General features: G+C 58.8%; 52 protein-coding genes and 1 pseudogene (1 of these 53 cut by a window edge). 22 read left to right on the top strand and 31 right to left on the bottom strand.

Annotation, left to right across the window (positions count from 1 at the left end):
- Positions 1-404: the 3' end of a LutC/YkgG family protein gene (locus tag HMPREF3098_RS10960; RefSeq protein ID WP_083284200.1), read on the top strand. It extends 475 nt beyond the left edge of the window; only the last 404 of its 879 coding nucleotides appear in the window; the start codon falls outside the window, past its left edge; the stop codon is at positions 402-404.
- Positions 405-466: 62 nt separating this feature from the next.
- On the opposite strand, the gene HMPREF3098_RS06105 is transcribed toward HMPREF3098_RS10960, so the two are convergent.
- Together HMPREF3098_RS06105 and HMPREF3098_RS06100 are read right to left on the bottom strand one after the other, a co-directional pair.
- Positions 467-1,771 carry an MFS transporter gene (locus HMPREF3098_RS06105; protein WP_246815861.1) on the bottom strand — a complete coding sequence of 435 codons (1,305 nt, stop codon included), beginning with the start codon at positions 1,769-1,771 and terminating at the stop codon, positions 467-469.
- A 211-nt stretch (positions 1,772-1,982) separates the two neighbouring features.
- The gene (locus HMPREF3098_RS06100; RefSeq protein WP_070434395.1) at positions 1,983-3,032 is read right to left on the bottom strand and encodes a bile acid:sodium symporter family protein; all 1,050 of its coding nucleotides are present in this window, start codon (positions 3,030-3,032) and stop codon (positions 1,983-1,985) included.
- Between the two features lie 164 nt (positions 3,033-3,196).
- Between HMPREF3098_RS06100 and HMPREF3098_RS06095 the strand changes: the two genes are divergently transcribed.
- Positions 3,197-3,889: an NADPH-dependent F420 reductase gene (locus HMPREF3098_RS06095; protein ID WP_070434394.1), complete on the top strand. Its 693-nt coding sequence runs from the start codon at positions 3,197-3,199 to the stop codon at positions 3,887-3,889.
- Here HMPREF3098_RS06095 and HMPREF3098_RS06090 read toward each other — a convergent pair.
- From HMPREF3098_RS06090 to HMPREF3098_RS06065, 6 genes are all read right to left on the bottom strand, one after another.
- Complete coding sequence (locus HMPREF3098_RS06090; protein ID WP_035115383.1) at positions 3,879-5,342, bottom strand: MFS transporter; 1,464 nt, start codon at positions 5,340-5,342, stop codon at positions 3,879-3,881. The genes HMPREF3098_RS06095 and HMPREF3098_RS06090 overlap by 11 nt on opposite strands.
- Positions 5,343-5,375: 33 nt before the next feature.
- Complete coding sequence (locus HMPREF3098_RS06085; protein ID WP_070434393.1) at positions 5,376-6,476, bottom strand: nucleoside hydrolase; 1,101 nt, start codon at positions 6,474-6,476, stop codon at positions 5,376-5,378.
- Positions 6,473-7,525, bottom strand: coding sequence for a ribokinase (locus HMPREF3098_RS06080; RefSeq protein WP_083284194.1), 1,053 nt, complete (start codon positions 7,523-7,525; stop codon positions 6,473-6,475). Before HMPREF3098_RS06080 ends, HMPREF3098_RS06085 begins: the two co-directional genes overlap by 4 nt.
- A gap of 57 nt (positions 7,526-7,582) precedes the next feature.
- Entirely contained in the window at positions 7,583-8,311 is a 729-nt protein-coding gene (locus HMPREF3098_RS06075) for a response regulator (protein WP_070434392.1), read from the bottom strand.
- Positions 8,312-9,652, bottom strand: coding sequence for a sensor histidine kinase (locus HMPREF3098_RS06070; protein WP_052095130.1), 1,341 nt, complete (start codon positions 9,650-9,652; stop codon positions 8,312-8,314).
- An 86-nt stretch (positions 9,653-9,738) separates the two neighbouring features.
- Entirely contained in the window at positions 9,739-10,341 is a 603-nt protein-coding gene (locus tag HMPREF3098_RS06065; protein WP_035115379.1) for an SdpI family protein, read from the bottom strand.
- A gap of 128 nt (positions 10,342-10,469) precedes the next feature.
- On the opposite strand from HMPREF3098_RS06065, the gene HMPREF3098_RS06060 reads away from it, so the two are divergent.
- Complete coding sequence (locus HMPREF3098_RS06060) at positions 10,470-13,382, top strand: leucine--tRNA ligase (protein ID WP_070434391.1); 2,913 nt, start codon at positions 10,470-10,472, stop codon at positions 13,380-13,382.
- Positions 13,383-13,389: 7 nt separating this feature from the next.
- Here HMPREF3098_RS06060 and HMPREF3098_RS06055 read toward each other — a convergent pair whose 3' ends face one another.
- The 4 genes from HMPREF3098_RS06055 to HMPREF3098_RS06040 all read right to left on the bottom strand — a co-directional run bounded on the left by HMPREF3098_RS06055 (position 13,390) and on the right by HMPREF3098_RS06040 (position 16,682).
- Positions 13,390-13,830 (bottom strand): hypothetical protein, encoded by a 441-nt coding sequence (locus HMPREF3098_RS06055; protein ID WP_070434390.1) that lies wholly within the window; start codon positions 13,828-13,830, stop codon positions 13,390-13,392.
- 189 nt (positions 13,831-14,019) lie between these two features.
- Positions 14,020-14,967: a universal stress protein gene (locus HMPREF3098_RS06050; protein ID WP_070434464.1), complete on the bottom strand. Its 948-nt coding sequence runs from the start codon at positions 14,965-14,967 to the stop codon at positions 14,020-14,022.
- A 52-nt stretch (positions 14,968-15,019) separates the two neighbouring features.
- Positions 15,020-15,511, bottom strand: coding sequence for a MarR family winged helix-turn-helix transcriptional regulator (locus HMPREF3098_RS06045; RefSeq protein WP_035115376.1), 492 nt, complete (start codon positions 15,509-15,511; stop codon positions 15,020-15,022).
- Between the two features lie 58 nt (positions 15,512-15,569).
- Complete coding sequence (locus HMPREF3098_RS06040) at positions 15,570-16,682, bottom strand: inositol-3-phosphate synthase (RefSeq protein WP_070434389.1); 1,113 nt, start codon at positions 16,680-16,682, stop codon at positions 15,570-15,572.
- 116 nt (positions 16,683-16,798) lie between these two features.
- On the opposite strand from HMPREF3098_RS06040, the gene HMPREF3098_RS06035 reads away from it, so the two are divergent.
- The 7 genes from HMPREF3098_RS06035 (at position 16,799) to rplI (ending at position 23,365) form a co-directional block, all read left to right on the top strand.
- Positions 16,799-17,197, top strand: coding sequence for a DUF5318 family protein (locus HMPREF3098_RS06035; protein WP_235700810.1), 399 nt, complete (start codon positions 16,799-16,801; stop codon positions 17,195-17,197).
- A gap of 521 nt (positions 17,198-17,718) precedes the next feature.
- Positions 17,719-19,797 (top strand): transglycosylase domain-containing protein, encoded by a 2,079-nt coding sequence (locus HMPREF3098_RS06030; RefSeq protein WP_070434463.1) that lies wholly within the window; start codon positions 17,719-17,721, stop codon positions 19,795-19,797.
- 109 nt (positions 19,798-19,906) lie between these two features.
- Positions 19,907-21,535, top strand: a complete 1,629-nt coding sequence (locus HMPREF3098_RS06025; RefSeq protein WP_246815860.1) for a glycosyltransferase family 87 protein — start codon at positions 19,907-19,909, stop codon at positions 21,533-21,535.
- A 2-nt stretch (positions 21,536-21,537) separates the two neighbouring features.
- Complete coding sequence (locus tag HMPREF3098_RS06020) at positions 21,538-21,723, top strand: hypothetical protein (protein WP_070434388.1); 186 nt, start codon at positions 21,538-21,540, stop codon at positions 21,721-21,723.
- Positions 21,724-21,846: 123 nt separating this feature from the next.
- A complete protein-coding gene (rpsF, locus tag HMPREF3098_RS06015; RefSeq protein WP_172644111.1) occupies positions 21,847-22,143 on the top strand; it encodes a 30S ribosomal protein S6 in 297 nt (98 codons plus the stop codon).
- 65 nt (positions 22,144-22,208) lie between these two features.
- Positions 22,209-22,862, top strand: a complete 654-nt coding sequence (locus tag HMPREF3098_RS06010) for a single-stranded DNA-binding protein (protein ID WP_035116112.1) — start codon at positions 22,209-22,211, stop codon at positions 22,860-22,862.
- A 50-nt stretch (positions 22,863-22,912) separates the two neighbouring features.
- Entirely contained in the window at positions 22,913-23,365 is a 453-nt protein-coding gene (rplI, locus tag HMPREF3098_RS06005; RefSeq protein ID WP_070434387.1) for a 50S ribosomal protein L9, read from the top strand.
- A gap of 466 nt (positions 23,366-23,831) precedes the next feature.
- Here rplI and HMPREF3098_RS06000 read toward each other — a convergent pair whose 3' ends face one another.
- A complete protein-coding gene (locus tag HMPREF3098_RS06000; RefSeq protein ID WP_070434386.1) occupies positions 23,832-25,493 on the bottom strand; it encodes a flavin-containing monooxygenase in 1,662 nt (553 codons plus the stop codon).
- A 532-nt stretch (positions 25,494-26,025) separates the two neighbouring features.
- Here HMPREF3098_RS06000 and dnaB point away from each other — a divergent pair.
- Positions 26,026-27,531, top strand: coding sequence for a replicative DNA helicase (gene dnaB, locus HMPREF3098_RS05995; protein ID WP_070434385.1), 1,506 nt, complete (start codon positions 26,026-26,028; stop codon positions 27,529-27,531).
- 36 nt (positions 27,532-27,567) lie between these two features.
- On the opposite strand, the gene HMPREF3098_RS05990 is transcribed toward dnaB, so the two are convergent.
- Positions 27,568-28,119, bottom strand: a complete 552-nt coding sequence (locus HMPREF3098_RS05990) for a MarR family winged helix-turn-helix transcriptional regulator (RefSeq protein ID WP_083284188.1) — start codon at positions 28,117-28,119, stop codon at positions 27,568-27,570.
- A gap of 260 nt (positions 28,120-28,379) precedes the next feature.
- Here HMPREF3098_RS05990 and HMPREF3098_RS05985 point away from each other — a divergent pair, with 260 nt between their 5' ends.
- The 3 genes from HMPREF3098_RS05985 to HMPREF3098_RS05975 all read left to right on the top strand — a co-directional run bounded on the left by HMPREF3098_RS05985 (position 28,380) and on the right by HMPREF3098_RS05975 (position 30,118).
- The gene (locus HMPREF3098_RS05985; protein WP_035116102.1) at positions 28,380-28,925 is read left to right on the top strand and encodes a YceI family protein; all 546 of its coding nucleotides are present in this window, start codon (positions 28,380-28,382) and stop codon (positions 28,923-28,925) included.
- A gap of 69 nt (positions 28,926-28,994) precedes the next feature.
- On the top strand, positions 28,995-29,624 hold the full coding sequence (locus HMPREF3098_RS05980; protein ID WP_141739686.1) for a fluoride efflux transporter FluC: 630 nt from the start codon (positions 28,995-28,997) through the stop codon (positions 29,622-29,624).
- On the top strand, positions 29,621-30,118 hold the full coding sequence (locus HMPREF3098_RS05975) for a fluoride efflux transporter FluC (protein ID WP_035116101.1): 498 nt from the start codon (positions 29,621-29,623) through the stop codon (positions 30,116-30,118). Before HMPREF3098_RS05980 ends, HMPREF3098_RS05975 begins: the two co-directional genes overlap by 4 nt.
- Positions 30,119-30,130: 12 nt before the next feature.
- Here HMPREF3098_RS05975 and HMPREF3098_RS05970 read toward each other — a convergent pair whose 3' ends face one another.
- The gene (locus HMPREF3098_RS05970) at positions 30,131-30,658 is read right to left on the bottom strand and encodes a hotdog fold domain-containing protein (RefSeq protein WP_070434384.1); all 528 of its coding nucleotides are present in this window, start codon (positions 30,656-30,658) and stop codon (positions 30,131-30,133) included.
- Between the two features lie 104 nt (positions 30,659-30,762).
- Here HMPREF3098_RS05970 and trxA point away from each other — a divergent pair, with 104 nt between their 5' ends.
- Complete coding sequence (gene trxA / locus HMPREF3098_RS05965) at positions 30,763-31,131, top strand: thioredoxin (protein ID WP_070434383.1); 369 nt, start codon at positions 30,763-30,765, stop codon at positions 31,129-31,131.
- A gap of 179 nt (positions 31,132-31,310) precedes the next feature.
- Here trxA and HMPREF3098_RS05960 read toward each other — a convergent pair.
- Positions 31,311-32,370, bottom strand: a pseudogene (locus HMPREF3098_RS05960) (NAD(P)-dependent alcohol dehydrogenase).
- 320 nt (positions 32,371-32,690) lie between these two features.
- Between HMPREF3098_RS05960 and HMPREF3098_RS05955 the strand changes: the two are divergent.
- Both HMPREF3098_RS05955 and HMPREF3098_RS05950 read left to right on the top strand, forming a co-directional pair.
- Positions 32,691-33,515, top strand: a complete 825-nt coding sequence (locus HMPREF3098_RS05955) for a PspA/IM30 family protein (protein WP_070434461.1) — start codon at positions 32,691-32,693, stop codon at positions 33,513-33,515.
- 202 nt (positions 33,516-33,717) lie between these two features.
- Positions 33,718-35,220 (top strand): MFS transporter, encoded by a 1,503-nt coding sequence (locus tag HMPREF3098_RS05950; RefSeq protein ID WP_210385946.1) that lies wholly within the window; start codon positions 33,718-33,720, stop codon positions 35,218-35,220.
- A gap of 1,014 nt (positions 35,221-36,234) precedes the next feature.
- Here HMPREF3098_RS05950 and HMPREF3098_RS05940 read toward each other — a convergent pair.
- From HMPREF3098_RS05940 to HMPREF3098_RS05925, 4 genes are all read right to left on the bottom strand, one after another.
- Entirely contained in the window at positions 36,235-37,149 is a 915-nt protein-coding gene (locus HMPREF3098_RS05940; protein ID WP_070434381.1) for a prolipoprotein diacylglyceryl transferase, read from the bottom strand.
- Positions 37,150-37,527: 378 nt separating this feature from the next.
- Positions 37,528-38,286, bottom strand: coding sequence for a decaprenylphospho-beta-D-erythro-pentofuranosid-2-ulose 2-reductase (locus HMPREF3098_RS05935; protein WP_070434380.1), 759 nt, complete (start codon positions 38,284-38,286; stop codon positions 37,528-37,530).
- Positions 38,287-38,382: 96 nt separating this feature from the next.
- The gene (locus tag HMPREF3098_RS05930) at positions 38,383-39,795 is read right to left on the bottom strand and encodes a decaprenylphosphoryl-beta-D-ribose oxidase (RefSeq protein ID WP_070434379.1); all 1,413 of its coding nucleotides are present in this window, start codon (positions 39,793-39,795) and stop codon (positions 38,383-38,385) included.
- A 125-nt stretch (positions 39,796-39,920) separates the two neighbouring features.
- Entirely contained in the window at positions 39,921-40,214 is a 294-nt protein-coding gene (locus HMPREF3098_RS05925; protein ID WP_052095206.1) for a hypothetical protein, read from the bottom strand.
- A gap of 72 nt (positions 40,215-40,286) precedes the next feature.
- On the opposite strand from HMPREF3098_RS05925, the gene HMPREF3098_RS11300 reads away from it, so the two are divergent.
- The 4 genes from HMPREF3098_RS11300 to HMPREF3098_RS05905 all read left to right on the top strand — a co-directional run bounded on the left by HMPREF3098_RS11300 (position 40,287) and on the right by HMPREF3098_RS05905 (position 44,275).
- On the top strand, positions 40,287-41,336 hold the full coding sequence (locus HMPREF3098_RS11300) for a RodZ family helix-turn-helix domain-containing protein (RefSeq protein WP_141739685.1): 1,050 nt from the start codon (positions 40,287-40,289) through the stop codon (positions 41,334-41,336).
- A 5-nt stretch (positions 41,337-41,341) separates the two neighbouring features.
- Positions 41,342-42,670 carry a hypothetical protein gene (locus HMPREF3098_RS05915; protein ID WP_070434377.1) on the top strand — a complete coding sequence of 443 codons (1,329 nt, stop codon included), beginning with the start codon at positions 41,342-41,344 and terminating at the stop codon, positions 42,668-42,670.
- Between the two features lie 196 nt (positions 42,671-42,866).
- Positions 42,867-43,787: a GtrA family protein gene (locus HMPREF3098_RS12070; RefSeq protein WP_371440960.1), complete on the top strand. Its 921-nt coding sequence runs from the start codon at positions 42,867-42,869 to the stop codon at positions 43,785-43,787.
- Positions 43,787-44,275: a GtrA family protein gene (locus tag HMPREF3098_RS05905; protein WP_070434376.1), complete on the top strand. Its 489-nt coding sequence runs from the start codon at positions 43,787-43,789 to the stop codon at positions 44,273-44,275. The genes HMPREF3098_RS12070 and HMPREF3098_RS05905 overlap by 1 nt, the downstream gene beginning before the upstream one ends.
- Before the next feature lie 8 nt (positions 44,276-44,283).
- On the opposite strand, the gene HMPREF3098_RS05900 is transcribed toward HMPREF3098_RS05905, so the two are convergent.
- From HMPREF3098_RS05900 to HMPREF3098_RS05885, 4 genes are all read right to left on the bottom strand, one after another.
- Complete coding sequence (locus HMPREF3098_RS05900; protein WP_035116075.1) at positions 44,284-45,258, bottom strand: galactofuranosyltransferase GlfT1; 975 nt, start codon at positions 45,256-45,258, stop codon at positions 44,284-44,286.
- Positions 45,259-45,402: 144 nt separating this feature from the next.
- Complete coding sequence (locus HMPREF3098_RS05895; RefSeq protein ID WP_070434375.1) at positions 45,403-47,151, bottom strand: long-chain-fatty-acid--CoA ligase; 1,749 nt, start codon at positions 47,149-47,151, stop codon at positions 45,403-45,405.
- Between the two features lie 25 nt (positions 47,152-47,176).
- Positions 47,177-47,965: a galactan export ABC transporter ATP-binding subunit Wzt/RfbE gene (locus HMPREF3098_RS05890; protein WP_035116072.1), complete on the bottom strand. Its 789-nt coding sequence runs from the start codon at positions 47,963-47,965 to the stop codon at positions 47,177-47,179.
- A 16-nt stretch (positions 47,966-47,981) separates the two neighbouring features.
- Positions 47,982-48,893, bottom strand: coding sequence for a galactan export ABC transporter permease subunit Wzm/RfbD (locus tag HMPREF3098_RS05885; RefSeq protein ID WP_070434374.1), 912 nt, complete (start codon positions 48,891-48,893; stop codon positions 47,982-47,984).
- Between the two features lie 319 nt (positions 48,894-49,212).
- Between HMPREF3098_RS05885 and HMPREF3098_RS05880 the strand changes: the two genes are divergently transcribed.
- Entirely contained in the window at positions 49,213-50,529 is a 1,317-nt protein-coding gene (locus HMPREF3098_RS05880; protein ID WP_168155997.1) for an aminotransferase class V-fold PLP-dependent enzyme, read from the top strand.
- Positions 50,530-50,546: 17 nt separating this feature from the next.
- On the opposite strand, the gene HMPREF3098_RS05875 is transcribed toward HMPREF3098_RS05880, so the two are convergent.
- The 7 genes from HMPREF3098_RS05875 to HMPREF3098_RS05840 form a co-directional block, all read right to left on the bottom strand.
- Complete coding sequence (locus tag HMPREF3098_RS05875) at positions 50,547-51,638, bottom strand: NAD(P)H-quinone oxidoreductase (RefSeq protein ID WP_083284182.1); 1,092 nt, start codon at positions 51,636-51,638, stop codon at positions 50,547-50,549.
- Positions 51,639-52,074: 436 nt separating this feature from the next.
- The gene (locus tag HMPREF3098_RS05870; RefSeq protein ID WP_070434373.1) at positions 52,075-53,004 is read right to left on the bottom strand and encodes a hypothetical protein; all 930 of its coding nucleotides are present in this window, start codon (positions 53,002-53,004) and stop codon (positions 52,075-52,077) included.
- Positions 53,005-53,039: 35 nt separating this feature from the next.
- Positions 53,040-53,330 (bottom strand): hypothetical protein, encoded by a 291-nt coding sequence (locus HMPREF3098_RS05865; RefSeq protein ID WP_070434372.1) that lies wholly within the window; start codon positions 53,328-53,330, stop codon positions 53,040-53,042.
- A gap of 399 nt (positions 53,331-53,729) precedes the next feature.
- Positions 53,730-53,957, bottom strand: a complete 228-nt coding sequence (locus HMPREF3098_RS05855; RefSeq protein WP_070434370.1) for a hypothetical protein — start codon at positions 53,955-53,957, stop codon at positions 53,730-53,732.
- On the bottom strand, positions 53,948-54,334 hold the full coding sequence (locus tag HMPREF3098_RS05850; protein WP_070434369.1) for a hypothetical protein: 387 nt from the start codon (positions 54,332-54,334) through the stop codon (positions 53,948-53,950). The genes HMPREF3098_RS05855 and HMPREF3098_RS05850 overlap by 10 nt, the downstream gene beginning before the upstream one ends.
- Positions 54,335-54,486: 152 nt before the next feature.
- Positions 54,487-54,690, bottom strand: coding sequence for a helix-turn-helix domain-containing protein (locus HMPREF3098_RS05845; protein WP_070434368.1), 204 nt, complete (start codon positions 54,688-54,690; stop codon positions 54,487-54,489).
- Positions 54,691-54,766: 76 nt separating this feature from the next.
- Positions 54,767-56,077, bottom strand: coding sequence for a DUF3631 domain-containing protein (locus tag HMPREF3098_RS05840; protein ID WP_168155996.1), 1,311 nt, complete (start codon positions 56,075-56,077; stop codon positions 54,767-54,769).
- Positions 56,078-56,401 lie beyond the last annotated feature (324 nt).

Raw genomic sequence — 56,401 nt, 5'->3', positions numbered from 1 at the left:
GGTCAGTTGGCGGCGCTGGGCTAACTGATGACGCTGGGCGGCTTGGAAAAGCGCGAGCAGTCACCGCAGATTTCCTAACGCAGGAACAAATCAATGCAGCTGCTGCCGTCGTGACGGGGTCTGCGGTGACTATTGCCGATACAGGCACGATCGTGCTGGCGGGTGCGGAATCTGGGCGTCGAATCACAACATTGCTGCCGGATCATCACGTAGTAGTGGTGGCGGAATCCAGCATCGTAGAGCTGGTCCCTGAAGCGGTCTCCTACCTGCGAGAACAAGGACTGCACACAGAACCGATGACGATGGTCTCGGGGCCCAGTGCGACCGTGGATATTGAACTAATCCGCGTGCACGGTGTGCATGGGCCGCGGCAGTTAGATGTGGTGATTGTGGCGGATCGCTAAGGGGCTTTCACGCTCACGCTCGCCAAGAGACTGCACATTGATGGATAAGGGCTGATGCCAGATTATTGGTTGTCGATTGTGGAGTGGATGCGGTCGTCACGCATAGTGATGACTGCAATGAGACCGATAAGGGCAACGACCGAAACGTAAATGGGGAACACCCACGCTAGATTGATGTTCTTTAACCCTAGAGCTGCGTATTCTGCGGACCCACCGAAGAGGGAATTGCCCACGGCGTAGGTAAAGCCCACGCCGAGTCCGCGAACGTGTGTGGGAAACATTTCAGCTTTCAGAATGCCTGAAATTGAGGTGTAAAATGAAACGAAAACTAAAACGAAGAACACTAATCCGCCTGCAATCCAGACATTTTGCTGCCCCGTCAAGATCTTAAAAAATGGGATCGGCAGAATAACCATTGCAATGATGTAGATCAGCATCGTGTTCTTGCGCCCGATTCTGTCGGAGAGCCACCCGACGGCTGGTTGCAGGAGCATGAAAAGAAACAGGCACGCGGTCATGATCCGAGTGGTTTCTGCTTTCGAAATGTCATTAGTGTTGATGAGAAACTTCTGCATGTAGGTCGTGAATGTGTAAAACGTTAGGGACCCTACTGCAGTGATACCTAGCACGACGAGCACCGGGCGTGGGTAAGACAGGAGTTCCCGGAGACTTCCGGAATCATCCTTTGTTGTACTGCTTTCGTCGACGGTCTCCTCCAGCGTATTGCGCAACCATAGGGAAACCAGAGCAGCAATGGCACCCAGGACGAATGGTAGGCGCCACCATCCGTTAGATATCTGGTCTTCGGTCAGCACGGTACTCATGATGAGCGCTACCAAGCTGGCAAGAAGCTGGCCACCAATCAACGTCACGTATTGGAATGATGAATAGAAACCGCGCTTACCTGGGGGTGCAATCTCAGACATGTAGGTTGCAACAGATCCGTATTCTCCACCCACGGACAGTCCTTGGACACAGCGAACAAGCAGCAACAAAACAGGCGCGAGTGCACCCACGGTCGCCGCCGTGGGCAGTGAAGCGAGAGCTAATGAACCAGCGCACATCATCAATATGGCGATGAGCATGGACTTCTTACGTCCCTGCCGGTCGGCGATCCGCCCGAAGATGTACCCACCCAATGGTCGCATAAGAAATCCGACAAAGAAGATCGCGGCGGTGCTCATCAAAGCGCCAGTTTGGCCGGTTCCGGCGAAGAATCTCTCGGCAAAGTACACGCTGAAAAATGCATATGTGTAGAAGTCGAACCATTCCACCAGGTTGCCACTGGAAGCCGCGATGATTGTTTTAGTCATCTGCTTACGATCAGTAGCAGAATCGCCACCATCGTGTTCTACAGTCCTAGCCACTGACGCCCTTAATCTTGCGCTCTCGGTTCGTTCAGCCATAGTGATTTTCCGTCTCGTTTGCTAAGTCAAAGCACTCTAACGCGGACCGGGCTCTAATAAGCACGTGTCTTTTGGTCAAAGCAACTAAATGGATACTCTATGCATCATCCCAAATAGCTTGTGCCTCTTTCATTAGCAACGTCTCGTTCCTCCCCCTATCCGAGGTGAGTACCTACCACGTCCGCGCGTCCTCGGCGATCTTGTCCCGCCCATCGGGGCCGGCGCCTTCGTCTACCCATTTCGCTAGGTAGGTAGAAGCCCGCATCGAACAGATAATCAATTGCACTTGGTGGAAAATCATCAGCGGCAGAATCAGTAGCCCCAAGCCACCGGAACCGAACATCACGGCAGCCATCGGCAAACCAGAGGCCAGAGACTTCTTCGTCCCGGCAAATTGGATCGCCACTTGGTCTTGGTAATTGAAGCCCATCGTGCGAGCCACGAAGCTGGTGATTGATAGCAGCAGGTACACCAGCACCATAGAGCCAATGACTAACCCGATCAAGGTCATCCAGCTTACGGAGCTCCACACACCTTCAACCACGCCTTCGGAGAAGCTCGTGTACACCACCAGTCCAATGGAGATCTGATCCACCTTTTTCGTCAGTGGAGATGCCGCGAACTTGTGCACCCATGGGCGCAGCACCTGCCCCACCACAAACGGAAGCAACAATTGAACGGCGATGTTGATGAACGTGGAGGCGTCGATATGAAGGCCCCCGGAGTTGCTCATGAGAAGAAGCACCAGCAGCGGTGTAAACACTACACCCACCAGGGAAGAAACGCTGGCGGCGACGATGGACGCGGCAACGTGGCCACGTGCGATAGAGGTGAATGCTACGGAAGACTGCACGGTGGAGGGAACGAGGGTGCAAAACAGGATACCCAGGTACATTTCCTCGCCGACCACGGCTTTGAGAGGGTACATCGCCAACCCGATCAGTGGGAACATAACGAATGTAAAGATCATGATCAGGAGGTGTAGCTTCCAGTGCAGCAGGCCTTTCAGAGCTTCCTGGGGGCTCAACCGTGCGCCGTAGAGGAAGAACAACAGGCCAATTGCGACCTTCACGACCCAATCGGCAACGTCGGCAGCTTCACCACGAACTGGAACAATGAGCGCGGCAATCACCGCGACGACAATGAGGATGATGAGGAGATCCGGCCGGTAGCTAAGCACCCGCTGGATCACGCTGGGGGTTGTGCGATCGGACTTTCTCATTGCCTCAGGGTATCTAACATTTTTTTCGACGCCTCCCCGTTTCGCCTTTTCAACCCCTTAATTGCACACCCGTGGGTCGGAAAAATGGAATTGGATGGGAATAATTCTGCGGACGTTGGGGTTAAACCTCATATTCAATTTGCATCCAACCAAGGAGGAAGACCATGAAGACGATTGGTTTTATCGGAGCTGGCCTGATCGGAGCCACGGTTGCGCGTTTGTCAGTGCAGGCGGGTTACAACGTGGTGATGAGTAATTCCCGTGATCCTCGCACGCTGCTGCCCCTAACGCAGGCTCTGGGCCCCAACGCTCGGGCAGCCACCGCGGAAGAAGCTGCCCAGGCTGGCGATATCGTTGTGGTGACCATTCCCCTGAATGCCCTGAAAGAGATTCCGACCGAGTCTCTGCAAGGCAAGGTTGTCATTGACACCAGTAACTACTACGAGCAGCGCGATGGGTTCATTGAGGAGCTCGCTAGCCGTAAGATCACGACCTCACAGATTTTGCAGGACCGCGTGCCGGAGGCGAAGGTTGTGAAAACCTTCAACAACATCAACTTCCGTCACCTGGGTGAATTGGCCCGCCCGGCCGATGCCAACGAACGGACGTCGCTGGTCATCGCTGGTAATGATGAATCCGCCAAGGACGAGGTCCGCCAGTTCTTGGATTCGATCGGTTACGGCACGGTCGATGCGGGTCCGTTGTCGGAGGGCTGGCGCTATGACAATGGTCAGCCTGCCTACGGCGAACCATACTTGCCAGAGGGCGCAAACCCCACCTCCATTCTCGACATGGGCCCAGGTCACTTGGCCACTGACGAGGAAATCAAGAAGGCGCTGGAAGCTGCTACGAGGTAGCGGTAACTAGTGCCCCATCGAGTTCGGAGGTGGTGGTTTTCGGGATGAGCATGCTGGTCAGCACGCTTACTCCCAACACCACTGCCCCAGCGATGAACGCGGTGGTGTAACCCGCCGTGGAATCCGATCCGGCCGGAGATCCGGCTACCATGAAAACCGGCAAGATAGCGAAGGATAGTCCGGCGCCTAGGTTGAAGGCCGCGGAGTTCATACCTGGCAGGAATCCCTCGTAATCCTTCGGGGAATTCACCACACCCAGGTTGTTCAGGACGATGTTTCCGATGCCAGCGTAAGTAACACCCAGCAGGATCACCACGGCGATGAGCGTGAGCTTGGAGTGCACGCCCACAAAGGCCAACACCAGCAGCAGTAGTGCGGAGGCTAGGTTGGCGATGCGGATCAACCGGGAGTAACCAATTTTTGGCGCTAGACGGCCTGCGAAGGGGCCGACGAACCAGCCGACCAGTGCATAAGGTGTGAGCATCACAAGGCTGGCGAAGTCGGGCTTCATGCCGAATCCCGCATCGGCGTTTTGTGCCAGAGAGATTGCCACGCCGTTGACGGCTGCGAACACGCCGGTCATCGTCAACACTGTGGTAAGCAGCAGCGCCCATGTTTGGCGCAGGCGCAGGTACTTCGGTGCAACCAGTGGCTGGTCGTGCTTGTTTTCCCATGCCCAGAACAAGGCAAACACCAGCAAGCCACCCAAGATCAACCACCCCACCAGCATCCAGTTTGCACCAGCGGGCAGGGAGGCCTTGCCGATCTCATTGGCGGCCATGGTCAGCGAGAGCACGGAGATCACCAGCAAAACCGCTCCCAGCCAATCCATCTTCACGTTGTCGGAAGGCTTCGATTCGGGCGCCCACATGGCCACAACCGCGGTGGCGATGGCGCCGATAATGCCGATCAGCCAAAACACGGAACGGAAGCCCCAGTTCTCAGCCATCCAGCCGGAGATCAGAACGTCCAAACCGGCCACGCCACCGTTGACGGCAGCGATAAGGCCCATGAGTGTGCCTAGACGCACTTCTTCTTTCACCTGGCTGCGCAAGATGATCAACGTCATTGGGATGGTGGGACCGGCGATGCCCTGCATGGCGCGCGCAGCCATCAACACGCCCACATTCGGGGCCAGAGCTGCGATGATTCCGCCAACGGCCATCACCGCCAGCATTACGATCAGCACCTTGCGTCGGCCGATGATGTCCGACAGGCGTGGCAGGAATAGGCCACACATGGCACCGCCGGTGAAAAACGCGGTTTGGGATAGGCCCACGGTGGATTCGTCAGTATTCAGCTCTTCGGCCATGGTGCGAAGCACCGGTGACAACATGGAGGCATTGAGCTGGAACGCGACGGCGGCGGTGATCAGCACCGCCATGAGCAGCGGCAAACCACCTTTCCTCGAGTCAATGGGATCTGCAGTGGTTAGGGCAGCTGGCGTGGTCATGGGTTAGAGATTATCGCACCCCGGGCCGTAGCGTTAACCTCGAAAACCTGTGTTGCCGATTCGGCGTAGGGCGTCGACTAAAAGATCAAAGAAACGTTCCACATCAACATCCACACCCACACGGTGACGCACCGGTTCCTGCATTTCGCCGTAAGTTTCCAATCCCGCGGCCGCGTAGTCATCAGATAGGCCCAACGCAGAAGGATCACCGGGGTTCTCCGCAGTCTGGTGCTGTGCGCCCCAAGTGCGGCGAAGGTCCACGACTGTCATTCCGCGGGTGAATTCACCGCGAGTTTCTACTGCGACGGGTGCTGCCACCGTGGTTAGTACCTCTGGGTCGGCAACGGCGGCGACGGCAAGGGCATCGTGCAACGGTGGTCCCGGGTAGCGGCGCAGGTCCATGTAGGACGTGCCGAAGAATTCCACGAGTTCAGCCACGAACTCCGCCACATCGGTGCCCACTTCCCGGATCTGCTTCATCCGCGCGGGCACGGCGAGCACCTTGTGCGTGACGTCCAATCCCACCATCGTCACAGGCCAAGCGGCATCAAACACGATCTTGGCCGCTTCGGGGTCTGCCAGGATGTTGAACTCTGCCGCGGGGGTCATGTTGCCGGTGTGGTGCCCGCCACCCATGAGTGTCACCCCGGCCACACGTTCCACGAGGTGTGGGTACGTGCGTGCGAAGAGTGCAATATTCGTAAGTGACCCGGTGGGTACCAGCCTGATTGTCCCCGGTTCCGCTTGTTCGATAATGTGCGCCATCAGCTCAATTGCGTGGGTTTTTTCTAATTCGACGCCCGCCTCTGGCAACTGCGGTCCATCCAAGCCACTTTCACCGTGGATGGCCTCGGGGATCAGCTGGGGTGCAACCAGGGGGCGGTCAGCTCCAGCAGCGAAGGGCACACCGGTGATCTTGCCCACGCGGGCAAGAGCCCGCGCGTTGGCGGTGACCTTTTCGAGCGTTTGGTTACCTGCCACAGTGGTGACCGCAAGCAGGTCGATGTTGGGATTACCCCAGGCCAAAAGCATGGCAATGGCGTCATCGTGGCCGGGATCGCAGTCTAGGATGATCCGGCGTGGGGTGGAACCGCCTCCCGTTGCGTGGGTGCTAGTAGCTGCGGTGGTCGTCATCGGTTTTCTCCTTCAAGTTTGGCAGCGTCGTCCGCTGCCAATGTACGTACTTGCTGGCCCGTAGCGTAAGAACCAGCCGCGCCGGGCTTTTGAGTGGCTAGGGAACCCGCGGCGACAGCCAGTCTCGTGGCCTCCGCCAACGAAGCACCCGTCGCAACGGCCGCCGCCAACGTTCCGCAGAAAGCATCCCCCGCCCCGGTAGTGTCCACGATCGTGTCCACCTTCGGGGCGGGCACGCGGGTCACTCCATCGCTATCGATGACCGCAGCGCCTTCAGCCCCCAAGGTCACGACAGCGCTGCGCGAAACCCGGGTGAGCGCGGTGAAAATTTCCTCCATCGGAGTTTCGCGCGACACCCCGGTGATATCGGCGGCTTCCAGCTCATTGAGGATCAGCGGATCAGCCGCCGCCACGAGATCGGGATCCTTTGTTGTCACGGGCGCCAAGTTCAAAAACAGCCGCGCACCAGCAGCCTTGGCGAGCGCCGGAAGCTCCGCGGAATGAGCGGGTGTCAGCTCTCCCTGGGCCAGCACCACTGGCATTGGGCGGGTGGCGGAAAGCTCCTTCACCAGGTCCACATGTGCTGCGGGGTTGGTCAGCTCGTTCGCCCCAGATGTGACGATGATGATGTTCTCCCCGGAGGCGTCATTCATAATGAAAGCCTGACCAGTGGGTTCGTTGGTCCGGGCAATGAATTCCGTGTTCACGCCATGCTGCTGCAGCTCCTTGATCGCCAACAGCGCCAGCGGATCCAAGGGCTCGGTGGGATTATTTGCGCTGGTCTGCCCCACGGAAGCCAGCAGCAGGGTCTCCACCCCCATGTGAGCGGAAGCCACCGCCTGGTTGGCCCCCTTTCCGCCCAACCCCTGCAGACCGCGCCGGCCGATCACCGTCTCTCCCGGTGTGGGGAATTGTTGCAGGCCCACAAAGGTATCTACGTTGATGGACCCACACACCACCACGACGGGTGATTGATCTTGAATATCCCCCGCCGCCCCGCTCGGCCCCAGCGAAGCATTGGCTGTTTGGTTTCCGTGCCCGTTATCCATGTGCTCGATCGTAGTTCACACTTCGGACACCCGTCGGGCGCCCCTAGGCCGGTGCAATTAATCGCGCACAACGGCGATCGCAATCTGCACGCGGTTGCTGACCTGCAATTTCTCCAGAATCCGCGCGACATGGGTCTTCACCGTAGGGATGCTGATGTACAGCTTTTCAGCGATCTCGGCATTACCCATTCCCTGCGCGATGAGCAGCGCCAACTCCTTTTCGCGTGGGCTCAACACGTCCAAGCGGCGCGCAGCCGGGGACCCCTCAAAGCCCGCACCGGTCTTCGCAGTCACTGGCTCCCCTCCCCCATCGCTCGCCGCCGAGCCACCGCCTATACCGCCATCCCGTCCATGGCCAGCCATCCCAACCAGCTTCGATAGCACCTCGGCGCTTAGCAGTTGCTGGCCTGCCGCAGCCGCTTTGATGCTCCGCACCAGCGCCTCCGGAGCGGTCGTCTTCAGCAGGAATCCCACCGCCCCCGCCTCCAGCGATCGCAGAATAAACGCATCTGTATCGAAAGCCGTCAGCATAATGACCGGCACGTCTATCCCCAGCTCTCGAAGCGTGGCGACCGCCTCAATGCCCGTCATGACCGGCATGCGAATGTCCATCAGCACCACGTCTGGCCGCTTGCGCTGAATGACTTCTATAGCCATCTTGCCGTTGCTGGCCTCCCCCACCACGTCGATGCCCTCGGCGCCATCCAGCATCAGCACCAACCCTTTCCGCAACAGCGCCTCATCATCGATAACGGCAATTCGGGTCGCTTCTCCACTGGTTGTCATCTACGCATCCTTTTTCGTCGCGGTGCTTAGTTTTTTATCCGACGCCAACGGCAGCCTAACCTCTACCGTGAACTGGCCCGCATTCACCCTGGTCTCGAAAGACCCGCCACTGAGCTTCACGCGTTCCGCCAAACCTGTCAGGCCCAGATGGGCAGAATCCGAGAGGAAACTGGCCCGGTTCGCGGAATTATTCAACGGCAAGGGGTTCGAAAGCTGCAGAAAGAACCACTGTCCGTGATCACTGCGGCGCCGAGCAGTAATGGATACGGTCTGGCCGGGGGCATGCTTGCGCGCATTAGTCAGGCATTCCTGAACCACCCGATGCAGGGCGTGCGTAGCCAGCGTGTCCAACTCGGATGGGTCGGGAGCATCACTGATATCCAGCGCGATGGAGTTACCAGCAGCACGTGCTTGCTCTACCAATTGCTCCAGGTCGAGGCGTGGATCCACGTCCTGCGGCCCATCCTCATGGAGGGCTGTAAGGACTGTCTTCAGTTCCTCGACCGCAGCCTCAGCCTGTTCCCTAATGGTTGTCGCAGTCTGGCGGACCGAGGTGGCGTCGAGATTGTCCCGAAAAGCCAACGCGCCCGAATGTACGGCGATGAGGCTCAGCCGGTGAGACAGCGAGTCGTGCATATCCCGGGCAATCCGGGTGCGCTCTTCACGTTGAGCCAGGTGGCGTTGCTGGTCGATGTGTTCCGAGGAGAATCGTGCTTCCTCCATCAGGTGCCACCATTCGGTGCGAGCTCGGCCACGGTGCAGACCAATAAAAACGGCAGGTGATAGGACCAAAAGCGGTGCGCAGAGGTAACCGAGGATATACCAGAGATCCTTGTCTAACAGGCTCTCGGAGGTGGCCGGGGACCAGGAGAGGTAGAGGTCGGCACTGGCGGAAACAAAGAAAGCGCCCGCGGCCATCCACGTCCACTTGCTTAAAGGTCGGGCGGCCAGAGAGATAGCGGCGGCGAAGATGAAGGGTGCCGCACCGGAAGAAAATGCCAGCGCAGCCAACACGACATTAGCGATCATGGCCCAACGCGGGCCAGCGAAAACCCGTTGGGGATCTGTATGTGGCTGAGTGAGTTCGCGGGGATCGTGCCGCAGCGCAATAGGAAAAACGATAACGGCAGCAATGAACGCCATAAACTGGGCCACCATATAGAAGCCATACCCGATCGGAACGTCCCGATGGGCGTTCGTAAATTCGTCGAGAACCTCGCCAGTGCCCCACATCTGAAGTATCAGGCCGATGAGGATCAATCCGGTGCTGAACAGGAAATACGTCCACTTCGGGCGAACGAATTTCTGCCGAGCTACGTCAATCATTTCCACGCGGTGCATGACTGTCACAGTAGATTCCGCTTACTCGGTAGACTATCGGCCGAAGGAACGATTTATGGGAAGGCCACGTTGGGGGCGTGGGTGAGTTATATATTGCGTTGCGCTACCGCGCGCCGAGCAGCATCCATATCCACCTGGGGCTTGGCGGTGGTCGTCGCAGAAGTTTTGGCTGCATCGAAGGCCGCTCCCCCGCCCTCACACGAACCGTTGAGTGCACAGGAACCGCAAGCGTTTCCGCTCGCACATGCTTCGGCGCTGGCGACGTCCCCGCAACTGTCGGTGCCGGAATCGGCAGCCCCACTGCCGCCGCAGCAGCCACCCGCGGCATCCTCAGCAGCGACTTCCGCGTGCAGCCGCTGGGCGTCAACCCGGGCCATAGTGTGAGAAGCCAACGCCGCACCCAACCCCAATAGGAACACGGCACCGACCACCAGCAAAGCCAGGACCAGCCACATCCAACCGGAAACCCTCGCGCTCAGAAGTGCTGCGCCTAGGAGGACCGCACCTGCGCCCGCCCAGGCCGGCCCCGCGATTTTGTGTCCCATGATCCAGTTCTCTTTGGACTTACGAACCTCGGGAATCCGCAGGCCAACCGCGGAATTTCCGGGTAGGTTGCCCGTCAGCGCCATAATCCCCACTGTTAGAACAGCGATCCCAAGAATTGCCAGGACAATTGTCAGCACGATCATGCGTTTTAGTGTATTCCGCGTGCAATGGATTCACTAATTCTCGATAAGTCGGCGATGGAGGGCCGGGCGGGCGATCACAACAGGGCTTGTCACCACAATGTCTGCTCTACCCACTACAATTGCCAAGCATGAATACGCCTGCAGATAACTCTTTCCGCTACACCCCTGAGCTGGCGGCGCAGATCGAACAGCGCTGGCAGAAGCACTGGGCTGACCAGGGGACATTTAACACGCCCAACCCCGTGGGCGCGCTCGCCTCCGATAGCGGTAAGGACCTTCCGCAGGACCGTAAGTTCATCCAGGACATGTTCCCCTACCCCTCCGGTGTTGGTCTGCACGTTGGCCACCCGCTGGGTTATATCGCCACTGATGTGTACGCGCGCTTCCAGCGCATGAACGGGGCGAATGTTTTGCACACGCTGGGTTATGACGCATTTGGCCTGCCCGCCGAGCAATATGCTGTGCAGACCGGCACGCACCCGCGCACCACGACCATGGCCAATATCGAAAACATGGAGCGTCAGCTTGGGCGTTTGGGTCTGGGCCACGACAAGCGCCGCGCGGTGGCCACCACGGATGAGGACTTCTACCGCTGGACGCAGTGGATTTTCCTGCAGATTTACAACTCGTGGTTTGACCCGGAGGCCACCAACGAATCCGGTTCGAAGGGCAAGGCCCGTCCCATCGCGGAGCTGGAGGCAAAACTAGCTTCCGAGCGCGATGATTGGGCCACTCTCACTCCTGCACAAAAGCAGGCAATTCTCGACGAGTACCGCTTGGTGTACCGCTCTAACTCCACGGTGAACTGGTGCCCTGGTTTGGGAACTGTGTTGGCGAACGAGGAGGTCACAGCCGACGGGCGTTCCGAACGTGGCAACTTCCCCGTCTTCCGTAAGAACCTGCAGCAGTGGATGATGCGCATCACTGCGTATTCGGATCGCCTCATCGACGATCTCGATTACTTGGATTGGTCGGAGAAGGTCAAGTCCATGCAGCGTAACTGGATTGGTCGCTCGCGCGGCGCGGAGGTCACCTTTATTTCCGACGCCACCCAAGCCACAACCGGTGAATCCGCCGAAATCAAGGTCTTCACCACGCGCCCGGACACCCTGTTCGGCGCGACTTACATGGTGCTGGCACCGGAACACGAGTTGGTGGACCAGTTCGTGGCAGCCGCAGCTGCAGCGCATGGTGGTGATTCCGCTGGCGCATACGAAGGCGTGAACGAGCGTTGGACGTATGGTCAGTCCTCCCCTGCTGCTGCAGTGGAGGCATACCGCGACGCCATTTCCGCGAAGTCGGATTTGGAACGCCAGGAGAATAAGGAAAAGACTGGCGTGTTCCTGGGCGTGCACGCCACCAATCCAGTCAACGGCAAGCCTGTTCCAGTGTTCATCGCCGACTACGTGCTGACCGGCTACGGCACGGGCGCGATCATGGCCGTGCCGGCCCATGATGAACGCGACTATGAGTTCGCTCAAACATTTGATTTGCCAATCGTTGAGGTTCTCCAGGGTGGAAACACCCAGGTCGAAGCCTTTACCGAGGATGGACCGCATATAAACTCTGCCAACGAATCCGGTCTCGACCTCAATGGCCTGGGCAAGGAAGAGGCGATCGCCAAGGCGACGCAGTGGTTGGAACAGCGTGGCGTCGGTACAGAAAAAATTCAGTACAAGCTGCGCGACTGGCTGTTCGCGCGCCAGCGTTACTGGGGCGAGCCATTCCCGATCGTGTACGACGAGGACGGTGTGGCGCACGCGCTATCGGAGAGCATGTTGCCCGTCGTGCTGCCCGAAGTAGAGGATTACAAGCCCGTTAGCTTTGATCCGGATGACAAGAATACTGAGCCACAGCCACCACTGGCGAAGGCCAAGGAATGGGTTGAGGTTACGCTGGATCTGGGTGATGGCGAAAAGACCTACTGGCGCGATACCAACGTCATGCCGCAATGGGCGGGTTCCTCGTGGTACCAACTGCGATACATCGATCCGAAGAACGACAATGCCCTGGTAGATATCGAAAATGAACGATACTGGGTGGGTCCGCGCGAGGGGCGCCCGGCCGGTGGTGTGGACCTGTACGTCGGTGGTGTGGAGCATGCCGTGCTGCACCTGTTGTACTCCCGCTTCTGGCACAAGGTGCTCTTTGACCTTGGGCACGTGAGTTCCTTTGAGCCTTACCACCGCCTGTACAACCAGGGCTACATCCAGGCGTATGCCTACACGGATTCCCGTGGCGTGTACGTGCCTGCCGAGAACGTGGAGGAACGCGACGGCAAATTCTTCTACACCCCAGCCGATGGTGGTGCAGAAGTTGAGGTCACCCAGGAATACGGAAAGATGGGCAAATCCCTGAAGAACTCCGTTTCTCCCGATGAGATCTGCGATAACTACGGTGCAGACACCTTGCGTGTGTACGAAATGTCCATGGGGCCACTGGATACATCCCGCCCGTGGGCTACAAAGGATGTAGTGGGTGCGCAGCGCTTCCTGCAACGCGCGTGGCGCTTGGTGGTGAATGAAGGCACGGGCGAGGCCCATGTTTCAGAAGCTGAGTTGACCGATGACGACAACCGCGCTCTGCACCGCGCGGTGGCCGGAATTCACGAGGATTACACGGAGCTGCGCGACAATACGGCCGTGGCCAAACTCATCGAATACGTAAACTATCTGACGAAGACCTACTCCGGTGATGCTCGGGCCCCGCGGGCCGCGGTGGAGCCGCTGGTTCAAATGATGTCACCGGTGGCGCCACACATTGCGGAAGAGATGTGGGAGAAGCTGGGCCACCAAGGCGGACTGACCTACGTGGCTTTCCCAACGTGGGATGAAAAATGGCTGGCAGACGACACGATCGAGTTACCAGTCCAGGTCATGGGTAAGCTGCGCGGACGCATCACCATCGCTGCTGATGCCTCCCGCCAGGATATTGAAAAAGCCGCCTTGGAAGAGCCCAACGTGGTTGGTCATATCGAGGGCAAGACGGTAGCGAAAATCATCGTTGTGCCAGGGAAGATGGTCAACATCGTCGCAAAATAGGGGAGGGCTACACGCCGAGCAGCAAAGCTGCTCCGGCGGAGGTAACCCACGCTAGCCCGTAGGGCATAAGGAACCAGATCACAGCGATCCATGGGCGCCAGCGCTGGTGGCGCCGCCACTTGTCGTAGGTGATCCACACGGACATGAACATGGCACCCATGGAGATCACCGCTGGAACAATCCAAAACGCCAGTTGCATGCCTTCGCTGCAGATCCAGGCGGATTCTCCCGCCTCGCACCGTGGGCCACCCATGAATCGGCTGATCAGGGCTATTGCTAAAGCGAAACCTAGGGTTAGCGCGATGGTGCCGAAGAAGAATACAAAGGTATTCCGGGTGGAACGATTGTTACGCTCTAGACGCAACAGCGGATCCTCAATATAGTCGTCCTCGGTCAGCGGGCGCGTGTATCCGCCACCGTGAACTTCGTCATCGTTGGGGGTGTACATTAAATCCTCCGATCACAACCGCATTTTAGGGTTGGTTTCCACCCTAGACGGAAAGGTTAAAACGCGGCAGCGATGGGGCTGGGAACCTCGGCCGAGCGTGAACAAACCCGCCAAGGGCATAGCGAGGGCATCGCTAGACGGAAAGGTTAAAACGCGGCAGCGATGGAGCACAGCGACCAGGGGAGGGGTCTAAACCGGGCTCACCAACACCGGCACGGGGCTGTGGCGCAGAATCTGGTTGGTGGACGGGCCAATGAAGACCCGGTTGAATTGGCCCAGCTCCGACGAACCCATGACCAGCAGGTCGCCCTTCTTCCATTTCAGTGCGTTAATGGCGCCTGACCAGCCGTAACCACTGCCCACATCCATCTGCACCTTCAGGTCGGGGTGGCGGGTCAACGCGCGGTCACGCCCACGGTCCAGAAGTGCTAGGGCTTGTTCGCGCCATTCCACCATCATGTCCGAGTTGCCATTGAAAGGAACGTTGGTGGGGTACATGGTGGCGCCGGAGGGGGAAAAGGCGACCAAGCGCAGTGGCACTTTCCATCGTGCGGCGAGGTCGGATGCTCGGCGCAACGCCTCATGCGATTGCACGGTATCCACATAGGAGCAGCTCACGCGGGTTACTCCATTTTTAGCGAGCTTCGGGCTACGCGGTGCCAACAGCACAGGCAGGGGGGCACAGTGCAACAGGGCATCCGCAGTAGAACCCATACGAAACCGTCCGCGGGGCGCCGCGGGGTGCGATCCCAGCAAAAGGCAATCGGCTGCAAAGTCTTCCGCGGCTTTGATCAACACCTTTGTCTCCGTCGGTGCGATATCGACAACCGCCGGGTCCTCTTCGGCCAGCATTCCTTGAGGCAATCCCGCACGCCCCAATGCGCCCAAGGCAGAGTCCATGCAGGCCTGCGTTTCAGCCAGTACCCATTCGCGATACTCGTGGAACTCTTCAGAACCCGGCTGGGTCTCCCACGCACGCGGAATCACGGTGGCGGAACGCACGCGAATCTCCTCGGTGCGGCCAATCCATGCAGCTACATCGGCAACTTCCTCGCCCGCGGACTGTGGGCGCCACGCGACCAACAGTCGCAAGGGAGACTTCGGAGCCGCATGCTGCTCTTCGCGACCGCCGTGCAGGTTGGCCACGGGGCCGTGAGAGGCACTGGAAATCTTGTCGGACTTAGCCAATTTAGATGTCTCGTTTGCGGGCGGAATCGTCCGAGTTCAGCTCTCCCTGTTTCTCGATCTGCTCCGTGTAGCGCTCTAGGATTAGTTTGATCAGGGGAGCGGCGGCGTCAGCGAGACGCAGCTCCTCCTCAGTCAAACCTTCCAGCATGCTGGCCAGTTGCTTACTGCGCTCCTCGGAGAGCTTCGCGAGCTCCTCGCGCCCTTTATCAGTCAGGTCAACGCGCACACCGCGGCGGTCGCTGACATCTCGAATGCGTTCAACAAGACCCATCGTTTCAAGCTGATTCACCGCGTTGGACGCGGTTGGCATACGGATGGACTCCGTCGCCGCGATAGCAGAGATACGCATGGGGCCGTTGTCATCCAAGATCATCATGATCGAGAGCTGGGCCATACTGATGTGCGAATGCTCCGCCTGGCGGAAGTACAGCAAGTAAAGGCGAGTTAGTGGCGGCCGCAGCTGGGCCGCGATCTCCAAGGGGTTCGTGGACATACTGTTAAAAGTACATCACTAGTGCAAGAAACGGGGAAAGGTACACCTAGGAAAACAACTATGGGCGGTAGTCAGACGCGCCATTGATGAACTCCTCCAGCTGCGCTCGGGCCACGTCATCGGGCAGTTGTACTGGTGGGGACTTCATCAGGTAGCTAGAAGCGGCGTTCACAGGACCAGCGAGACCCCGGTCCAGAGCGATTTTCGCTGCGCGCACGGCGTCGATAATAATGCCGGCGGAGTTGGGGGAGTCCCACACTTCAAGCTTGTATTCCAAGTTGAGGGGCACCTCACCGAACGCAGAACCCTCCAAGCGGACATAAGCCCACTTGCGGTCATCGAGCCATTCGACGTAATCAGATGGGCCGATGTGAACATTGCGATCAGCGATCTTGCCAGCCAGCGGGCTGGTTTTGAGGTTGGAGGTCACGGCCTGGGTCTTCGAGATCTTTTTGGACTCCAAGCGCTCGCGTTCCAGCATGTTCCGGAAATCCATGTTGCCACCCACATTGAGCTGCATGGTCCGTTCCAAACGGACACCGCGGTCTTCGAAGAGTTTGGCTAGAACACGGTGGGTGATTGTTGCGCCAACTTGGCTTTTGATGTCGTCACCGACGATGGGAAGTCCCGCATCCTCGAATTTCTTCGCCCATTCGGGATCGGAGGCGATGAACACCGGCAACGCATTCACAAATGCACATCCCGCATCGATGGCACACTGGGCGTAAAACTTATCGGCTTCTTCAGAGCCCACGGGCAGGTAGGAAACCACCACATCGGCTTGGGCTTCCTTCAACGCGGATACAACGTCGACGGGCGCTTCGGCGGATTCTTCGATGGCCTCTTGGTAGTAGCGACCCAAGCCATCGTGGGTCGGGCCTCGCTTGACGGTGACTCCGGTGTGGGGAACGTCAGCAATCTTGATGGTGCAGTTGCGGGAACTTTCCATGGCCTCGGAAACGTCCTTGCCAACTTTTTCGGCATCCACGTCGAAGGCGGCAACAACTTTCACATCATCGACGTGGTACGGGCCAAATTGGGTGTGCATCAAACCCGGCACATCTTCATCAACCTTTGCTTCGGCATACCGGTGCACACCCTGAATAAGGGAGGTCGCGCAGTTACCCAAGCCGACGATGGCGATATTTACGGTATTGGAATTAGCAGGCATGGATCCCACGCTAAGTCGCCGGGCCTTGAGGGCTTGCATCGTGGCGCTGGTGTACCGATCAAGCAAGCGTGGTGTACCGATTAAGAACAGTCTCTGGGAGCCGTAGAATGCGTGTCATGGACTTGAAGCGACACGTCGTGGGCAGGGACTTGGAGCGGGCTCGGGTGCTTTCGCAGTTCCGGTCGGGGGAGCTTAGGGCTTCTGATATTTGCGACGCCACCTCGTCCCTCATCGCCTCTGCCGAGGTTTTAGGGCATCGGGCTGAGCGCTTGTGCCCTGTGTGTGGCAGCGAAAAACTGTATGACACACGGTGGATTCACGGTGAGCTATTAGGTGAAAAGTCGGGTACAGCGCGTAGTGTTAAGGAAATAGACGTTGTGCTGGAAGATTTCTCTCAAGGGCGCCTGCAGGCAGAGATGGCTGAGAACCCGGGGGAGATTACCGTGCACATCGTTGAAGTATGCCTGCATTGCAGGTGGAACTTCTTGGTTAGGGTGGAAACGTTTTCCCACTGACCACAGTGCACTCCAGTGCAGAGTAAATAGTTTTTGCAAGCGATCGGGAGCTCGACTAGTTGAGTACTGACAACCAGCCTCCACGGAATCCGAACGGGCAGGGCCGTCCTGGCCCTCGTCGATCACCACAATCGGGCGGACGTTCCTCAGGCAACGATGGCGCAGCGAGGCGCGGCCAGCCTCGTTCCAACCAGCCTCCACGCAAGGGTTCGGGCCAGCCACCACGTCGTGGCTCCGGCCAACCGCCACGGCGCGCAGCCGGGCAGGGCCAGCCACCGCGTAAACCTACTGGTCAGGGTCAGCCTGGCCAGTCAGGTCGTCCGAACCGTTCTGGCCGCCCAGGTCAGCCGCGTCCGCAGGGTAAGCAGAGTAAGCAAGCAAAACGCGGAATGCTCGCCGGATCGACGAAGACTAAGAGCCGCTCGGTGAAGAACGGGAATATCACGGTGCGTACGCGAAGGAAGGCGAGTCTGAAGGACAAATCTTTCTTGCGTAGTCTCTTGGCCGGTTTTGCCGCGCTCATGGTCGTGGCCATTGTGGTTCCACTAGTGGCATTCTTCACTGCTTACGCGGTTACTAAGGTGCCCGAGCCGGAAGAACTGGTCAACAACCAGGTCTCACACATCATGGCTATGGACGGAAAGTCCGAGTTGGCGCGAATCGTTCCCCCGGAGGGCAACCGCCAAAACGTGAAATTGGAAGAGATTCCGCTTCCCGTGCGTCAGGCTGTGCTGGCGGCCGAGGATCGCGATTACTACAACAACCCGGGCTTTTCTATCTCCGGCTACGCGCGCGCGGCCCTAGGCGCCGTCACTGGTAAATCCAGCGCTGGTGGTGGTTCGACTATTACCCAGCAGTACGTGAAAAACGCACTGGTTGGTGATGAGCGGTCGATTACCCGTAAGGCCAAAGAACTGGTGATTTCAGCGAAGATGGCTCGTGAGTGGTCCAAGGATGAGATCCTGCAGGCCTACCTCAATACCATCTACTTTGGCCGTAATGCCTACGGCATCTCGGCGGCATCGCAAGCTTACTTTGGTAAGGATGTCAATAGGCTCACCCCGGCCGAAGGCGCAGTTCTTGCGGCTTCGATCCAGGCCCCCTCGGCGCTGGATCCGTGGACTAACAAGGAGCGCGCGCAGAGCCGCTGGAATTACGTGATGGATGGCATGGTCACGACGGGGGCGCTGAAGCCGGCGGACCGTCAGGCTGCCCGCTACCCGAGGGTTAAGGACCCAGCGACCACGGCAACTACCTCTATCGCCAAAGGTTCCAATGGTCTGATTAAATCCCAGGTCGTCCAAGAACTCGCGGCAGCGGGTATCACTGAGCAGCAGGTCAATACTGGTGGTTTGAAGATCACCACGACCATTGACCCTAGGGCGCAGGCCGCTGCGGTGGAGGAAGCCAAGAACAAGCTCGATGGTCAGCCCGATGACGTGCGAGCAGCTGTGGTCTCGGTCGATCCCCGCAATGGAGGTATCCGCGCCTGGTACGGTGGCGATGATCCCGTGGGTTGGGACTTCGCTAACGCCGGCGTGCAAACGGGTTCGACGTTCAAGATCTTCGCTCTGGCGGCCTACCTCGACCAAGGGGGCAGCCTGTACGACCAATTCGATTCGTCTCCAGTGACCACGGGCAATATCACCGTGAATAACTCCGAGGGCGTGTCGTGTGGGACTTGTTCCATCGCCCAAGCGCTGAAGATGTCTCTTAACACCAGCTTCATCCGCCTGACGCAGTCGCTGAAGGGCGGACCCCAAGATGTGGCCGATATGGCTCACCGTTTGGGCGTCGCCGAAGAGCTACCGGGAATCGGTAAAACGCTGCGGGAAAAGAACGGCCCGCCGTACGAAGGTGTGACATTGGGCCAATACCAGTCGCGTCCATTGGATATGGCATCTGGCCTGGCCACGCTGACGAACGCCGGTAAGTACTACCGCCCTCACTTCGTGCAGAAGGTGGAAAACTCCAATGGCGATGTGCTGTTGGACAACTCCAAGATGAAGGGTGACCAGGTCGTGAAGGAAGACGTTGCAGATAACGTGATTTCTGCAATGCAGCCCATTGCGGCTTATTCCAACGGCAATGTGTTGGCGGGTGGTCGACCATCTGCAGCGAAGACAGGCACCGCGCAGCTGGGCGATACCGGTGAGAATAAAGATGCTTGGATGATCGGTTCCACACCGCAGCTTTCCACTGCGGTGTGGTTCGGCAACCTCAAGAACAAGCCTCTCTACAACGCAGGTGGCGGTTCGATGTACGGCTCCGGTGATCCAGCGCAGGTATGGCGCGCCATGATGGACCGCTCCTTGGATGGTCAGGAGATCCAGTCGTTCCACACGAGCGACGGCACGGAACAATCAGTGCCGGATTCCGGTACGAGCGCTGGAGGGGCAGCGGACCAGGCTCCGATTGAACAGCAAGCTCCCGCCCCCGAGCAGCCCGCTAGCCAGGCGCCAGCACCCGCGCCCGCTCCGGCGCGACCGGCCACTCCGCGTGAGCCGCAGCCGCGCCCCAACCCGGCGCCGGCACCACCACCGCCGGGTGGCAATATCGATGACCTCATTGGTGACTTACTAGGTGGCGGGGGCCGATAGAATAACCCGGCTGTCGCCTCCCGGGCCCCTTTCCCCGGCTTCCCTCTGTAGCGTGGTGGAAGGGGATTAACCGGGCCGATCACTACCGCTAGGGCCTATAATGCCCACCATGACAAAAACCCCGACGCAACTCCGCCCGCTGGAAAGCAACCGTACTAGAGTGCTTCCCTCGGTCACGGAGCCTATGGCGTCGGGGTTTGTTGATTTCATCGGCGGCAAGCCGGGTAAGCACGCCCTGATTGGCCGAGCTCGATGGTGGACTCCGCTGCGGATCCTCGTGGCGGTTTCCGGTTTGTTCCTCACTCTCGGCTACCTACAAAAGGGCCAGTGTGTGCGCACAGGCCACGGGCAAAGCGGCCCGTTTGTTGACTGGAGTGGCCACAGGCAATACACCAGCGCGTGCTACAACGACACGATCACGCTGTACCATTCCCACCGCCTGGATGAACAGGTATTTCCGTACCTAAATTCGTGGACGGGATCGGATGGAGCCGTGCGCTATATGGAGTATCCGGTCCTGTCGGGTTTATTCCAGTGGCTTAACTCGGTCATTGCGCATTTCCTCTATTCCTTGTTTAAGCCCCTGGGCATGAGTGCCGTTCCGGAGGCATCCGTTTATTTTGCGGTGAATTGCTTCTTTTTAGCCTTGGCATGGATGGCAGCGGTGGCGATCATGTCGCGCATGACAGGCAATCGGGTGTGGGACACTCTGTTAATGGCGGCTTCTCCGCTGGTCATCGTGCACGCGTTCACGAACTTTGACCTGCTGTCGGTACTGCCGGCCGTAGCCGCGATGGCTTTGTGGTTTAACCGACGCCCCGCGCTTTCGGGCGTGATGATCGGCCTAGGGATTAGTCTGAAGCTGTGGCCGGCTTTCATCGGCGGGGCCATCATCCTGTTGTGTTTGCGTAATCGCTTGTGGTTGCCGCTGGCGCGAATGTTGTCCGGAATGTTCATCACGCTAGCGGCCATCAATCTGCCGATCTACCTGCTGGCCCCGCAAGGATGGGGGGAGTTCTTCCGCCTGAATTCACAACGTGGCTGGGAGGGCTCCACGATCTACGCGGTGATCGCGCATGTGACGGGGCAGCGCGCGTGGGATGGTAATTCACCTTCAACTGCCGTGCAGGGCGTGGGCACATTCAACCTGATCACGTTTGTGTTGTTGGCGATCTGTTTGGTGGCGCTGGCTTGGCTGGTGGTTTTCAAAGCGCCCGTCACGCCGCGGTTGGGGCAGGTGGCGTTCCTTGCACTGTTAGCGTTCATGGTGACCAACAAGGTATGGAGCCCGCAGTATTCGATCTGGCTGGTCCCCATGTTGGTGCTGGCACTGCCGAGGTGGCGCCTAGTGTTCGGGTGGGCAGCGCTGGAAGCGGTCTATTGGTACGTCCGCATGTGGCAGTTTTTGCCGGCGGGGCACCGGGCGCCGGAGTGGTTGGCGGATACGATGACGGTGATCCGGTTGGGTCTGCTGGTGTTCATGGCGGTTTTAGTTATCCGTCAGATCTTGGGCAAGGACCCAGACCCGGTGCGGGAAGCGCACCGGGTGGGGTCCCAGCCCGAATTCGCAACGCTAGAAGCGCGCCCAGCCGAACCGCAACCGGACGAAGCGCGCCGGGCCGAACCGAAACAGGACGAAGCGCGCCGGGCCACCCCGCACACAACAGATACGCACCCGGACGGGGCACGCCCAGCAACAGCACACCAGGCGATGACAGATACAAGGGAGACCGAATAACTATGAGTCCGACAATGTGGGTAACGATCGGCAGTGTGCTGATCGGGTTCCTTTTCTTTGGTGCGTCCTTCGCCAGCTTCAGCACGAACAAACCACGGAAACTGGTGTGGACCTTGTTTGCCATCGCAATCGTATTCATGACGATCGTGCCAACCACGACGGCAATTTTCATTGCGACGAAGGGCTAGCACGGGCGTGCGTTTCTGATTTTGGTCCGCGCACTGTAGTCTGAATAGGTTGCTGACGCAACGACCCTCCTGCCATGCCCAAACCCGGGTATGGCCGAAAAAACATTAAGACCATAGGAGGTGATGAGGTCCGTGCGTCAATACGAGATGATGATCATCATCGACCCTTCCCAGGATGAGCGCACCGTTGCCCCGTCGCTGGACAAGTACTTGGAGATTGTCCGCAAGGAAAACGGTACCGTGGAGAAGGTCGACATTTGGGGCAAGCGTCGCCTCGAGTACCCGATCAACAAGAAGGACGAGGGCATCTACGTTGTTCTCGACCTGAAGTGTGAATCGGCTACCGTGCAGGAGCTTGACCGCGTGCTTAAGATCAACGACGACATCATGCGCACCAAGGTGCTGCGCAAGGACGTTTAAGCAGTCCTTGTAAACCGGACATTGCAAGCAATTCCACACCCAACTTCCAAGGCGAGGTAAGACACATGGCACAGGGAGACATTCCAATCACTGTGGTCGGCAACATAGTTGCTGATCCCGAGCTGCGTTTCATTCAAAATGGCGCCGCTGTGGCTAACTTCCGAGTCGCTTCCACCCCGCGCCGCTACGACTCGCAGGCGGGTCAGTACGTGGATGGCGAGGCGGTCTTCTTGACGTGCAACGTGTGGCGCCAAGCTGCGGAGAATGTTGCGGAAACCCTGCATAAGGGCGACCGCGTGATCGTCACGGGCCGTCTGCGCCAGCGTTCTTATGATGACAAGAACGGTGAGCGCCGAACGGTCATGGAGGTCGAGGTCGACGAAGTCGGTCCATCCTTGCGTTTCGCAACCGCACAGGTGAACAAGGTTTCCCGCGGTGGCGGCCAGGGTGGATTCAACCAGGGTGGTCAAGGCGGCTTCGGCGGTAACGCCGGTGGCGGCCAGGGCAGCCAAGGTGGCTTCGGCGGTAACTCTGGGAATCAGGGTGGCCAGGCTCCACGTGGCAACCAGGGTGGTTTTGGAGGCCCACAGGGTGGGCGCGACAACGGTGGCAATCAGGGCAACCAAGGATTCAGCGGGCGTAACGCCGCGATGGATGACCCATGGAACTCTGCACCGCAGTCCGGTTTTGGTGACGGCGATGATGAGCCGCCATTTTAGAAATTAATCACTAAAACGAGTCAACTCCACGCACAACGAAAGGTTGGATCATGAAGCTGATCCTTACCGCCACCGTTGACAACCTCGGTGTCCCAGGCGACATCGTCGAGGTCAAGGCTGGCTATGGACGTAACTACCTGCTTCCACGCGGCTACGCAATCGTTGCTACCCGCGGCGCTGAGAAGCAGATTGAGGGCATCAAGCGTGCCCAGGAAGCACGCGCGATCCGCGACTTGGATCACGCGCGCGAGGTTAAGGCTGAGCTCGAGGCTCTGTCCGGTGTGAGCATCCCAGTTCGTACTTCTGAGGCAGGCAAGCTGTTCGGCTCCGTTACCGTTGAAGACATTGCAGCTGCAGTGAAGAAGGCCAACGGCCGTTCCTTGGAAAAGAAGAGCATCAAGCTGGGCAAGGGACAGATCAAATCCACCGGCATGTACTCTGTCGAGGTCAAGCTGCACTCTGATGTCGTTGCAAACCTCAACTTCGAGGTTGTAGCCGAGTAATTCGGGTCGCTGCCTCTTTGTACTTTTATGTGGGACGACGCCTAGACAACGCCGTCCCAGTCGCTGCCTAGCACCCAGCTAGCGCCTAGACAACGCTGTTGCTGGGGACCTCCGTGGCGTCGGATAAAAATGCCGGCGCGTAGACACCGCCAAAAGGCGCCACTGCGGGTGAGAAAGCATATGGTACGGAGATCACGAGAGTGATTCCAAGGGGCAAGGTGTGTAACACACCGTACGACTCGTGGCTTAAGAACACTTACCTAGAGACATAAGACATATCTAGACAACAGCACCCAAAGAAGGGGCCTGGCTAGTTCCGTGCACGTTAATGGCGCGGAGACCAGCCGGGCCCCTTCTTTTCTCCTCGGGGAGTCCGTATGGCGGGGTCTGCAGATGTGGTCTAACCCGTGATGCGGGGCCTCGGGGCGGGTTCCCTGCCCGCACCCAGGACAGGCTGTAACGGGCCTTAGCCCGGCATGACTAGTGTTTCCGCGCCACCTCCACCTTGTCCGGCAGCAAGCGGAGCAGTCGCAGCGATTGCGGCATCCCCGAAGGCCATATCCACTGTGTTATCCGCTCCCAGGAATGTGCGGCGTTCCCGGATGTAGTCGTGCTCCATGCGCCACGGATCGCGGGCCGCCTGCCGTGGCAGGTCGCCCACTGAGCGCACGATGTAACCAGATTCCATCTCCAGCATGGGGAGGTTTGCCTGCAGGTCGTCAGGGAGTACAGGGCAGGCGAAAGCCTCGCCGCGCTGTTCCATGTCCTTCCACAACTGGACTAGGTAACGCGAGGTCATATCGGCGCGTAGGGTCCACGATTGGTTCAGATATCCGATGGTGTAGCTGAAATTCGGGATCCGGTTTGCCATCATGCTGCGGTAAGCCACCATGGATTTGGTGGGTACGTCAGTGCCGTCCACGCTGAATCCCGCATTACCGAACGCCTGCAGCTGCAGGCCGGTGGCCGTGATGATGATGTCGGCGGGGAGCGTGGTGGCGTCGGTGAGAAGAATGCCTGTGGCTTGGACCTGGTCGATAACCCCCGTAACCACTGAGGCGCCGCGCTGCACGGCTCGGAAGAAGTCCCCTCCAGGTGATTTACATACGCGTTGATCCCATGGGCCGTAGGGCGGGGTGAAGTTCCGTTTGATTTCCTCCGCACCGATGTAGGCGCGGTTCATTGCCCAGAATGCGCCCTTGGCGATGGTGGGGAATGTTTGGCACAGGTGGTATTGCGCCATGTCCCGTACGATATGTCCGGAGCGCGCGATGCGCCCGGCGAGCTGACCGCGGCGACCCTTCGAGCCGATGATCGCGCCGGTGACGGTGCTGATCATGTCGGTTTCCGGCAGGGGAGCGATGTAGGTGGGGGTGCGCTGCAACATCGTGGTGTTGGCCCCCATGGCGTGCAGTGCGGGCAAGAGCGTGATGGCGGTGGCCCCGGAGCCAATGATGATGACGTTCTTTCCGCGTACATCTACGTCTTCCGGCCAGCGCTGGGGGTGGATGACTGTGCCCTCGAAGTTCTCTAATCCCGGAATCTTCGCGGTGAACCCTGCGCTGTGTTTATAGTAGCCCGCGGCGAAATGCAGGCGCCGCGTGTAAACGGTGTGCCCTTTGTCTTCTTTATTGACGCCCCGCAGGGATCCTTCTGCGTTATTGCTGCGGGGCGGGCCCTCCACTACATCGACTTCCCATAGGCCCAGCGCGGAGTTGAAGTTACTGTGGCGGACCCATGTACTGAGCGTAAGCCGGTCCAGAGCCCCAGCCTGAGCGGCTGCCTGGCGAACGTGTTCCTTGATTCGCGCTCCTGAGCCGAGCGTTCCTTGATGGGGCCAACGTTCGAAGGGGAAGGAGAAGGTGGCCATGTCCGAATCCGAGCGGATTCCGGGGTAAGTAAAGGTGTTCCACGTGCCACCCACATCGGAGTTGGAATCGACGATGGCCCAGGACCAATCGGGGAAGTTTTTAGCTACGTGGTGGGCGAGATCGATGCCGGAAATGCCTGCGCCCACGATGAGTAGGTCCAGTGGGTTGTCCGGGGAGGTGTTGTGCGGAAGAAGCAGGGTTTCCAGTGTTGTGGCTGCGTGGTTGGGGTTGCGGGATTCGGGCTGCGAATTCGTCATATCTTTAGGTTTAGTATACAAAATCGTATGAGGCGGGATTTTGGCTGAATCGGGGTTGACATGGGCAAAGAGGTAGCCTGTGGAAAACGAGGGCGGACCGGTGAGCTATCGGGGAAATGGAATCTTAATTGGGTGACCAGTAGGTATAAAAAAGTCAAAATCTCACGATGCAGTTAACACATGTGACGAAAGTTATCCACCGGGGGGTTTGTTGCTGGGTCAACCTCAAAAAGGCCCCTGAGCTGCAGGAACGTGCGAACGCGCTGGTCAGGGGGGTGTTTATACACAAGTTATCCACAGGCTGAGCTGGGGAAAGAGGTGTTGTTCACATATCTTCCACAGAGTTATCCCCAGACCCCTGTGGATAACTCGCTTTCAAGGGGGTGTGAGTGGGTTCGGAATTGCTGCCGGTTGGGGTGCGGGAGGGTTGTGAGTTCGGGTGGGTGGGGTCTGCCGGTTGGGGTGCGGGAGACCTGTGAACCCACGAGGGTTACTAGTTCGGTATACGGGTCTGCGCACTATGGTTGAACGCATGAGCCCACAGAATCCAGACATCAACTTCGACGATATTCCGTTACCTGACGAACCCCCAATGGAACCCGGTGATTTCAGCATGGGCGCGGGCAGCTCGAATGATGCCTTTCAAGGTGGCAAACGCTCCGGTGGATTCAAACGCAATTACCGTGAGCAGGTTCAAGATGCGGGGCGGGAAATGCCACAGAACATCGGCGCCGAACAAGGTGTGCTAGGCGGCATGATGTTGGATAAGGATGCGATCGCCGATGTGGTCGAGATCCTCTCTGGTGATGATTTCTATCGTCCTGCGCACAAGACCATTTTTGAAACCGTGTTGCGGCTTTATGGCGAGGGCAAGGAGGTGGATCCGGTTATCGTCGCGGGGTATCTGGACCGCGACGGTGTGCTGGAGGCCGTGGGCGGGGCTCCGTACTTGCATAGCATTTTGGCGAAAACTCCCACCAGCGCCAACGTGGGGTACTACGCTGCGCTCGTTAAAGAAAAGTCCACACTACGCAGGCTTGTCCATGCAGGTACGCGCATTGTGCAGCTGGGCTATTCCGGTATCGAGGGTGCTGAAGTTGCCACGGTGGTGGATAACGCTCAGCAGGAAATGTTTTCCATCACGAACGAGTCGGCCAGCGAGGATTACGAAATCTTCGAGGCGCTCCTAGAATCCACGATGGACGAAATCGAGGATCTGAGTTCGGGTGGGCAAGCGAAGGGGATCGAGACGGGATTCCGGGATCTTGACGACCTAACAAACGGTCTCAGTGGTGGGCAAATGATTATTGTTGCCGCCCGTCCCGGCGTGGGTAAGTCCACGTTGGCTTTGGACTTCATGCGCAGCGCGTCTATCCGTCAAGGTAAGGCTTCAGCTCTATTCAGTTTGGAAATGAGCAAGTCTGAAGTCATGATGCGTATCTTCTCCGCCGAGGCGGATGTGCGCCTGTCCGCCATGCGCGGCGGAAAAATGGATGATGAGGATTGGAATCGGCTTACCGCCCGCATCGGCGAGATTGCCGAAGCGCCAATCTATATCGATGATTCACCCAATCTGACGATGATGGAGATTCGTTCGAAGGCGCGGCGCTTAAAGCAACAGGCGGATCTTTCGCTCGTCGTGGTGGACTACCTTCAGCTGATGTCGTCCGGTAAGCGCGTGGAATCGCGCCAGCAAGAGGTCTCCGAATTCTCGCGTCAATTGAAGCTATTGGCCAAGGAAGTCAACGTTCCAGTGATCGCTATTTCGCAGTTGAACCGTGGTGTGGAATCGCGTGGCGAGGATGCTTTGCCCAGGGTCTCTGACCTGCGTGAATCTGGTTCACTGGAGCAGGATGCAGATATGGTTATGCTGATTCACCGTCCTGATTCGCAAAACCGCGATCACGAACGCCAGGGGGAGGCAGACATCATCCTAGCCAAGCATCGTGGTGGCCCCATCGGTACGGTGACGGTGGCTCACCAATTGCAGTTCTCTAAGTTCAGTGACATTGCGCGCGATATTGCGCCGATGCCGTAGAGGTACGGCAATCGCCGTGCCAGGGTATAAGCCTCTTTAGGCTCGGTCGTTTTCAAACTGTGCGGCGAGCTTGCGCAGAATGCGTTGAAGGTCTTCGCTGTCGCGCTGATCCAACTGATCGAAGAAGGAATCTTGCACGCACTTTACGTGACCGGGGGCAGCGGTTTTGATCGCCTCCATCCCCGCCGGTTCGATGACCACAAATGCACCGCGACCGTCTTCGGCGCAGGACTCGCGGCGCACAAGTCCGCGTTTGGCCATGCGAGTGATCTGATGGGATAGCCGCGAGCGATCCCATTGCAGGGCCTCCGCTAAAGCTGCGATCCGTTCGCGCCGCTGGGGATGTTCCGATAAGGGCACCAGAACTGTGTAGTCAGCCAAAGAGAGGTCAGAATGACGTTGCAGCTCGCGGGCCATGGTGGCGTCGATACGAGAAGTAACAAAGATCCAGTCGCGCCAGGTAGCTTGTTCGGCGGCGGTGAGCCAGCGAGGCGCTTGTTCTGGCGTGGGCGCAGAACCGGAGGGGTTACGTGGCGCGAGGTGAGAATCGAGGGTGTTCTGCTGCGATGTGGGGGTTGGATCCGGCATGGGTACTTCCGTCGTGGTTATTTCGGGAACGACTGATGTCTGGAGTGAGTTTGATGTGTCTAGCAAAATTATCACCATAGAGCAGGTTGAGAACCAAAATTGGACGCGACTATTACACCACATCAACCGCTTTGTTGACACATCACCTACTGTTGTGTAGGTTAGTGACATGACAGCGAATGAGGCGCTACACTCGAGGGCGGGTGGCCTACCGCTGTTGATGAATAACTCAATGTAAACACCAAACGAAAGGTCTAACCATGTCTGACTTCAGCAAGTACGCAGGTAACTACACCATCGATTCCGACCACTCCGAGCTGGGTTTCACCGCACGCCACGCAATGATTACCAAGGTTCGCGGTAACTTCGACGAGTTCAGCGGCACCGTTTCCGCGAACGAAGACTTTAGCAACGTCTCCATCAATGTGGAGATCAATACGGGTTCCATCAACACGAACAACACCGATCGCGATAACCACCTGCGCTCCGGTGATTTCTTCGAGACCGAGGCCCACCCACAGATCACCTTCGTTTCCAACGAAGCTAAGCCACTGGATGAGGACACTCTGCGCGTTACCGGTGACCTGACCATCAAGGGTGTTACCAAGCAGATCACCATCGACTTCGACTTCAACGGTGAGGCTACGGATCCATGGGGACAGACCCGTGTTGGCTTCGAAGGTGAGACCACCATTAACCGTCGCGACTTTGGTCTGACCTGGCAGACCAAGCTGGATAACGGCGGCGTGCTGGTTTCCGAGAAGATCGGCCTGAAGTTCGACCTCTCCCTCGTAAAGCAGCAGTAAGTTCTGCCGGAACCCTCATTACTTCGATCAGAGGTAGGGTTCTGAGCGCGGAATTTGTAGGCTAGAGGGGTGACTAGCCCCTCTGTAGCAACACAACCGACCCTGCCCCGGCAATACCTTTGGGTATTTGCCGGTGGCATGGTCGGTACTTTTGCGCGTTGGGTGCTGTCCACGGCGCTGCCGCGCGTATCTCTCGCCCCCAGCTCTGGCAACTATCTATGGGACATCTGGGGGCTGCCAGGGCTGTCGCTCATGCTGTGCAATGCCGTAGGGGCCGGGATGCTCGGTGCGCTGGTGAGTATGTACCCGAATGGGAACTCCAAGGCGCGCGTGCTGTGGGGAACCGGTGCGCTGGGGGCGTTTACTTCCTTCAGCGCGTTGGCTTCGGTGGCCGCTGGACTAGAAGCGAGCTCTGCGCAGCTGCGCGCTGGTTTGACCGCCATACCCACGTTTGCGGAGGTCGCAGGCGGGTTTTGCTACTGCATCGCCAGCTTGTTGGTCGGGGTGATCGCTGCGCTAGCGGGGCGCGTGTGGGGCGCGGGTATTCGTGGCACGCAGGTGGTGCACCAGGTGCCGCAGGGCACGCAGGCCAGCCAGGCGCCACAAGCCACGCACACCAGCACAGCACCGCAGGCACCCTCACCCGCACCCTCACCCGAGACCGAGGCCGAGGCCGGCACCGACGGGCAGCGCTCATGAACTCTCTGTTGGAAATTTTCGCCGTGATGATCGGCGGTGGCTTGGGCGCAATCACTCGTTTTGCGGTGGATCGCAGACTGAAGTCCTCCCGCGTGGGGATGTCGCCCCTCACCAGCCTCACGGTGATCAACGTGGCAGGCAGCGCGGCCCTCGGGCTGCTTCTGGGTGCGACTTACGTTTTCACGGGCATGACTCCCTTGGCCAGTCAGGGTGAATCGCTACCCAAAGCCAGTAGCTACAACTCAACCGTCGCTTTGCTGATCACCTTTTGGGGCACGGGCTTCTGCGGTGGGTTCACTACTTTCTCAACTGCGATAGTCGAGGCGCTGCCCCCGCGCTTTCGCTCTTTAATCGACGCCACGCCGAACCTCAATCACCCAACCTCTGGACCCTCGCGCTGGGTGGGCATGCGACAACTGGTGGTGATGACCGCCGCCAGCATCGTGGCCGCTCTTTTGGGCTACGTGGCAGCGTTGCTGATCATGTCGCCCTAGGGCGCCTTGGTTCTACTTTTTCGCGGTCACCCAAATGTCGATCTCCGCGTATACAGGTTCGTTGCCGGCAGCATCCTCAAAGTGAATAGTCACCGTGAGCGTCTGGCCACCGGATTCCCGCGTGATCTGGGAGAAATCGGGGAGGTCGGCGCTGGCGCGAGCGGTGAGCCCACCCTTGGACTTCGTACGGTATTCCGTGCGCATGCCCTTGGGCAGCCAGCGGTGGGTGTTCGGCAAGGAGGCCTCCGCCAGCATGCCCATGGCGAACTCGGCCGCGTTGCATGCCGCGATGGCATGGAAGGTCTTGATGTGGTTGTTGACCAACCACCACTTTGGCACCTTGACTTCGGAGTATCCGGGGTGCATTTCCTGCAGGCGAGGCAATACCGTGGAGAAGTAGGGGGCTTTCAGGGAAACCGCGGCCGAAAACAGCGCCTTGCCACCCGGCTTCTTGGAAAGTTTTTTATACATGCGGAAGACGGGGGAGGGGTTCGTGTTGGCGTCGAACTGGGAAGAAGTAGGAGAAGAAGAAGTAGTCATAGAAAAACAGTAAACGATTCGTGGGGAATAAACCGGCTCTTGCGTATCGTTGGGTCTACTAGAGCAAAAAACTAGTGAATCGACAACGAAAGGACCCTTTAACTATGGCAACGATTGAGGTTACCGGCGAGAACTTCCAGGACACCGTTTCTCAGGATGGCATCGTGCTACTGGATTTCTGGGCAGATTGGTGTGGCCCTTGTAAGCGTTTTAGCCCAATCTTCGAGGATGCATCCGAAAAGAACCCGGATGCCGTGTTCGGCAAGATTGATACCGAGGCCAACCAGGAGCTTTCCGCAGCTCTTCAGATCCAGTCCATTCCAACCCTGATGGTTTTCCGCGACGGTATTCTGCTGGCGCGTGAATCCGGCTTGCTGCCTGGCGAGGCGCTTAATGACCTCATCTCCCAGGCGAATCAGCTGGATATGGATGAGGTCCGCAAGCAGGTAGAGGCTCAGAACGAGCAGGGCTAGCTTGGCCTAATGGGCTAGTTTTGCCGAAAGACAATCCCGCTGTTGTGTTTGACAGCGGGATTTCGCTTGTGGGCTTTGGGTTTTGCCAGGGCGGGGTCGGTTTGTGGGCTTTGGGTTTTTGCCAGGGCGGGGTTGGTGGCCGGGACGGGGTTGGTGGCCCGGCAGGGGGGTGGGCAGGGTTAGAAGGTTTTCGCGTCGATCACAAAGCGGTAGCGGACATCCGACGCCAACACGCGCTCATAGGCCTCGTTGATCTGATCGGCAGCGATCAATTCGGCCTCGGCCGTAATGCCGTGCTCGGCGCAGAAATCCATCATCTCTTGGGTTTCGGCAATGCCGCCGATCATTGAACCGGCTAGGGACTTGCGGCCACCGACAAGTTGGCCTGCGCCAAGCTGCATCTTTTCCGGGGGGAAGACCTAACATCACCATCGTGCCGTTGCGGCGGAGCATCTGCATAAAGGGTTCGACGGGCATCGGAGCAGAGACCGTATTGATGATGAGATCTAGGCTGTTGCGGTGGGGCTTGTAGAAGTCCTCCTCCGCAGTAGCTACATAATCAGAGGCGCCGAATCTCTTGCCATCTGCTTGTTTGGATAGGGAGTGGCTAAATACAGTGACCTCGGCGCCCATGGCCTTGGCGATCTTTACGGCCACGTGGCCCAATCCACCCATTCCAACCACACCAACGCGTTGGCCAGGGCCCACACCCCAGTGCTTCAGTGGGGAGTACGTGGTAATGCCAGCGCACAATAGTGGGGTGGCAGCCGCTGCAGCGGGATCGTCGAGGTCCGCGAAGGCCGCCGGGATCTTAATCAGGAAGTCCTCGCGACACACAATGTGGGTGGAGTAGCCACCCTGGGTGATCGAGCCATCATGGCGATCGACACCGTTGTAGGTTCCGGTGGAACCATTCTCACAGTAGTTTTCATCGCCTTCGTTGCACGCCGAGCAGTCACCGCAGGAATCGACAATGCAGCCGATGCCAACAACATCGCCAACACTGAATTTGGTCACCGCAGGACCCACCTCGCGGATAGTTCCGATGATCTCGTGGCCGGGGGTCATGGGGAAGTTCTCATGGGGCCAATCGCCGTTAACGGTATGGATATCACTGTGGCAGATTCCCGCCCAGCGAATTTCCAATAGGCAATCGTCTGCGCGCAGATCGCGCCGGGTGATGGTTCCTTTTTCCATGGGTGCGCCAGCAGCGGGCGCGGTATAGCAAGCAACGTCCATAGCCTCCGACTGTACGCCGGATGGGAAAGGCAGGTCTGTAGCGCACGGCCCGGGGTTGCTGGGTTGGGGTTTTTGGGTCGAGCGGTTCGTTTCCGTTGAGCGGCACAGCCCGGGGTCGCTGGGTTGGGGTCAGGTGGGCTGCGCGTGCGTAAGGCCCGCACGACGGCGGCAATCGCCGTACCATAGACGTCAGTAGTGTTTGGCCCCGAGACAAATTGGGTCCTTATGCCCTGTTTATCGGGCGTGGGGACAACACAATGTGGCCAGAACGAAACGCAAACACCGCCGAATTGACCGCACAACTACTGGGAGTGATCCTCATGGCTAATCCGTTTTCCAAAGGTTGGAAGTATCTGATGCAATCGATGGATACAAAGATTGAAGAAAACGCGGATCCCCATGTGCAGATTCAGCAGGCCACGGAGGCTTCTAAGCGGCAACATCAGGAGATTACTGAGCGGGCAGCTGCCGTCATTGGTAACCGCAACCAGCTGGAGATGAAGCTTCATCGCCTGCAGCAAGATATTGCGAAGTTGCAGGATAACGCGCGCATGGCTCTGCAGCAGGCGGATAAGGCTGCGGGTGAAGGTAACCAGGCTAAAGCGCAGGAGTTGAATAACACCGCGGAGGTCTTCGCTTCCCAGCTGGTTTCCGTGGAGCAGCAGTTCGAGGAGACCAAGCAGCTGCACGCGGGTGCCGTGGAAGCCGCGAAGCAGGCAGAACAGCAGCAGAAACAATCCGCTGCGCGCTTGGAAGAGCAGCTTGCCCAGATCAACCAGCTGCGTAGCCAGGCAGATCAGGCGAAGATGCAGGAAATGACGTCCCGTTCTATGCAAGAAATGCAGGGAATCCAAGCTGATGACAGCGTTCCAACGCTCGATGGTGTGCGCGAGAAGATCGAACAGCGCTACGCCAATGCCCTGGGATCTCAGGAGCTTGTTGAAGGTTCTGTTCAGGGGCGGATGCAGGAAATTTCCGCAGCTGGCCACGACGTGAAGGCAACCTCGCGCCTTGACCAGATTCGTGCGGAGCTGGGCGCTGGCAAGTCTGACACGAAGGATTCTGCGAACCGGCAGTTGAGCGCGGGTGGGAACAACGAACTCACGGAGGGGCGGGACGGCAAAGAACAGGACGCCGGCGACTAGGCCCAGGACGGCTACTGGCAAGGGAGTCGAACGCCCGTGGCGCTGCCGAAGACCAGCGGCTCGGGCTGGCCACAGCTAGGACAGCCTTGGGGCTGGGCGCGAGGCGGCGTGTTCGCAGCACTTCCAGTATTAGGGTCGCATCCATAGCTAAGCTATCCTTGTTCTCTTTCCTAGTTTCCTTTCCAATTGAACGGCTTAGTATATGACTACCGCCCCGAAAACTAACTCCACGCTCCTCATCGGCGTGCTGGTCGCCGCTGCTTTTGTGGTAATTCTCAACGAGACCACCTTGGCGGTCGCACTGCCTGCGCTCATGAGCACCTTCGAGGTCAGCGCGGACACCGCGCAATGGTTGACCTCGTCATTTATGTTGACCATGGCCACTGTCATCCCCATGACGGGCTACATCATGCAGCGCTTCACGTTGCGCGCTATCTACATCGCCGCGCTCGTCGCTTTTCTGGCGGGCACGGTCCTAGCCACATTCGCGCCGATCTTCCCCATCCTTCTTGTGGCCCGCATCATTCAGGCCACGGGAACTGCTCTGGTCATCCCGTTATTGATGACAACCATCATGCGCCTCATCCCCGTCGAACGTCGCGGTTCCGTCCTCGGTTACGTCACCGTCGTCATCGCGGTGGCCCCGGCATTGGGCCCCACCTTCTCGGGCATCGTTTTGCAAACACTTAGCTGGCGGTGGATCTTTGGCCTCATGATTCCGTTGGTGCTGGTGGCGCTGGGCGTCGGTGTGGCTTTGGTGAAAAACTTCGAAGAGCCAACCAAGCCCTACCTGGATGTGCCGTCGGTGCTGTTGGCGGCGCTGGGCTTTTCGGCCACGTTGTATGGATTGGCGGGGTTTTCCCAGCTCGCGGAGGGGCTGCCGGTCGGTCGGTTACTTTGGTTGCTGTTGGGTTTGGTGGGGCTGTTTTTCTTTTTCCGACGCCAAGCGCTCCTCGGCCGCGAATTCCGCAACCAGGAATCGTCCCGGGAACCGCTTCTTAATCTGGAACCGCTGGGTGTGCGGGAGTACACGGTCAGCATGACGATGATGTTGTTCAGCTTCTTCATGCTTTTTGGTTTCATTATCCTCATGCCGATCTTCGCGCAGCAGGTCCTAGGATTGTCCCAGGTCGCGACCGGTCTGGTGACTTTGCCGGGCGGCTTGTTGATGGGGTTGATGGGGCCCATGGTGGGGCGGTTATACGATTCGAAGGGGGCTCGGCCGCTCATCATTCCGGGGTCTTTCCTGTTGGCGGTTTCCCTGCTGGGGCTGGCGCTGTTCCGGCAAACGCATGCGTTGTTCGGGTGGATCAGCGATGACCATCTGAGCTACCAAGTGCAGCTGATTGTCCTGTCCCTGGTGCTGCACTTGGGGCTGGCGCTGCTGTTCACACCGCTGATGTCTAACGCGCTGGCGGCTGTGCGTGACGAGATCGCCTCGCACGGGCAGGCTATCCTCAACACGTTGCAGCAGGTGGCGGGCGGTGCGGGTACCGCGGTTTTCATTGCGCTGATGACTGTGGGGGCGGGCGTGGCGGCGAAGTCTGATCCGGGGAAGCCCGCCGCGGACGTGCTGGAAAGTGGCATCCATATTGCGTTTATGGTGGCCGCGGTGGCTTCCGTTGTGCTGTTCGTTTTCACGTTGATAGTGCGGATTGATGTGCGGCACCATGAGCCGCACACGGTTAGTCACGGGGCGGAATAGCGGGGTGACGCGGCGGGGCGGTGTGGCTGTGTGGCTGAGCGGTTGGGTGTGGCTGGGTTACGGGTTGGAATAGCGGGGTGACGCGGCGGGGCGCCACACTGTTCTGGTTTGGCCGGGGTTGGGTGGTGTGGCACCACCGTTGCACCAGGATCCTTCGTGGCAACGCTCTTTTTCTTGGATTCCGGACTCCTTTTAAACCCCTGCGCAGTGGGGCCCGGAATCGGCCTCCACTTCGCACCGGACTGGGCGCTGACTCCTCCGGCGCGGCTTCACGCCGCGCCGTGGAACAGGAGCCCGCCGGAGGCGGGCCTCCTTTTCTTTTTAGATCAACGGTTTCATCTGTACGTGAAGTCCACTTGGGGCCACTTTTCCATCACTTCGTTTGCTCCACTTCTTGCTCCTGGTTCCGGCGCTTCCGTGCACCTCGATCTTGCGCTGGGGCGGGCCGTACTGTGATGATCTGCCGCGGCGGGCCGGTTCTGTGACGGTGTGTTGTGGCGGGTGTTTTGGTCGTTTCATTCTGCTTTTCGCGCATGGGGGCGACTGGGGTGGCCTTGGGGAGGTGTGCATGTCGATGTTGCAGAATGAGATGTGCGGTTGGGGTGTGTTTCGTTCTGCTTATTCGGCATGTGTTCGTGAAGCAGAGTGAGATGCGCGTTGTGGCGGGTTTTTCGGTCGTTTCATTCTGCTTCGCTGACTTTGAGGTGGGGGCGGCGGGTGTTTTGGTCGTTTCATTCTGCTTTTCGCACATGGGGGCGCATGAGGTGGCCTTGGGGAAGTGTGCATGTCGATGTTGCAGAATGAGATGTGCGTTTCGGGGTGTGCTTTGGTCGTTTCATTCTGCTTCGCTGACCTTGAGGTGGGGGCGGCGCGTGTTTCGGTCGTTTCGTTCTGCTTTTCGCGCCTGGGCGACCTTCATCCCATCCCCGCTCCCATCCCCACCCCACCTTCATCCCCCGGCCTCGCCCCTCCTTCGGGCGGATAAGTTGCTTGGTGCCAGCATCACACCTTGCACTACTTGGCGTTGCGCTCCGCGGTGACGGTGAAGCCGTTATCGTGCAGTGCTTGCGCGATTTCCTTGAGAGCATCCGCATCTGCCTGCTGGTCGAAGGACTCGGCCAAGGAGATGAAAGCGGTCTTATCATCCACAAAGTTCACTTCTACCAGGTCGTGCCCGGCCTTCGTCTCCTGCTCCTCAATCACGCGTTCGGCGGCAGCCTTGGCGTCGCCCGAGACAGGCTTGGTATCAGTTGCGGGAACTGTGACCTTGTCAGCATCCTTGGCGCCTTCGGTGTTCGCTGCGCCTGCCGTACCGCCGCCGTTCGCCGCGCCTTGGGCACCCGCGCGCTCAGCTCCTTCAGGCTTGTCGGCGCCGTCCGTACCTAGCGCAGAATCTTCATCCGCGTCCTCACTTGGAGCGGTACTCGTCGCAGCATCGGGCTTCTTGGCTTGTCCGGTCGCGTCCGCAGCATCGGCCTCACCCTCACTTGGGGCGGTGCTCGTCGCAGCATCGGCCTCACCCTTACCCGCGGAAGGCTCGGGAGTGACGGTGGACTCGCCCGAACTCAACAGCTCCGATGCCGAACCCGCCAACTGCTCGAGATCTTGGGGCAGCTCTGCACCTTCAGCGGAGCCCGCCGCCTCACTATCGCCTGGCAGCAAACCGGGGAGGTACGCCAGCAGGTCCGCGATGGAGCCCACAACCTCGTTCGGCTCGCCGGGCTTCTTCGTTTCGCCGGGTTTCTTGGTCTTTCCTGGCTCTTCCTTTCCTGGCTCTTCAGCATCGGTCGTTGCAGCCGGTTCGTCGGCGGTGGCTGGCGCATTTTGCGCGGCAGGGGCCGGCGTTGGAGCTGCGGTGGCTACCCCGTTCAGGCTGGCGGCGGACAGGCCCGTGATTACTGCGGTGGCGACAGTGCGACGGATCTTCATGCTTTTCAAAACCTTTCTTCGTGAGTGCGGCTCGTCGTTGTCCTGTTGAACAACGTTTGGCTACAGTAAGTCGCCTTTTCTTTACGACGCCACCCCGTCCAGCACTTTCCGAGTACCCTATGGGGCGCCGGTGAAGTTCTAATACGGTTCCGGACAGTTTCCCCCAAGGTCGCGAAAACCCGCAGTTGGGAAAGAAACTGCGGGTCAGTGTGGGTGAGCTAGGAAGTTGTGTGCACCGGGCACCGAGCGCATCAGCTACTGCGCGTGGCCGAGCTCCGCGTGCTCGGGGATCCGCGCCAGCATGATCGAACGGGTTGGATGAGTTGCTGCGCGTGGCCGAGCTGCGCGTGCCTGGGGATCCGCGCCAGCGCGGGCGGGTTAGATCGGCAGCTTGCGCAAAATCGGCAGTGGCAGGTGCTTGAGCACCAGCATGATCGGGCGGAATAGTGGGTGAACCCAGATGACCGTCTTGCGGTTATCCACTCCCTTGGCAATCGCGCGTGCGACGGCTTCCTTGTCCACGGTCAGCGGGGCGTCGTCCAAATCCTTGGTCATGTTGGTACGGGCCTGACCCGGCCGCACGGTCAGAACTCGCACGCCGGTATCGCGAAGGGCCTCGCCCAGCATGCGGTAGAAGCCATCCAGCCCGGCCTTCGCGGAGCCGTAGACGAAGTTGGAGCGGCGAACCATCTCACCCGCGACGGAGGAGAACGCCACGATTTGGCCGTGGCCTTGCTTCTTCATGTGCTCGGCAAGCAGCACGCCCACGCTGACGGCACCGGTGTAGTTGACCTGCACGGCCTGCACAGCCAACTTTTGGTTCTGCCACTGCTGCTCGTTATCACCCAGCAGGCCGAATGCCACGATGGCGATGTCGATGTCGCCATCGGCCCAGATTTTGTCGAACACGGCGGGGTGGGAGTCGAAGTCGAGGGCATCGAACTCTACCGTGGTGACCTCGGAGGCGCCGGCGGTGTTCATGCGCTGTTTAGCTTGGGCGAGGTCTTCGCCACCACGGGCGGCGAGCACGACGCGGGCGGAACCGCGGGTGAGGAATTCCTCGACAACGGCTAGGCCCATATCCGAGGCGCCGCCGAGTAGCAGGATGCTTTGGGGTTTGCCCACTGCGTCGATCATGGTTGAGGTTCTCCTTTGAGATGTAATTACGAGCGTGCGAAAGAAATTCGAGTATTGAATACGAGCGTGCGAAAAAGCTCTAAGAGCCCCAGCGCCCTAGAGCTCCAAGCGGCGCGACATATCGGAGGCGAACACACCGGTGGGGTCGATGTTGCGACGGGTTTCCAACCAACCGGGCAAGCCCGGGTACATCTTGTGGAAGTTCTCCGCGGACGTGCGGGATTCCTTTGCCAAGTACAACCGGCCACCGAATTCCATCACGCGGCGGTCCAAGTCATCCAAGAATTTGCCCAAGCCCGGCTTAATGGGGAAGTCCACACACACGTTCCAACCCGGCATCGGGTAGCTCAGCGGCGCGCGGTTTCCTTCGCCGAACAGCTTGAACACGTTCAGTGCAGAGTAGTGACCCGACTTTTGAATATCGCGGATGATCTGCTTGAACGGCTCCACAGCCTCGGTAGGAACCACGAACTGGTACTGCAAGAAGCCCTTGGATCCGTAGCCACGGTTCCATTCACCGATCAAATCGAGTGGTTGGTAGAACTGGGTGAGGTTTTGCACCTGGTTGCGGTATTCACCGGACTTCAACCACCACAGTTCGCCAATCGCAACCATCGACAGTTTGTTCATGGTGAAGTTCGGGAAGATGTCCGGCACCGTCATCAACTGCGGTGCGTTGAACTTCAGGGGGTTTTTCGCCAGCTTTGGGGACAGTTCCTTCAGCTGATCCAGAGTGGCCAGGGAACCGCGAGAAATCGCGGCACGGCCGAGCTTCGGCGCAGGGGAAATCGCATCGAACCACGCGGAGGAGTATGTGTAATTGTGCTCGGACCCATCGGAGTGAAATTCGATGGTCTCGTCCAACGTGTGGGTCATATCGCCATCGGCGATGAAGTACGCGGTCTCCGTGCGCGTCATGTTGATCTGCGCGCGCAGGACGATGCCGGTCAGGCCCATGCCGCCCACGGTGGCCCAGAACAGCTCACCATTGGGATCATCTGGGCTGCCCTCGGGCTCGAGGTGAAGCACGCGACCGTCGGCAACCAGCAGCTCCATGGACTTTACGTGGTTACCGAAAGAACCCGCGGAGTGGTGGTTTTTGCCGTGAATATCCGGCCCAATCGCACCACCGATCGTCACTTGGCGCGTACCTGGCAACACGGGAACCCACAAGCCGTAGGGCAGCGCGGCCTTCATCAACTGGTCTAGGGTGACGCCCGCATCGACATCGACCACGGCCGTGTCTGGGTCAATGTTGTGGATCTTATTGAGGGCCTGCATGTCGATGACAAGACCGCCACCGTTCATCGCGGGATCGCCATAGCTGCGGCCCATGCCACGCGCGATCACACCACGTTGCAGGTGGGAAGGCTTATCCGCGTTTGAATCCGCGACTTGCGCGACCGCTTTGGCAATCACGTCGATATCCGGGGTGGATAGAACTTCCGCGGTGGAAGGCGCGGTGCGCCCCCAACCGGTGAGGGTCTTCGTGCTGGTCTGCAAAGTCATGGTTTCCACTTTAGTAGGCGGGCCGGACATCGCGGGGGAGGCGAGCCGGGGCCCAAACCCTTGGACAGCTGATCCGGGGAACCAGTACAGCTGATCCGGCGGCTCAGTACAGCTGATCTGGGGGCCTAGTACAGCTCCATAATGTCGCGGATTTCCCCGGGAAGCTCCTCCACGCTGGTGATTTCCGGCCCGTTGTATTCCCGCAGAATATCGTTGACGCGCTGGCGGCTGGTGCTATCAAGAATTGGGAGTTCCTGCGCCATCAGGCGGGTCATGAATTCGTTGAGCGGCAAGGTAGTGCGGTGGGAGGCTTCGTATGAGGAGTTTTGCCCCACCCCGCCCACTTGTACGGGCTCGGCGCGTTGGTCTTGTTCTTCCTGGCTGCGCTGTTTCTTGGAGAAAATGTCGAAGATCGCCATGTCAATCAACGATAGTCTGCGGGCCCGCCGCTTCCTGGTATCGACAAGATGCTGCCTGAGGTGCTGTATGAAATGTCAATCAACGATAGCCTGCGGGCCGTCACTCTGTCTGACCCACTGACTACGATGGCAGACATGTCCCAACAACAGGCAGATTCACGGGAAACCAAAGCCGAAACCACTGACACGGCAGGCAATTCCAGCACCAACACTGCAGGCAGTCCAGCCACCGACGCGGCAAGCACCCGGGCAACTGATGAAGCGGGCACCCGGGCAACTGACGAAGCGGGCACTTCGGCCACCGACACTCCAGCCACCGTCGCCGAGGCTACCGCTGATGCCGCGGACTACACGCAGTCCGAATCAGTGGAGGCACCAGCGCCCAATGGGCCGAGGTATGACCCGATAATGGTCGTGGCGGCGTCGGGTGAAAAGGAAACCAGTGGTGGAGGACAGTTGGACCTCGCGCACGCCACCGTGGCCGTGTGGCAGGTGGAGACCGACCCGGCCGTGCAGCGCGGCGATTTTTCGGGTGCTTGGGTGGTCACGCCGGAGGGGATCACGGGTTTTGCGGCGCAGGCGGAGTGGATCGCGGACCGCGAGGATCCTCTGGCGATGCTGCGCACCCTGCTGCGTTTTCCGGTGCTGTTGGCGCCGGGCACACCGCGGGCGCCGTTCCAGAAGTTGCTGGGCCAGGATGTTTTGTTGATTGATACCGACGCCACCACGGCCGCAACCCATCAAGAGTTTGAGCAGGCGCGGAAGGATTTCGCGCAGGAGGCGCCCGGCAAGCGCCAACCGGCGTGGGGTGAGGTGCCTGAACTCTCAAAGTTCATCGCGGCGGCGGGGCAGGGGGATGCGGCCGAGACTCCAGCCGCTGATGCTGATGCCGCCCAGCCCGCCACGACCCAGCCCGCCACGACCCAGGACCCCACGACCCAGCCCGCCACGACCCAGGACCCCAACCCAGAGCTTCCCCCAGTCGTCCGGGATGCCCTCGCCACCGCCCGTGGCCTGCGCGAATGGCTGATCCTATGGAATGCGTTCGATAAGCTGCGGGCGCGTCGGCTGGGGCAGGCGAATCCGTTGCACAGCGAACCCAAGGGCGCGCCATTACGCTAAGTGCCATGGTTGCAACGAATGTGCATGGGGCAGAGGGGAGTAGGCGGTTTTCGGCCGGCTCTTCCACTCAATCTGCGCGCATCGTTGCCTTCCCGGGAGTGCGTTCGGTCGCGGATGCGCCGTCCCACCTGTCGCAATCCTCGGTCTCGGCTGCCGTCCAGGGTGCGGAGGAAAATCTGTTGGCCGTTGTTGAATACGCCCAGCGCGGGGTGGGGTATTTTTCGCGTTTGATCAGCGTGACCAGCACTGCCAGTGTGGCCGAGCTTGCCGAAGCTATCCTGGTGAGCTTCCAATGGCCCTCCACCGTGGATGCCCTGGTGCCCACCAAGCCTTTGGTCACCAACTGGTCGTTGCGGGCGCGCCGGGATGGGGTGTTGCGAGTGTACTCTCGCACGGCGCATTCCCCTGGCACGGAGATCGGGGAAGCCCTCGCGGTCGGATCGGGCGCGGTTTTGAAGGTCGGGGATGCCGCATTCACGTTCACCGTGGCCAGCTCCGTGCCCCGGGGCGTGCCCATCCCCGCTGCGGGGGAATCGGTTGACGAATGGCCCAGCTACGCGGGCTTTTTTGATTCCGACGCCACCTCGGACCACCCCGATGCGCTGCTGTTGGGGGCGGATTTTATCCCCGATGAGGAGGCCGAGGGGGTGGAGCTCGCCCCAGTGTCCACCGAACAAGTGGGCTACCCCGCGAAGGACGTGGACATTGAATGTGTGAATGTGGAGTTAGCCGGTGAAGATCCGGTGGAAAACGTGCTGGCGAACCTTAAGCCCGAATTGGCGCAGTTGCTCAAGAAGTATCAGTTGTTTCAATTTATTCCGCTGCTACAGGCACTGGATTTGGATCGCCCGGCGATCGTGGATGAGCAGGTGGCGGAATACCTTGCGGACCTGCCTGTGGAGAAATCCCCGAAGGCCCGAGCCGCGGCGTGGGCGCGGATCATAGCGCTGTCGACGTTGGGCTCCGAAGATGTCGTGGCGGAAACCAGCGAGTCGTTCATGATAGCGCTGGCGCGTGCGAAGGAACGTCGGAAGGCGGAGTCCAAGTCTGCGGGGGCGCGCGGTTCGGCAGATATTTACGCGGTCAGAGCTAGCGGCAAGGAGGAGTCCGCTTACGGGGAGCGGGGGTATCTCTCGGACGATGAAATCCAATCGTTGGCGCGCCCCACGATCAAGATCCTGGCCACGGCGGGCGCGGATTCGTGGGGCCCGACTGCTTCAGCCGACAGTGCGATAAACGGCGAGGTTGATCCGAATGAGGCCTGTGCACTTTTGGTGCCACGGCGCTCTATCGTGGAGCGGTTGGAAATGTACCGCTACATTCTGCAGCGCTAAAAAGCGCGAATCTGTCACACTTCCTCAACTGTGACGAAACCGTGTTGGATTAGTGGGCCTCAATCCAACATTCCCCAGGTAGAGAACTCGATTCTTTGAATCTGGGGCGCGTCCGTTATTGATTCTGACTGCGCCGGCGTAATCTAGTCAGTCGACCAACTTCGATTACTAAACCCCAGCCCGGCGAAGGAAAACAGTGCGACCGACTACGGAGGACGCGAACGTGGAGGAGCGTGGCGTCGGTATGAAAAAAGATGCTACCGCGACCGCAACGCAGATCAGCGTGGCCGAACATGGAACCACGGCGCAGACCGGTACCGCCGAACCTGCGCGCGGGGGCAAGCGCAAACTGTTTGGCCAATTCATGCAATTCGGTATCGTGGGCGCCAGCGGGTTCGTCGTCAACCAGGCAGTGTTTGTGGTGGCACGCAAGCTGTTCGATGGGGCGTGGCACATCGGGGTGGAGGATCCGTTTGTAAACCTGCTGGGTTCGCAGTTCCACATGCGCTGGTACCACGTGTTTAGTGTGATTGCGTTCGTGATTGCCAACATTTGGAACTTCATGCTGAACCGGCGCTGGACGTTCAAGGACTCGAAGAAACGTGCGTGGTGGAAGCAGTTGCCACAATTCATGGCGGTGGGTGTTTTCGGCCTGTTGATCACGCTGGCGGTAGCCACCTTGGTGATTAACGTGGAGTCTCCCTTGGCGCTGCCGCGCGACATCTTCGATTCCTCATCGGGATTGCGAACTCCTTCGTACTGGGGCAACTTCATCGGCGTGATGGTTGCTGTGCCTGCGAACTTCCTCTTCAACAAGCTTTGGACGTTCCGTGGCTCCAATAGGAGCGAACCGGAGAAGATCGTCCGCACCATAGAACCTCGGGTCACTGACGGAGCCTTATTACATGGGGCTGCATCGGGCGGGGCGGAAACGACCGGTGCTGACACGACCGATGTTGGGACGACCGGGACTGCCACGACCGGTGCTGCGGTAGACGGCGCCGCAACCGATAGCGCCGCATCGGGCGGAAACGTAGCAAACGAAACTCCAGCACACGGTGGCAACGCTGCGCTCAGCAACCGGGAACCTCAGACCAACCAGAAAGGCCAGGCCTAATGGCAGATAACCTCACTGCGGCTGAGCGGAAGAGTCTCGCTACCCAGAAAATCTGGGAATCCTCCCTGTTCCGCTTCATCTTGGTCGGTGGATTTTCTGCGATTGTGGACTTGGGATCTACCCTGTTTTTCCGCTTCGCATTCGGGATGTCCGATAACCTCTCGAAGACCATTGGCTTCATCCTCGGCACGCTCACTGCGTATCTCATTAACCGCCGGTGGACCTTCAATGCCGCCCCATCAAAGCGGCGCTTTGTGATCACCATGATCACTTATGGGTTGACGTACCTGGTGCAGATCGGCCTGTACAAGGTTGGCATCCCGTGGTTGGAGGGCTTTGGCCTCAACGAATTCTGGGTGCGCGTATTCAGTTTCGTCATTGCCCAGGGTGCGGCCACGATCCTGAATTTCCTCATCCAGCGCTTTATTATTTTCCGCGTGCGTGAGGAAGAAATGGACGAGGTCACGGGCGAGCGACCAGTGGTTTAGCTCAGCCACTACTTCCCCGGCCGCCGGAACTGCTCCCTCCGTCCCATCGCGTGCAGCTTCAACCACTCGCGGAAGCCCTTCACATCCCGCTTCTGCACCAGGAAGAACCACGCAAATCGCGCATACTCCTGCGGCAGCAGCTTGCGCATCCCCGGCTGGCTCATCACGTACCCACGGTTGCGATAGGTAAAGAACCGCTTGAACTCGTTATCCGGGTACTGCGTATGCATCTTCCCGCCCAGGATCGGTTTGAACTCCTCAGACCCATCCGGATGCACATACGACGTGCGTAAACAGGTGCCGAACTTCAACCCGGATCGCACTAAGCGCCGGTGGTACTCCACCTCGTCACCACGAATAAACAGGCGATAGTCCGGCACGCCGATGACTTCCATCGCGGTGGCACTAATCAGCGCGCCGTTGAACAAGCTCGCGATCCCTGGCAGGAAATCGCCTTCGAGTTCATCGAGGCGGCGTCGCCACACCAAACCCTGACGCAGTGGAAACGCCAAGCGGCCCGGATCGTCAATGTTGCATACGACCGGCGAGATTTCATCCAGCCCCTCACGCTCCGCCACCTGCTGAAGAGTGGCCAGGACGTGGGGATCGGCGGGGCGGCCATCGTCGTCGGCGCACCAGATTGCATCCGCGCCCAGCGCCAGGGCGGTCAAAAACCCGTATGCGAAACCACCTGCGCCGCCTAAGTTCGTGTGCGACGGCAGGTACACTCCGCGCTCGCCGCACACGTCCTCGACCAGCGCTTTCACCCGTTGATCGGCGCCGTTATCTACAACCACAATGTGCTGGAGCTGCGGCGTGCGGGGGTTTTCTTCTCTTCCCGACGCCCCCCGCTGCTCCCCATCATTGCCCCCAGCAGGCAACGCGCGCTGCCCAGCGACCATTTTCAAGGAGGCTTCCAACAGCTCGACCCGGTTGTGGGTCACGATGACAGCGACGATGGAATCAGTACGGCTCAATGACATGGTTATTAGTGTGCCATAGCGGTCCGGTGCACAAGCTGTGGCGCTGCTGGTGCGGTTGCGTGTCTGCTTTTGCTGCCCGCCACTGTCGCCTATTGCTGCCACCCGCCTCTAGCGGCTTATGGCACGCCCGCCGCCGCGCGGGGCTTACTTGTCCGCTTGGCTCTGCACCAGGTCTCGCACCTCACGCCGGCGAATTTTGCCCATCTGATCCGCGGGGAGCTCGTCGAAGGCATAGTACGCCCGTGGGACTTTGTAACTGGTCAAGCGCTCCTTGGCGAAGGCGCGGAAGCCTTCCATATCCACTTTGGCCCCATCGGCCAGGACTAGGGCCGCCGTCACAGTTTCGCTGCCGTCGGTTCGCGGCAAGCCAACCACGCAGGCCTTTTCGATATCTGGGTGTTGTTCCAGAACTTCTTCTACCTCGGCAGGGTACACATTAAATCCGCCGGTGATGATCATTTCTTTGATTCGGGATGCGATGCGTACGTATCCATCGGATTCCATTACGGCCATGTCGCCGGTGCGGAACCATTCGCCCTCAAAGGACTCAGCGGTGGCATCGGGGCGGTTCAAGTAGCCCTTGAATACTTGTGGTCCGCGTGCCAGCAGTTCTCCGGCCTCGCCATCCGGCTGCGTTTCGGCTGGATTATCCGGGTTGGCGATACGCACCTCGGTGCTGGGGAATGGTACGCCGATGTAGCCTTCGCGCCCCTTGCCTACGGGATTACCCAAGATGATGGGGCTGGTTTCCGTCAGGCCGTAGCCTTCCACAATCGCGCCGCCGGTCAGGTCCTCCCAGCGCCGCACAGTCGCGGCGGGTAGGGCGGAGGCGCCGGAGAAGGAATTACGGATGCCCTTGAGGGATACGCCCTTTTCCTCGGCGGTATCCATGATCTTTTCGTACAAGGTCGGGACACCTGGCAGCCACGTGGGGTGATGCTTCTTGACCGCCTGCATCACTAACGGCATCTCCGGTGCCGGCAACAGCACCAGTTCAGACCCGGTGTAAGGCGCCAGCGTGATGTTCATGGTCAGCCCGTATGCGTGGAAAATCGGCAGCGCGGCCAGCATCACCTCCGGTTTTGCTCCCTTACCCAGATCCGGGACCCAGGCCACGCCCATAACCAAGTTTGAAACTAGGTTGGCATGGCTGAGCACAGCGCCCTTGGGTTTACCGGTGGTGCCAGAGGTATATAGCACGAGGGCGGGCTCTTGGGCGTCGATAGAAACGGGTGCAAACGACTTCGCGCGGCGCCGGCCACTAGCTAGGAATTCCTCCCAGGACGTCGCCGTGGGCGCGGGGTTCGTGAGCTTTTCGCGGGCGGCTTTCAGCGGCCCAATCGGCAGTTTCAGTGCCATGCGCTTCAGCTTCGGCATCGCCAGCAGCATGTCCACGGCCACCACCTTTTCCAACGGGGTGGTCTGTTTCAGCTTTTCCATCGTTGGATTGATCTTGTTCCAGACGATTGCCACGCGAGCTGCGTGATCGTTGAAGGGGTGTTCCAGCTCTGCCGCGGTGTACAGCGGGTTGTGTAAAACGGGCACAGCACCGATGGAGAGGATCGCATAGAAAGCCACCAGTGCCTGAGGACAGTTCGGCAGCAGGATCGCCACGTGCTCGCCACGCTTCACACCAAGCTTCAGCAGCGCCCCGGCAGCCTTTTTTACCTCGACGCCATACTCCTCGTAGGACGTTGATTTGCCGAAAAAGTTAAATGCCCGGCGGTCGCCGAAGTCGGAGACTGCATTCCAGAAGACTTCTACTAACGTTTCGCCACGGTCATTGAGACCGTCAATGGTGGGGGCAGTGCCCTCGGTGTAATGCTGCAACCACACTTTAGAGTTGAAGGCCTGTGATGCAGTTGGTTCGGATGGGTTCTGTGCGCTTTTCATCACGATCGACTGTACGCCGTGTGGGCTAGGCGCGCCCGAGCTCCTGGAGCACCCGGCGCACGTGTTCCCCCGCATCGGGGCCTTCGTAGGCTTCTACCACATCTGCTACCGGGCCGGCCTGCAGAATTTCACCGTGGTTGATCCATAGTGCGCTGTTGCACAACTGCGCGAGGAACTCGTTGGAGTGAGAAGCGAAAACCAGGATGCCGGAGCGTTCCACCATTTCCGTGAGCTTCTTACGGGCCTTGGCCATGAAGGCCGCGTCCACGGCACCGATGCCCTCGTCCAGCAGCAGGATCTCCGGATCGATGCTAGTGACCACACCGAGCGCCAAACGGATGCGCATACCCGTGGAATAAGTGCGCAGGGGCATGGACAGGTATTCACCCAACTCGCTGAACTCGGCGATTTCGTCCATCTTGCGGTGCATGGCTTTGCGTGTTTGGCCTAGGAACAACCCGCGGATCACGATGTTCTCGTACCCACTGATCTCCGGGTCCATGCCCACGCCGAGGTCGAAAACGGGTGCCACTCGCCCGCGCACCACAGCGGAGCCACGAGTGGGCTCGTAGATTCCAGAGAGCAGGCGCAGCAGCGTGGATTTACCGGCGCCATTATGCCCGACCAAACCCACGCGGTCGCCTTCCTCCAAGTGCAGGTTCACGTCTTTCAGAGCCTCCACCATGACGGTGTTGGAGGCATTGCGCCCAATAGCGCCACCCGCCGCCCCCAGGAACGTCTGCTTCATGGACCGCGATCGTGCGTCGAAGATGGGGAAATCCACGCAGGCGCCGTAGGTATCAATGCTGACCATCGTTGAAGTCCTTTCCTTAAACCCAGTACGCCACGCGGAAGCGCCATTGGCGCATCACCAGCAAGGTTGCGATGAGTCCAACAGCTGTAAAGCCCAGCACAACCCACCAGCTGTATGCTGCCACGGGTTCATGGATCATCGGCCCACGGACAATTTCTAGGTAGTGGTACAGCGGGTTAATCTCGGCAATCTTGGCGCGTTCTGCGACAGCCCCGCCCTGCTCCTTGAGGGTGGCGGTGGTCCACACGATGGGCGTCATATAGAAAGCCAGCTGAACCAGTGATTCCAGCAACGGTGCCACATCGCGGAAGCGAGTGGCGATAATGCCGAAGAACATGGACACCCAAATACCGTTAACAACCAGCAAGAACATGGCCGGGATTGTCAGCAAGACGTTCCACCCTACCGGGATGCGGAAGATTGCCAGCAAGGCCAGCCAGATCACCAAGTTGTGGCACATGAACAGGAATTGCTTCCACACTAGCCGGTATACGTGCACCGACAGGGCCGAGGGCAGTTGTTTGATGAGGCCTTCATTATCGATGAAGACTTCTGCGCCTTCTTTAATGCAGCCGGCGATGAAGCTCCACAGAATCAGTCCCACCGCCACGTGGGGCAAGAAACGCGCCAAGTCTTGTTGGAATAGCAGGGAATACAGCAACCCCAGTGCCACCGCCATGACTGCGGTTGCGATGGTGATCCACAGTGGGCCCAGGGTCGAGCGACGGTAGCGCTGCTTGATGTCCTGCCAACCCAGCGCCAACCATAGTTCGCGTTGGGTGAATCCCCGAGCCAGGTCGCGCCACGCGGCGCGGAGCGTTTGGGACTTGGACGCGGGGATGTTGTGCGACTCGGTGGCGGCAGTCATGCGCTGTATATCCGCGTGCAGTGCCGCGCTGGAAGATTGCGACTGGGGGTTAACCGTCATCTACTTAACCAGTGCCTTATCTAATCGTCGTCAAATCGTCTTAAAAACACGCGCGTATGTGCGGTGGCTATTCAATGGGTATCCCATCATTACTAGTGCATTTAATGTACTCGCGACCGCTGGCATTGTTTAACAGCCCACGCCGTTCGGTGGGCCGTCCCGCGTGCTCGCTATCACCTGCCCCGGGCGCCCACCCCTCACTCCTCGAGCATCGGTGCTGGTAGAGGCGCACATCAAATTCACACAATCGACCCGTAAGATAAGGCTCGCTAATATCAGTCACATCATAAGGCGAGAGCTTTCACGAAAGGTGCTACCTGTGTTTGATACTCCGCGAGTTCGCGGGCTCTATTCCTCCCTTGCGGACGGTTGGATCTACCTTAACGCCCAGGATTTCCCGCAGATCCCGGAGCGAGTGTCGGCCGCCGCTGCTCGCAGCTTCCGCATTGCTCCTTTGCTGGAGACACAGGAGGCCGGTGCGGGGCAGCACTCTCGCCAACCGAAGTTGGGCCGTCGGGTTGGGGAATCTTTTATCGACGCCGCGCGCACCGCCATTGCCGACCTCACCGGGGCTCGGAAGGAATGTGTGATTGTGGGTGCCTCGCGGGCCAGCTTGTTAGATAACTTGGCCACCGCGTTGTCCCGTCGGCTGCGGTTGGGTGAGGAAGTGGTGCTGTCTCGCATTGACGATCCCGCGAACATTAGCCCATGGAAGCGCGCCGCCGATCTGTACGGTGCCAAGGTGCGCTGGGCGGAAGCTGATTTGGGCACCGGGGCTTTACCGGCCTGGCAGTTCACGGAGTTGATCGGTGCGCAGACAACCGTGGTAGCGCTTTCGGCCGCTAATCGCTTGGTGGGTACCGTGACCAACGTGCATGCCATTGCGGAAACGGTGCGGGCGAAGAGCAATGCGCTACTGGTCGTGGATGTGAATTCTTACGCTCCCTACCGTCCTGTTGTGCTGGACGAGTTGGGGGCGGATGTCGTGGCGCTAGATGTATGCAGTTTGGGCGGGCCCGGTGTGGGTGCTTTGGTTTTTCGGGATAGGCAGACGTTGCGTAGCCTGGTGCCACACTTCAAGGCTAAGGATGTGGTGCATGGGCCTTCCCTGGAGGAAGCCCGTGAAGTTCTAGAAATCGGTGGGGTTTCTGAGGGCTTGTTGGGGGCTGTGCCCGAGGCCGTGGATCATTTGGCCGCACTGGATGATGGGGTGCGAGGAACACGGCGGCGTCGGATAAGAGGCGGCCTACCGCAGCTCAGCGCGCATTTGAACGGACTGGCGCGCCGGGCGGTAGAGGGGCTGCAATCCCTTGGCACTGTGCATGTGATCGGTGTGGATGGCGATGTGGTCAACGACGAGGGGGAACACGGCGCGCACGGATCGTTTGACGCGGTGGATCGTGTGCCACGTTTCGCGTTTATGGTTGACGGGGTGCCGGCACCGGTGGTGGAAGAGCGACTTTTGGCCAGCGGAATCGTCACCGGCGTGGTAAGTCCGGGGGAGTCCGAGCTGTTCAGCCGGATGGGAGTGTTCGAAGACGCCACGCTGGGTGGTGCTGTGGTGGTGGGCCTAGCGCCGCACAACACAATCCATGATGTGGATCACTTGGTGCGCGCGGTGGCGAGCTTGCGGTAGCGGGACGAGCGCAGGTCTTACCCCACTTCCAGCACAATCTTGCCGGTGACCTCCCCGTTGAGTAGCGCCTTGTGCGCCTCGGCAGCTTTTTCCACGGGCATTGTGCGATCGATGTGGTGGGTGATTGTGCCGTTTGCCAGGAGGGGCCAGATATCGCGTTGCGTACCGGCGACGATGCGGGCTTTATCTGGGATATCGCGGTAGCGCAGACCGGTGGCGTGGATGCTGCCGCGTTTGCTGAGCAGGCGGCCAATGTTCAGTTCACCCTTCACACCGCCTTGCATGCCGATGATCACGAGGCGCCCGTCCTTGGCTAGCGCCTTGACGTTGCTGTCGAGGTACTTTGCACCGATGATGTCGAGGATAATGTCTGCCCCGCCGAGTGGCTTGAGCTCCTCGGCGAAGTCCTGCTCTTTGTAGTTGATCAAGGTGGTAGCTCCGTAGCGCTTGCAGACGTCCAGTTTTGCCTGGCTGCCTGCTGTTACGGCAACGTCCGCACCGATGGCGGTGGCATATTGGGTGGCGAATGTGCCGATGCCACCACCGCCGCCGTGCAGCAGAACGCGATCGCCGGCCTTCATGCCGGCCACATCGGTGAGGTTCGACCATACGGTGCAGGCAACTTCGATGATGCTGGCGGCTTCGGCCAAGCTAAAGCCGTCGGGGATGGGCAATAGTTGGCCGTGGGGGACCACAACGTGCGTGGCGTAACCGCCGCCGCTGAGGAGCGCAGCCACGTGTTCGCCTTTTTCCCACGGGGTGCCATCGGGTTTGGTCGCGCCGTTCGGATCCTCGATCACACCGGTGACCTCTAGGCCCATCACGTCGGTGACTCCCTGTGGTGGTGGGTAGTGGCCTTGCGCTTGCAGGGTATCGGCGCGGTTCACGCCGGCGAAGCGCACGCGCACCAGTGCTTCGCCGGTGGCTGGCTGGGGCTTATCGATTGCTTTCCATTCCAAGGACGCCGCCTCGTCCGGATTCGTCTGCACGATCCCGAGGGCCTGGGTGCCGCCGGCGGCGCTATTCGTGGGGGGATTCGTGCCGCCGCTGTTGCCGGAACCGGGGTTGCTGTTGGGGTTGAGATTGGGGTTCGCGTTTGAAGGGTTCATGGCGCCCACCCTAGCAACGTGGCTGGGTGGGAGGCACGAAGTGCGAATTTGGCGGAAGTAGAGGGGTTTAGCCAAAACCAACAACACCGCAGGTCACAGCCACCAAAACCACACCAAACCAAAAATAGTCCACAAAAAGTCCACACCAACCACACAAAAACACCCAGGGGGGGGGTAAGGTGAAACCAGCCCAGCCGAAGCCCCCGAAGGCAAAGGCGCTACCCCTCTGTACAGGTCTGGGTTTTTTATTCCTCATGCGTGTGTGTCGTCTTTTGGTGGCCTGTGAGCCCGTCTGAGCGCCTGTTACTGCCCCCTGTAAGGTTCTATACATGGGGACAGTTCAGGCCTTGAGAGGGGCTTAGCGGTCTGCCAGCAAATTAAATTGTGACAAACCGCAGGTCAGGGCATGTTTTTGCCCTGTTCCCGGTGGGTGTTTTTACCGCCCGGGTACTTTTATTGTCTTGAGGACAGGCCTTTCCCCCGTGTCTATTACGGGTTCGAGAATTCCCTCGTCGCGGCGCTGGGTGGGTGCGTGTGCCGCTTGTTTGATTTGCCCCACGCGGTCGTACCAGTGGAAACGCTGCAGTAGCGTGTCGGTGTCTAGCGCTGGGGATAGTTTCACGCCGGGGTATTCGCCTTGCGCTAGTTTGATCAGCGTCAGTGAGGGGTTGGAGTTGCCGTTATCGCCGATTTCTTTTAGTAGATTGTGGTATCGCTGTTCCTTGTCTTGTGAGGTGATGGTTTTTTTACCATGCACTACCGCGTAGGTTAGGGTTTCCGGTTCGTCGAACTCGGCGTACACGGACATGAATATGTGGTTGCTCATACCGCGCCCGATTGCTGGGAGTGATCGGCCGGGCACTAGGCGGCGTAGTGTTGCGAGTTTCTTACCTGTCTCCACGAGGGCCTGTAGTTGTTTCACGTCGCGCGCTAGCGCGGTGTTCATGTCGTAGGCATCGCTGCCTAGCGCGTTAGCGGCTTTGGTGAACGCGTCAACGGTTTTTTGGATCGGTAGCTGGTTTACCCGGTGCGCGTAGTTGTACAGCTTTCGCGGTTCTGCGCGCTCCGCAGTCGCTAGCTCCGCGCGGCGTTGGTGGAGGTGGTTAGCTACAGCGTTGGAGGTCATGTTGTGGCTTACCGCTTCTCGTAGCTGGTTCGCTAGGTCTTCCCCCTCCGCTGTGTCTAGGATGTGTTCAATGTCGATCGTTTCCGCAACGTGGCCGATTGCCCCTGTTAGCGCTTCGATCCGGGTTGTGAGGTGTGTGTGTTCTTCGGTTGGGGATAGTTCCACACCCCACACGTCCGTGAATATGGTGTCTGGGTTGAGGTTGTGGATTCCATTGTGGAAGTCGATAGGGTTGTTCATGTGTTTGTTCTCCTTGTTTCGGTGTTCAGGTTGTTTTAGCGACGGCCTGGGTGTTCGGTTGCAATGAGAGCGTTCGCCCATTCTTCGACGTGTGCGCGGTCTTCACTTGGGTTGAAGGCGTTACGCTTACCGCGCCCCATTAGTTCTTCGGCCCATTCTTTAGCCCGCCGTTTCCGGTTGTTCTTTTCCGCTTCGCGGGCGGTTTTCTCGGCTTGTTTCCGTAGTTTTTCTTCGTGTTCTTTGCCGTGGTCTTCGAGGATTTTCTTTGCTTCTTCTGGGGTCATTTCTGGTTCGTCAATGAGGTCGCTTGGGAATCCTGTGGTCATGTTTTGTTCTCCTTAGATTGTTGGTTTTAGGTAGTCTTGGATAACGTCTGCGAGTTCTTTCGCTTGCTCTTTGTTGAGAATTGCGAAACCGGATTTCGGCACTTTGAGGAAAACCCCGCCGGGTTCTTTCTCTGATGGTTCTACGCGGACTGTTGGTGTTCGCGGCTTAACCGTTTTCTGTCGGTTAAGTTTGATAATCGTTGTGTGCATGTTTTCACCCCCTTTTTTTTCTTTGGGAACTCCCTGTGAGCCATTCTCAGGCTTTGTGTGCTCTTGGGTAGGCTTATTGGTCGCCTAACCCGTTTCCGCCCGTCAGGTGGGCTTCTGGCGCGTTTTATGGTGCGCATCACCACGCGCGAGCACCCGCCACCCTGTAAACACCCCCAAAACCCGGTAGAGTCACCTGCCGTCCATCCCCTCCACTAGGTCTACAAGCGTGTTAGCCAGTTCAATCGCCGTACTTTCGCTCAAAAGCTGCATAGGCGCTGATGCCATGAAAATAAAGCCTGGCTCGTTCGCTAGCTTTAGAGTGATCCTCCGGCTTTCGCCGTTCAAAGATGAGGATTCAATTTTCGTCCAGTGGTTATCCTTTAATTGGTTCATGGCTTCTTTTTCTGTCACATCCATTCGGTGATGCTGTAAATGCCGTCAATATCGGACAACCATTCTTCCGTCGCTTCGATATAGGGGGTGCTATCCCGGGATGTTTTAACAAAAAACCCATCGTCAATAAATCCGCGCGTGGTTTTCACAATCAATTCCCCGCGATAGTCACGGAGAACAACAAGGTCTTCGTTCCCCTCTTCGTCTGCTGGGGTGAGTTCTGCGGTTAACCCGGTCACCTGGTCGAACGCTTCGTAGAAGTTCATGCCGCCCATTGCGAGCTGCGCGATCTCCACCCGCTGGTCATGGGTGAACTTTTTCCCGAGTTCGTTTTCGATCTGCTGGAAAGACCCAAGGTGTGCGGTGATGTAGTCGGAAGTGGTGTTGACGTTGTTGTTCATTAGTCAGCGCCCCTTTTTGTGGTCTTGTTTGGTGGGCATTGTTGTTTGTCCTTTTCTTTGTTGTCGCATGAGTAAACCCCGCCGCGTTTCCGTGGTTCGACGGGGTAGGTGAGGCAGATTTCCGTCCTGCCTCACTCGTTGGGGTTGGGAGCCTAGCCCGCGCGCCTCACTGCGTTGGTGGGTGTCAGAATCTGGTCGAGGTCGCTTTTTTTAATGCGGATCATCCGCCCTCGGGTGTTCCGGTAGGCCGTGAGTTGCTGCGCGGCGATCCACCTGCGGATAGTTTTCTCAGACACGCTGAGGTAGTGGGCTGCATCTTTCACTTCGAGGTAGCGATCTGCGGGTGCTTTGTTCATGGTTGCTTTTCCTTTGATCGTTGTTTTTGCGCGTAGAGAATCCCCAGGGCGTTGTGCCGTGGGGATAGGGTGCGCGCTAGTTGCGCGTGTAGAGCTTGTGGTTTGGCGTGGTGACGCACTTAGATTCAGCGAGGCGCTCTAAGGCTTCGTGTACCTCGTGTTCGTTTTGGTCGATCTGTGTCGCCAGCTCTCGGTAGTTGATCGCATCGCCGGGGGTCATTTTGGCGAGGATTTCCAGATCATAGTCACTCGGGACTGTGTTTGTTTCGGGTGCGGTTTCGGGTAGTGTTACATTTTCGCCGTCAACCGCAACACTCTGACCAGCAGTGTTACAGGTGTTTCGGCTGTTTCGGGTATCTGAGATAAGGGGTGCAAGGTGTCGCTCCCAAGCGTCCTTCAACCCCACCTGTCCGCCGCCGTCTTGGGAAGTGGGGAAGATGCTGTAACCTCGCACCGTTTTCAAGCCTTCGCGGCGAACAACAGGCTTCACTGCGAACGGGCGTAGCATCCTGGAAAGGTACGAGGGTGTGATACCGTCGCGGCCTAAGCTCTGCCACTGCCCATCCTCTAGAGCGTTCAGCCCGTCACACAGATCACGGGAACTTATGAACTCCCTACCGTCCATCACTGCGCGGATATCTTCGAGTAGTTGCACACCCTTAGGCAGCTCCTCCATACCCGGCTTGGTCACAAAGTACACACACGCTTCACGGGCGTATGTTCCCCACTTACTCCCAGCCATATCTGCGATAGCTACAAGCGGTGCCCAGATTTCGGCTGGCCTATCCTCAACCCCATTCGGTAGCTCCGGTTCGCATGAGGCGAGGTAGTCCCTTAGTTCATCAGATGCTGACCATTGTTCGAAAAACTCTTTGAACCGTGTCGCCTCGTTTTCTGCGGTGCGTATCTGAAAGGGGGCGATCAGCTCACCCGGTTTCCGTTTCCTCATTTCGACAGTGATAGCGCGGGTTGTGATGGTATCCGGCATGTTCCCGGCGATACCAGCTAACGCTACCGGCGCGTAGGTTCGGAACGTTTTGATCTCGTTGCCGTCACCAACACACCTATCTACCTTTCCGCCTTTCTTGTAGCCGGAATTAACTAAACCTCTTAGCTCTTCCTGTTTCCCGTCCCCCTTTCCGTTAAACATGGCATCGGTTTCATCGAACAGGATCGTTGGTGGTGCCCCGTTGCTGTAGCCTCGTTCGATGCTTCGGAACAGTACCGCTGGGGTAGTGTTCTCCGTTCGCCGGGGCGCGTAGGTCACGTTTTCGAGTAATTCCAACTGCCGTGTTTTCCCGGATTGTGGGGTGGCGCTAGAGAAGATCAGGCGCGGGGTGACATAGAAACTAGTGGCAACCCATGTGTGCGCGGCCCATAGCGTCATGACACGCGCCTCATGGTGTGTGAGGTGCACACTGTAGCGGTTAATCCATGCTGTGAGTTGGTCGAGCGTTTCCGTTAGTGAAGCGTTCGTTGTTCCTCGCGGTTTCGTGATGGTGTTTACTTTGCCCATTGTCCCCCCTGGGTGTTGTCGGTTGTTGGTAGTGGCCTCCATGTGACTAGTGGTTTTGGTGGCCTCGGTGGTGGTTCCTTATCCCGTGTTGCCCCCTCGGGATATGTACGCCGTATTTCGTCACGGTGACGTTTAGGTGTTGTGTGTATTGGGGTTGTGCTACCCGCCTCACGTCCGGTACGGTTGGTAGTCAGT

Source organism: Corynebacterium sp. HMSC28B08 (assembly GCF_001806865.1).
Taxonomy (GTDB): Bacteria; Actinomycetota; Actinomycetes; order Mycobacteriales; family Mycobacteriaceae; genus Corynebacterium; species Corynebacterium auriscanis.
Note: the sequence above shows the minus strand (reverse complement) of the source record. Positions and strands in the feature narration are given on the sequence as shown.

Coding starts and splice junctions, on each gene's coding strand:
- HMPREF3098_RS05950 (WP_210385946.1), top strand. CDS start 33,718: ATGACTACCGCCCCGAAAACTAACTCCACGCTCCTCATCGGCGTGCTG.
- HMPREF3098_RS11300 (WP_141739685.1), top strand. CDS start 40,287: ATGTCAATCAACGATAGCCTGCGGGCCGTCACTCTGTCTGACCCACTG.
- HMPREF3098_RS06000 (WP_070434386.1), bottom strand. CDS start 25,493: ATGACGAATTCGCAGCCCGAATCCCGCAACCCCAACCACGCAGCCACA.
- HMPREF3098_RS05935 (WP_070434380.1), bottom strand. CDS start 38,286: ATGATCGACGCAGTGGGCAAACCCCAAAGCATCCTGCTACTCGGCGGC.
- HMPREF3098_RS06075 (WP_070434392.1), bottom strand. CDS start 8,311: ATGACAACCAGTGGAGAAGCGACCCGAATTGCCGTTATCGATGATGAG.
- HMPREF3098_RS05850 (WP_070434369.1), bottom strand. CDS start 54,334: ATGAACAACAACGTCAACACCACTTCCGACTACATCACCGCACACCTT.
- HMPREF3098_RS06010 (WP_035116112.1), top strand. CDS start 22,209: ATGGCACAGGGAGACATTCCAATCACTGTGGTCGGCAACATAGTTGCT.
- HMPREF3098_RS06040 (WP_070434389.1), bottom strand. CDS start 16,682: ATGCCTGCTAATTCCAATACCGTAAATATCGCCATCGTCGGCTTGGGT.
- HMPREF3098_RS06095 (WP_070434394.1), top strand. CDS start 3,197: ATGAAGACGATTGGTTTTATCGGAGCTGGCCTGATCGGAGCCACGGTT.
- HMPREF3098_RS05990 (WP_083284188.1), bottom strand. CDS start 28,119: ATGCCGGATCCAACCCCCACATCGCAGCAGAACACCCTCGATTCTCAC.
- trxA (WP_070434383.1), top strand. CDS start 30,763: ATGGCAACGATTGAGGTTACCGGCGAGAACTTCCAGGACACCGTTTCT.
- HMPREF3098_RS05970 (WP_070434384.1), bottom strand. CDS start 30,658: ATGACTACTTCTTCTTCTCCTACTTCTTCCCAGTTCGACGCCAACACG.
- HMPREF3098_RS06035 (WP_235700810.1), top strand. CDS start 16,799: ATGGACTTGAAGCGACACGTCGTGGGCAGGGACTTGGAGCGGGCTCGG.
- HMPREF3098_RS05895 (WP_070434375.1), bottom strand. CDS start 47,151: ATGAAAAGCGCACAGAACCCATCCGAACCAACTGCATCACAGGCCTTC.
- HMPREF3098_RS06030 (WP_070434463.1), top strand. CDS start 17,719: ATGGTCGTGGCCATTGTGGTTCCACTAGTGGCATTCTTCACTGCTTAC.
- HMPREF3098_RS06055 (WP_070434390.1), bottom strand. CDS start 13,830: ATGTACACCCCCAACGATGACGAAGTTCACGGTGGCGGATACACGCGC.
- HMPREF3098_RS05915 (WP_070434377.1), top strand. CDS start 41,342: ATGGTTGCAACGAATGTGCATGGGGCAGAGGGGAGTAGGCGGTTTTCG.
- HMPREF3098_RS06025 (WP_246815860.1), top strand. CDS start 19,907: ATGACAAAAACCCCGACGCAACTCCGCCCGCTGGAAAGCAACCGTACT.
- HMPREF3098_RS05985 (WP_035116102.1), top strand. CDS start 28,380: ATGTCTGACTTCAGCAAGTACGCAGGTAACTACACCATCGATTCCGAC.
- dnaB (WP_070434385.1), top strand. CDS start 26,026: ATGAGCCCACAGAATCCAGACATCAACTTCGACGATATTCCGTTACCT.
- rplI (WP_070434387.1), top strand. CDS start 22,913: ATGAAGCTGATCCTTACCGCCACCGTTGACAACCTCGGTGTCCCAGGC.
- HMPREF3098_RS06090 (WP_035115383.1), bottom strand. CDS start 5,342: ATGACCACGCCAGCTGCCCTAACCACTGCAGATCCCATTGACTCGAGG.
- HMPREF3098_RS05890 (WP_035116072.1), bottom strand. CDS start 47,965: ATGGTCAGCATTGATACCTACGGCGCCTGCGTGGATTTCCCCATCTTC.
- HMPREF3098_RS05855 (WP_070434370.1), bottom strand. CDS start 53,957: ATGGATGTGACAGAAAAAGAAGCCATGAACCAATTAAAGGATAACCAC.
- HMPREF3098_RS06085 (WP_070434393.1), bottom strand. CDS start 6,476: ATGACGACCACCGCAGCTACTAGCACCCACGCAACGGGAGGCGGTTCC.
- HMPREF3098_RS05865 (WP_070434372.1), bottom strand. CDS start 53,330: ATGACCACAGGATTCCCAAGCGACCTCATTGACGAACCAGAAATGACC.
- HMPREF3098_RS06070 (WP_052095130.1), bottom strand. CDS start 9,652: ATGCACCGCGTGGAAATGATTGACGTAGCTCGGCAGAAATTCGTTCGC.
- HMPREF3098_RS06080 (WP_083284194.1), bottom strand. CDS start 7,525: ATGGATAACGGGCACGGAAACCAAACAGCCAATGCTTCGCTGGGGCCG.
- HMPREF3098_RS05900 (WP_035116075.1), bottom strand. CDS start 45,258: ATGTCATTGAGCCGTACTGATTCCATCGTCGCTGTCATCGTGACCCAC.
- HMPREF3098_RS05885 (WP_070434374.1), bottom strand. CDS start 48,893: ATGACGGTTAACCCCCAGTCGCAATCTTCCAGCGCGGCACTGCACGCG.
- HMPREF3098_RS06060 (WP_070434391.1), top strand. CDS start 10,470: ATGAATACGCCTGCAGATAACTCTTTCCGCTACACCCCTGAGCTGGCG.
- HMPREF3098_RS05875 (WP_083284182.1), bottom strand. CDS start 51,638: ATGAACCCTTCAAACGCGAACCCCAATCTCAACCCCAACAGCAACCCC.
- HMPREF3098_RS06100 (WP_070434395.1), bottom strand. CDS start 3,032: ATGAGAAAGTCCGATCGCACAACCCCCAGCGTGATCCAGCGGGTGCTT.
- HMPREF3098_RS05955 (WP_070434461.1), top strand. CDS start 32,691: ATGGCTAATCCGTTTTCCAAAGGTTGGAAGTATCTGATGCAATCGATG.
- HMPREF3098_RS05975 (WP_035116101.1), top strand. CDS start 29,621: ATGAACTCTCTGTTGGAAATTTTCGCCGTGATGATCGGCGGTGGCTTG.
- HMPREF3098_RS05845 (WP_070434368.1), bottom strand. CDS start 54,690: ATGAACAAAGCACCCGCAGATCGCTACCTCGAAGTGAAAGATGCAGCC.
- HMPREF3098_RS06065 (WP_035115379.1), bottom strand. CDS start 10,341: ATGATCGTGCTGACAATTGTCCTGGCAATTCTTGGGATCGCTGTTCTA.
- HMPREF3098_RS05925 (WP_052095206.1), bottom strand. CDS start 40,214: ATGGCGATCTTCGACATTTTCTCCAAGAAACAGCGCAGCCAGGAAGAA.
- HMPREF3098_RS05940 (WP_070434381.1), bottom strand. CDS start 37,149: ATGAAGATCCGTCGCACTGTCGCCACCGCAGTAATCACGGGCCTGTCC.
- HMPREF3098_RS06045 (WP_035115376.1), bottom strand. CDS start 15,511: ATGTCCACGAACCCCTTGGAGATCGCGGCCCAGCTGCGGCCGCCACTA.
- HMPREF3098_RS05870 (WP_070434373.1), bottom strand. CDS start 53,004: ATGAACAACCCTATCGACTTCCACAATGGAATCCACAACCTCAACCCA.
- HMPREF3098_RS06020 (WP_070434388.1), top strand. CDS start 21,538: ATGAGTCCGACAATGTGGGTAACGATCGGCAGTGTGCTGATCGGGTTC.
- HMPREF3098_RS05840 (WP_168155996.1), bottom strand. CDS start 56,077: ATGACGCTATGGGCCGCGCACACATGGGTTGCCACTAGTTTCTATGTC.
- HMPREF3098_RS05905 (WP_070434376.1), top strand. CDS start 43,787: ATGGCAGATAACCTCACTGCGGCTGAGCGGAAGAGTCTCGCTACCCAG.
- HMPREF3098_RS05930 (WP_070434379.1), bottom strand. CDS start 39,795: ATGACTTTGCAGACCAGCACGAAGACCCTCACCGGTTGGGGGCGCACC.
- rpsF (WP_172644111.1), top strand. CDS start 21,847: ATGAGGTCCGTGCGTCAATACGAGATGATGATCATCATCGACCCTTCC.